Raw genomic sequence first — 56,055 nt, forward strand, 5'->3', positions numbered from 1 at the left:
GCGGGTTTACCCGCGAAAGGGCCGACCCTGCTGGCCAATTCCCACTCGCCGTTCACCGTTGCCGCCGCCACCGTATTCGCGGGTAAACCCGCTCCTACCTTGGTTTGCGCTAACGGCTGAATTTTGCGCCGGGCAAGACAGGCGCTGTAGATGTGGAGCGCAATGGCAGCGATCAGCGGGCCAGGCCTGAACGACGCTCGCGCAGGGCCTTGTCGACTTCGGCCTCGACCTTGTAGGCCGGCCCCTCCAGGTCGTCGAAGTTGCGCGTATAGCGTCGGGCAAACTCCTCCACACCCAGCTCCTGATACTGCTGCACATGCTTGAGCTCGTGCGCCCACAAGGCCACGTTGTCCTCGGCATCGGCGGCCCGGCGGAAGATGATCGTGTCGATCAGTGTAACGGCGTTCACATCGGGGTTCTGCAATAGCGCATTGGCTGCGCTCATCTGTTGCTCATCCCCCACCCGAAAGCGCGCTGCGTCGAGCACGGCAAAGTCATACCAAGGTTCAAGCTGCGCCCGAATATGCAACGGAATCGGCTGAACACCGCTGGCCGTGGCTTCGTCGCGGGCCTGGCGCAAGGCGTAGGCAAGGCTGGACGAGGCCATGACCTCCACATCCTTGAGGATCTGCCCGGCCTGGCCCGGGTCGATCGGGGCGCAGAAGCAACCCATCAGGCACACCTGATACTGCCCTGGCGGGCAGGCCTGCTCGGCAAACGCTGGCAGGGCCAATAGCAAACCCAACAAGGCACTAATCTGCCTCATGCAGGGCCTGTTCGACAAACTGGCGGCTGGCGCCCAGTACCTGCGCTTGCACGCTTTCACTGGCCAGCATGCGCCCGACCAGCACTGCCCCTACGCACTGGCTGATCAGCACCCAGGCCAGTTGCTCATCCTCCAGGGTTGTGCTCCAGGCCTGGTGCAGTTCTACCAGCCAGTGCTCAGCCACTTCACGCACCGGCGTGTCGGCCCGGGCGATTTCCACTCCCAGCGGCGGCAACGGGCATCCACCTTCGGCATTGCGCAGGTGGGCCAGGCTCAGGTACTGCTGCAGGCAGCGGCCCAGGCGTTCGCGGTTGGCTCCTTGGCAGGCCAGGCGTATCAGGGGGCTGTTGCTCAGCTCCTGGCGTACCACCTCGGTAAACAGGTCGTCCTTGGACGGGAAGTGGTTATAGAAAGCACCGCCGGTCAGGCCGATCGCTTTCATCAGCCCGGCCACGCCGGTGCTGGCAAATCCCCCGCGCTTGGCCAGCGCGCCGCTGCTGGCCAGCAGCCGTTCGCGGGTTTGCTGTTTGTGTTCGTTGGAGTAGCGCATTCACATGCCTCGGCAGACAGGCTTGACGATGACCGCGATCATAGCATAGCGTTCGTTTACTAAACGATCATTTACCCATGGAGGCAGGCATGTCAGAACAACAAAAAGTAGTGCTGGTGATCGGGGCGGGCGACGCCACTGGGGGCGAGATCGCCAAACGCTTTGCGCGTGAGGGCTATGTTGCCTGCGTAACTCGGCGCCAGGCCGACAAACTGCAGCCGCTGTTGGAGGAAATTCGCGCCGCTGGCGGCCAGGCTCACGGTTTTGGCTCTGATGCGCGCAAGGAAGAGGAGGTTACGGCGCTGGTGGAGACTATCGAGCGTGATATAGGCCCGATTGAGGCATTTGTCTTCAATATCGGAGCGAATGTACCGTGCAGTATCCTCGAGGAAACCCCGCGCAAGTACTTCAAGATCTGGGAAATGGCCTGCTTTGCCGGTTTCCTCACCGCGCAGGCGGTGGCCCGGCGCATGGTTCAGCGTGAGCGTGGCACCCTCCTGTTCACCGGTGCTACAGCCGGTACCCGCGGCGCAGCCGGTTTTGCCGCCTTCGCCGGGGCCAAGCACGGCTTGCGTGCCCTGGCACAGAGCATGGCGCGCGAGTTGGGGCCACGCAACATCCATGTCGCCCATGTGGTGGTGGACGGTGCCATCGACACGGCCTTCATCCGCGACAGCTTCCCCGAGCGCTATGCCCTCAAGGACCAGGATGGCATCCTTGACCCGGCGCACATTGCCGACAGTTACTGGTTCCTGCACGCACAGCCTCGCGACGCCTGGACCTTCGAGCTGGACCTGCGCCCCTGGATGGAGCGCTGGTAAATCCCCGTTAACCCGCAAGGATCTTAACCATGCACACGTCTGTCGACTTCTTTTTTGACCTGGGCAGCCCGGCCAGTTACCTGGCCTGGACCCAACTGCCGAACCTGTGTGCCCGCCAGGGCGCCACGCTGCGCTACCGGCCAATGCTGCTTGGCGGGGTTTTCCAGGCTACCGGCAATGCTTCGCCGGCCATGATCCCGGCCAAAGGGCACTACATGTTCACCGACCTGACCCGCTTTGCCGAACGCTACGGTGTGCCGTTCGGGATGCCGCCGGGCTTCCCGGTCAATACCCTGACTTTGATGCGCGGCGTGACAGGTACACAATTGCATTCACCGGATCGGTTCGAGGCATTGCTAACGGTGCTGTTCACCGGGCTGTGGGTACAGCGCCGCAACCTGAGCGACAGCGCTGTGCTGAATGAAACACTCGCGCAGGCAGGCTTCGACCCGCAGGTTTTTCACGCCCTGGCCGCTGACAGCGAAGTAAAAGCAGCACTAAAGCAGGCGACCGAGGCGGCTGTGGCGCGCGGGGTGTTTGGCGCGCCCACCTGTTTTGTCGGTGATGGGATGTTCTTCGGCCAGGACCGTCTGGACTTTGTCGAGGAGGCGCTGCGTCAGGGCGCCAACAGCCTCTCCAGCTGAGTGCGTTCCCACAGGCTGAGCAGGTCTGTGGGGTTGGTGCCATAGCGCTGCCAGTGCTCGAGCCCGGCCTGTTCGCCGTCGGGGGCTTGGCAATGAACGCAATGCGCCAGGCCTTCGGCATCCAGCGCCAACGTCAGTTGCCAGCCCTGGATGCCGACATCGACCAGGCCGTCATCGCGGCGTTCAGTCCCCTCAAGGGGATGCACGCCAAGGGCCACATTGCGCAGGCACTGATAGACATCCCGGGTGCTCAGTGAAGCTCTGTGGGTCAAGATCAGAAATTCGCCGGCGTGTTGGCGCTGATGATCTCGGCCTCATCCGGGCCGATGTTCTTGAAACTGTGCGGCAGGGTCGTGGGGATATAGTAACCGTCGCCCGAGTTGAGGACGCTGACCTGGCCATCGACCCACAGCTCGACGGTACCACGGGTGACCAAGCCGCATTCTTCGCCTTCAGCATGCACGATCGGCTCGCCAGAGTCGGCGCCGGGTGCGTACAGCTCACGCAGCATGCGCATTTGCCGGCCTTCGACACTGGCGCCGACCAGCAGCATGCGCAGGCCATTGCGCCCCAGGTCTGGTTGTTCGCCACCACGGAATACGTAGCGCTCTTCGCGCACTGGCTCGTCGAAGCTGAAAAACTCCGCCAAGCTCATGGGAATGCCTTCGAGCAGCTTTTTCAGGGAGCTGACCGAAGGGCTGACGCGATTCTGCTCGATCTGCGAGATCGTCGAATTGGTCAGTCCGCTGCGGCGGGCCAATTCCCGTTGGGAGAGATTGTTGCGTTCACGCACCAGTTTGAGTCGCGTCCCCGTGTCCATAGCCGCCTTGTAATCAGAGGTGTCAATAATAATGAGCGATGCGCATTAAAACACACTCTGCGCCCTTGCGCGCTGTGCTTCTCAGACCCGCTGCTCACGCGGCATTGGCCACAGCCCGACCAGCAGCAACAGCACGGCCACGGCCAAGAATGGCAAGCGCGGATCAAGGGCATACACCAAGGTACCGGCGAGTGGCCCGATCACCGCGCCCATACCTTGGGCGGCGCCAATGGAACCGGCTGTGGCGCCTTGCTCAGAGGCCTGCATGGCATTGGCTGCCAGTGCCGAAAACGCCGGGAACACGAAGCCCATGCCCGCTGCCGCAACAAAATAGCAGGCCCACAGCCAGGGGGCCGTGGTGGCCAGCGAGCCGCAGGCAAAGCCCAGTGCCGATACCGTGGCACCCACCCGGATCATCTTCAGCGGTGGCCACTCCAGTTGGCGCAGTATCACCTGCGCCAGCATCAGCGCCACACCTACGGTGGTCAGGGCGATGCCAGCCGCCTGGGCCGCTTCGGCAGGGCCCAGATGCAAGCGGTCGAGGGCAAAGAAACCGACGATGATCTGCGACACGGTCACACTGAGCATGGCGCTGAATGCCACCAGCAGCGGCCGGCGCAGGCGCGGGTCGTTCAGCCGCACCGGGCTGGGGGCGTGGCTGTGCGTCAGAGCCTGTGGTTTAAGGGTAAAAAACAGCACGAGGAAGGCGGTGGCCGGCAGTAGCGACATGATATGGAACGGCAGGCTCAGGCTGTGCCGCGCCAGCAGTGCGGCCAGCGCCGGCCCGACCACCAGACCGACGGCGTTGGCCGCTCCCAGTGAGGCCATGGCCCGCGCCCGGCGTTGCGGCTCGACATGGTCGGCGATCAGCGCATTGCAGCCTACCGGGATGGCGGCATAGAAGGCGCCGATGCAACCGCGCGCGATCATCAGGCCGATGAACGCCAAGGTTGCCCCCGGCAACCAGCGTAGTGCGCCTTCGACGAACAGGCACAGCAGCCAGTAGGCCAGGGTAAAGCCAGCGCTGCCCAGCAGCAGGATGCGCCGGCGGCCCAGGCGGTCTGCCGCGCGCCCCCAGGGCCGGGCCAGCAGTACCCAGACCACGCCGGCCACGGTTATGGCGGCGCCGGCTTGCCAGGTGGCCATGCCAAGCTGGCGGGCTATCGGGCCGATCAGGGCGACGAAGGCCATCATCGACATGGTGCAGGCCATGTTGGCCAGCAGCAGCGGGCGCAAGTCCAGGGTGCTGGCAGGTAGAAGCGTTGCAGGATCCTTTGCGGCGTTCATAGGCAGTCCAAGGCAGAGTGGCAAGCAAAAACCGATATTATTAGGAATCATTATCGATTGTCGAACCCCTGGGCTGCTGCAGTTCATTCACTGCGGCGCAAGGGGCCAGGCCACATGCTACGCAACACACCGTCGCGGCGCACCCACGCATGCATCAAGGCTGCACCCACATGCACCAGCACCGTGGCGAACAGCAGGTAGCCGGCCCAGCCATGGGCCTGGCGCAACACGGCATACAGCTGCAGGTTGTGGGGGGTGATGGCAGGCAAGCCGAGCGGGCGCGGGTAATCGCCGGCTGACAGCATGGCCCAGCCCAGCAGTGGCATGCCCAGCATCAGGCCATAGAGCAGCAGATGCGAGGCCCCGGCGGCCCAGCGCTGCAGTTTTGGCAGGTCGTTCGGCAGGGGCGGGTGGGGTACGGCCAGGCGCACAGCGATGCGCAGCACCACCAGCACCAGCAGGGCCAGGCCGGTGGCCTTGTGCAGGCTGATCAGCACCGGATGGCGCAGAGACAGGTCGGCGACCATGCTCACGCCGATGAGCAACATGGCCAGGATCAGCACGGCCATCAGCCAATGCAGCAGACGGGCGAAAGGGTGGAAGGTTTCAGGTTTCATGGCTTGGCTCCGGTGCTGAGCGACTCGCGGCTACGGCGGTTGAACGATTCCGAATAGGCGGCCGAGCGGGCGGCAAGGATCGGGTCCGCCGATGCCTCTATACCGCGCGGCAGGATCAGCGGGTCGAAGTTGAGGTCGCGGCAGGCCCCTTGCTCGGGGGCGTCCACCTGTTCCAGCACCAAAGTGCCGGCGTCCACGCTGCGCCGCTCGGCGGGCCACCGCCGTGCAGGATCGTCCACGGCGTCGCCTGGTTCGGCCAGCACCAGACGCAGCTTCCAGCGCAACGGGCCTTGGGCAAGGCGTTGCTGCAAGTCGTGTTGCAGGAATTGCTTGTCATCAACCTGGGTGGGCAATGCCGCAAATGCAGTTTGTGGCTCGAGCTGCCAACGCACCGGGTGGGCCGCGCCAGCGGCGTCGATCAGGCGGAAGGCATTGATACTGTGGTATTGCGTGTTGGCGAAGCTGTCGCTGGGTTTGTAGCCCGCCGCCCATTGGCGAAACGCCGCGCTTTCCGGGTGGGCGGCAAAGAACGCCTGCAGCTTGCCAGGGTCCGGTTTGCCGGTCGCCGGGTCTGGTGTGCTCGCCAGTACTTGCTGGTAGAACGCTTGCGGCGTGCTGACTGCCAGCACCGGAGGATTGTTCATGCCCGTCCGCCAGACCTGACCGTCGTCGGTGCTTAGCTGAATTGCCAGGCTGCGTACGGGTATAGCGGTATCCGGGGCGAATGGGTTGGCACCGCCGATGGCAAAACGGCCCACCACCGGCACCCGTTGCTGGCTGAAGGCGCGCGCCGTGGACAGGTTGGCGGCCTGCCCGCTGGCCTGGAAGTAGCCGCTCACGCACAGGCCCTTGGCGTGGTTCTTGCGATAGCCGGGGTAATGCCCGGCCTGGGCTTCGAAGGTGTCGATGATGCGCTGTGGCGTCAGCCGGGATTCGCCGAGCCAACCGGCGGCATAGGCAAAGCCGGCACCTGCGGCCAGCAGCACGCCGCCAATGGCGGCCAGGCGCAAGGCTTTGGCCGGGCCGTGCAAGGGTGTGTTCATGGTCAATGTCCGGTTCAGTGAAGGTGCCAGTACGACGGGGCAGGGAAAAAGTTATTCCCTCATCGGGAATAGAATTTGTTCACAGGCGTCTGCCCTTTACACTGACAACCCCAGAGGCCGGTACCTGACCATGCACGATTTGGACGACCACCAGTGGCGCGAGCTGCTGGCCCGCCTGCGCCGCTTTGCCGTGTGGCTGACCCGCGAGCCGGGCAGCGCCGACGACCTGGTGCAGGCGACGGTCGAGCGGGCCCTGAGCCGCCGCGACCAGCAACGGGACGCCGATGCCCTGCGTGCCTGGCTGTTCACCATCCTTTATCGACAGTTCCTCGACGGTAAGCGCCGTGAGCGCTTGCATGCGCGCTGGTTGTCCTGGTTCGGCCGTAACGAGCGCGACGAAGAGCCGGCTGGTGACAACATCGAAGCCATCGTCCTGGCCCAGGCCGACCTGCAGGCCTTTGCCCGGCTATCGGCGGAGCAGCGTGCCTTGTTGTTGCTGGTCAGCATCGAGGGCTTGAGTTACAAGGAGGCCGCCCAGGCCTTGGGCATCCCCATCGGCACTGTGATGTCGCGCCTTTCGCGCGCGCGCAATGCCTTGCGCGAACTGACCGAGGGCAACCCCCAGCCCCCGGCCTTGCGGAGACTGAAATGACGCGCCTGATCCCCACCGATGATGAATTGCACGCTTACGTCGATGAGCGCCTGGAACCTGTGCGCCGGGGCGAGGTGCAGGCCTGGCTGGCGGCCAACCCGCAGGCTGCGGAACGGGTGGAAGGCTGGCGCGCCGATGCCCGGCGGCTGCGTACGGCACTGGCGGGATTGGGCGAGCTGCCCGGTGCAGCGCAGTTGGACCTTGGCCAGTTGCGTCGGCAATTGCGCCAGCGTCGGCAGCGGCGCTGGGCTGCGGCGGCGGTGGTGATGCTGGCGTTGGGTGTGGGGGGCTTGGGTGGCTGGCAAGTGCGCGATGCAACCCTGGCACGAGCCGACCTGCCCATGGCTGACGCTGTTCAGGCGCATCGTTTGTTCGCCGGCAGTGAAACACTGGATATCCAGGCCAGTGATCCTGGGCAGTTACGCGATTGGCTGGGGCGCTATTTCAGCCGGGTGGGCCAGTTACCGGACCTGGCGGGCTACGGTTTCAAGCCGGTGGGTGCGCGCTTGCTCAGCAACGAACAAGGGCCGGCTGCATTACTGGTGTTCGAGGATGGCAAGGGCCAGCGCATCAGCCTGTTCCTGCGCTCGCCGGGCGACCTTTATCGGCGCATGCCGGACGGGCAGCGGGTCGATGGCCAGCTGGAAGCGCGGTACTGGTCGCATGGGGCTTATAACTTTGCCTTGGTCAGCGCAGCGGACGATGTGCGTGGGGCGGGGGTAGGGGAGGCGTTGAGGCTGGGGTTGTAAGTGTGGGCCCAAGGCATGCACCTTGGGCCCGTCACCAGAGTCAGCTCAACTCCAACCAGATCGGCGCATGGTCCGACGGCTTTTCCATCCCGCGCAGTTCATAGTCCACCCCCGCTGCCTTGATGCGCGGCACCAGCGGCTGTGAGGCCATGATCAGGTCGATGCGCAGGCCGCGCTTGGGCTCGTCCTCGAAGCCGCGGCTTCGGTAGTCGAACCAGCTGAAGCGGTCGGTCACGTCTGGGTACAGATGGCGGAAGCTGTCTACCAACCCCCAGCCTTTCAAACGTTCCATCCACTCACGCTCTTCCGGCAGGAAGCTGCACTTGCCGGTCTTCAGCCAGCGTTTGGCGTTGTCCGGGCCGATGCCGATATCACAGTCTTGCGGCGAGATGTTCATGTCGCCCATCACCAGCACTGGATGGTCGTTGCGGAACTGGCTTTCCAGCAGTGCCTGCAGGTCGCTGTAGAAGCGCTGCTTGGCCGGGAACTTGGTGGGGTGGTCGCGGCTCTCGCCCTGGGGGAAATAGCCATTCATGATGGTGATCGGGTTGCCGTCGGCATCGGCGAAGGTGCCCCAGATGAAGCGGCGCTGGGCGTCTTCTTCGTCGGTGGCAAAGCCCTTGTGCAGGCTCAGCGGCGCCTGGCGCGACAGCAGGGCCACGCCGTAGTGGCCCTTCTGGCCGTGATAGTGCACGTGGTAACCCAGAGCCTGCACGTCGGCCAGCGGGAACTGATCGTCGCTGACCTTGGTTTCCTGCAGGCCGATCACGTCCGGCTGGTGCTTTTCGATCAGCGCCGCCAGCTGATGCGGGCGGGCCCGCAGGCCGTTGATGTTGAAACAGACGATCTTCATGGAAAGACAATCCCGGTAAAAGGCGCGATGCTAGCCGACATCGACCTTCATCACCAGCATGGCGGCCAGGCGAGCCTGCTGCTAACGTGCTGTTGGGGGTGAACGAAGCGCGCAGGGGCACCTCCAAGGCACAGTATGCCCATTCCAGGAGGTCTGCCCGTAATGCCCGAAACCACAGCCGCCCCGGCCCGTGTCTGCCTGCTCGATGATGGTTACAGCCGCGAGGCGCGTTCGCTGTTGTACAACGCCTACCGCCACGAGCCCACCTTCGCCTATCTCTTCGAAGCCCAGCGCCCGGGGTATGAGCGGCGCCTGCGGGTGATGGTGCGTGAATGGGTACGCCAGCACTTCTACCTGCAACTGCCCGCCATCGGCCTGTTGGTCGAGGACCGCCTGATTGCCCTGGCCCTGATCGTGCCGCCGCTGCGCCGGCTGGGCGTGGCCGACAGCTGGGCCTGGCGCCTGCGCATGATGCTGGGGACCGGCCTGCGCTGTACGCGGCGCTACATGGATTACCAGGCCGCGTTGGCCGCCTGCCTGCCCACTGACCAGGTACATATGCTGCCGTTGCTGGGGGTGCATCCGCAATTTCAGGGCAAGCACTACGGCGAGCAATTGTTACAAGCCGTGCACGACTGGTGCGCGGAAGACCCAGGCACCCAAGGTGTGGTGCTGGACACCGGTAACGAGCACTACCTGGCTTTTTACCAGCGTCAGGGTTATGAGGAAATTGGTGAAGTAGCTGTAGGGCCGATCCGGGAGAGGGTGTTCTTTCATCCTAATCCAGTCTCGTCAAAACCCGCATTTACCTGAACAGGCCGCCAGGCGGCTCCCTTGAGCGCCTGGCTCTGGTAGCATGCGCCGCATGACGTATTCAGGAAGATTGACCTGGGGCCTGGTTTTCTGGGTCGCCAGTTTCGCAGCATGGGGCCAGAGCGAGTTGTTGGTGAAGGTGAAGCCGGCCAACAAGGCGCTCAAGGCCAATGTCGAAGGCTATGTAGGCACTTTGGGTGACCGCGACGAAGAAGCACTTTTGCGCTTCAGTCGCGGGGCAGAGGAGCAGGCGCGCAAAGCGGCGCAGGCACTCGGCTACTATCAGGCGCAGATCGATACCGAGGTCAAGCCCGCCAGCGACGCAGACCATCCCCCACAACTGATTATCAGCATCAACCCGGGCGAACCGATTCGCCTGCGCAACGTTACCGTGCGCATCGAGGGCCCAGCCAGCGAGATGAAAGCCTTCCGCGTGCCTGGCAGCAAGGCGCTGCGGGCGGGTGAACAACTCAATCACGGCCATTACGAGGATGCCAAGCGGTTGATTCAGAACCAGGCGTCGCGCTATGGCTTCTTCAGTGGGCGCTTCACTAGTCAGCGTCTGGCTGTCGACCCGCAAGCCGGTGTGGCCGATATCGACCTGGTCTACCAGAGTGGCCCGCGTTATCGCCTGGGCGCCGTCACCTTCGGTGGCGACACGCCGCTGGACGAGGACCTGCTGCAGCGCATGGTTTCGTTCAAGCCGGGCACTCCCTACGACTCGGAATTGATCGCGGAACTGAACAACGACCTGCAATCGAGCGGCTATTTCGAAGGCGTGCGCGTGGATGCGGCGCCCACTGCTGCTGTGGGCGAAGACATCCCGGTGGATGTTCACCTGCAAACCCGTAAACCTCGCACCATGGGCCTTGGCCTGGGCTTCTCGACCGACGTCGGGCCGCGCGGCAAGGCCAACTGGACCCGCCACTGGGTCAACCCGCAAGGCCACAGCTATGGCTGGGAAACCGAACTGTCGGCACCGCGCCAGAACCTCGGCCTGTGGTACGACATTCCGCTCGACCCGCCGCTGACCGACAAGCTGCGCTTTGCCGGTGGCTACCAGAACGAGGAGCTTGCCGGCACCGACACGCTCAGCAAGCTGTTGACGGTCGGTCCTGAGTGGCACAGCAAGTTGCCCAGTGGCTGGCAGCGGGTGATTTCGCTCAAGTACCAACGTGAAGAATATCGCCTGGGTGACGACTCCGGTTTGAGCAACCTGTTGATGCCGGGTGCCAGCTATTCCTTCCTGCGCAGTGACAACCGCATCGACCCGCACAACGGCTATCGCTTGCAGTTCGATGTTCAAGTTGCCAAGGAAGGGCTGGTGTCCGACACCAACCTGCTACACGGCAACGTATTGCTCAAAGGCCTGACCACGCTCGGCCACAACCACCGCTTTCTCGGGCGCGTACAGTTTGGCGGCAGTGCGACCAATGGCTTCAAGAACAACATTCCGCCGTCGCTGCGTTTCTTCGCGGGTGGCGACCAGAGTGTGCGCGGTTACGACTACCAGACCCTTTCCCCGAAGAACAGCGACGGTGACCGTATTGGCGGGCGCTACCTGGTGGCAGGGAGTGTCGAGTACCAGTATTCGCTGACCGAAAAATGGCGCGTCGCGACCTTCGTCGACCAAGGTAACTCGTTCAACGACCTGGAACTGCCCAGCCTCAAGACCGGCGTCGGCTTTGGTGTACGCTGGGTATCGCCGGTCGGGCCGTTGCGCCTGGACTTGGCCAAGGCGCTGGATGACGAAGGGGGCATTCGCCTGCACTTTTCCATGGGGCCCGAGCTGTGAAACGCGTAATCAAATATAGTGTGCTGGGCCTGCTTGGGGGCGTCGCGAGCGTGGGCCTGGTGCTCGGCCTGCTGCTGGGTACCCAGGCCGGCAGCCGCTGGGCACTGAGCAAGGTGCCCGGGCTTGAAGTGGCCGACTTCCAGGGGCGCCTGGCAGGCAGTTGGCAGGCCAGCCGGCTGAGCTGGGCCGACGCCGGCAGCAAGGTCGAGTTACAAGCGCCGTTGCTGGCCTGGTCGCCGGCGTGTTTGCTGCGCGCTACCTTGTGCATTGACCGGTTGCAGGCAGACCGCATTGACATGGCCTTTGCGCCAAGCACCGAACCGGCCGAGAGCGCGCCGCTGCAATTGCCGACCCTGCGCTTGCCGCTGGCCATCGAACTGGGCGAGGTCAAGGTCGGGTCGCTGCGCCTGGATGGCAGCGACCTTATTGGCGATTTGCAACTGGCTGCGCGCTGGACCCACAGCGGGATACGCATCGACAGCCTGCGGCTGCTGCGCGACGACCTGCAATTGAGCCTGCAGGGCGACCTGCAACCCGAAGGCGACTGGCCGGTAAAACTACAGGCGCAATTACAGTTGCCTGCGGTAGACGAAAAACCCTGGCAACTGGCACTGACAGCCAATGGCCAACTGCAGAAGACGTTGGAACTCGCCGGCACCAGCAGTGGTTACCTCGATGCCACATTGAGCGGGCAGTTGCAGGCATTGGCCGAGCACCTGCCGGCGACCTTGCGCATCCGTTCCGAGGCGTTCAAACCGGCTGGTGCGTTGCCTGACACTTTGCAATTGAACGCGCTCGAGCTCGATGCCAAGGGCGATCTGCTCGATGGCTATCAACTGTCTGGCAGGGCCAGCCTGCCGGCCGAGCAGTCACCGATCGCCTTGGTCCTGTCCGGTCTGGTCGACAGCAAAGGCGCCAGGCTCGATGCCCTGGACCTGACCGCCAGCGACAGCCAACGGGTCAAGCTGCAAGCCACGGCTGACTGGCAGCAAGGCCTGAGCGCCGATGCGCAGCTGGACTGGCAGGACTTCCCGTGGTTGCGTCTGTACCCACTGGAGACTCCCCCCGAAGTCAACCTCAAGCGCTTCAATACCCAGGTGCATTATCGCGATGGCAATTACCAGGGCACCTTCACAGGCGACCTGGACGGCCCGGCGGGAGCGTTCAGCATCGCCAGCCCGTTCGAAGGTGACCTCACCCAGGTGAAACTGCCGCAATTGGCGCTGACCGCCGGCCAGGGCAAGGCAGCCGGCAGTGTCGCCGTACGTTTTGCCGACACCCTGGCATGGGATGTCGACCTGCAGCTCTCCGCGCTCGATCCGGCGTATTGGCTGGCCGAACTGCCGGGCACCCTGGCGGGGCCACTGCGCAGCAAAGGCGAACTGAAAGGCGATGCGCTTACCCTCGATGCCCAGCTTGACCTCAAAGGCCGCCTGCGTGGCCAGCCAGCCATGCTCAAGGCCGAGGCCCAGGGGGCGGGGCAAAACTGGACCCTGGGCACACTGGCCATCCAGCTGGGTGACAACCGCATCAACGGCAGTGGCAGCTTGCAACAGCGCCTGGCTGGGCGAGTCGACCTTGACTTGCCGCGCCTGGGCCAGCTGTGGCCAAGGTTGCAAGGCCGGGTCAAGGGCCGGCTGGATGTCGCCGGCACCTTGCAGGCCCCGCAAGGTACGCTGAGCCTGCAGGGCCAGCGCTTGGCCCAGGCCGAAAACCGCCTGCAGCAGCTGGACCTGGATGCGCGCCTGGACAGCGTCCAGCGCGGTGTAGTCGAGCTCAAGGCAACCGGTATCCACCTGGGTGACACAGCCTTGGGCACGTTGCAGGCCAACGGCAAAGGCGACATTCGCCAGCAGGCCTTGACCCTGGCGCTGGACGGCCCGCAGCTTAAGCTCGACCTTGGCCTGGATGGCCAGTTGAACAAAGGTGACTGGCGCGGGCGCCTGGCCAGTGGCCGAATCCAGGCCGGCGGCCAGGACTGGCAGTTGCAGGCGCCTGCACGCCTGCAGCGGCTGGCCAGCGGCCAGCTCGACTTCGGGGCCCACTGCTGGCGCTCCGGCCAGGCAAGCCTGTGTGGCGACGACCAGCGGCTGGCCCCCGAACCGCGCCTGCGCTACCACCTCAAGCAGTTCCCGCTGGGCAGCCTGGCCCAGTGGCTGCCGAAGGACTTTGCCTGGCAAGGCCTGCTCAACGCCGATATCAATCTGGACATCCCGGCCAGCGGCCCCAAGGGCACTGTCGTTGTCGATGCCAGTGGCGGCACCCTGCGTGTGCGCGACAAAGGCCGCTGGATCGATTTCCCTTACCAGGCCCTGCGCCTGGACAGCACGCTGGCACCGCGGCGCATCGATACGCGCCTGGCGTTTCGCGGTGAGCGCCTGGGTGAGCTGAACGTCAACGCCCGGCTCGATCCGCTGGGCAAGAACAAACCGTTATCGGGTGATTTCCGCTTGGCCGGTCTGGACCTGTCGGTGGCCCGCCCGTTCGTGCCCATGGTCGAACGCCTGGCCGGGCAGCTCAATGGCAGTGGTCGGCTTTCAGGCACCTTGCTGGCACCTCAGGTCAACGGCAACCTGGTGCTCAGCGGTGGCGAAGTCAGTGGTGCCGAGCTGCCGGCCAGCCTTCAGGACCTGTCACTGCAGGCGCTGATTGCCGGCGAGCAAGTGCAGCTCACCGGTAACTGGCGCAGTGGCGAGGCGGGACGTGGCCAGTTGAGCGGCAACCTCACCTGGGGGCAGGCACTGGCCATGGACGTGCGTCTGCAAGGCCAGCAACTGCCGGTCGCGGTAGAGCCCTACGCCACGCTGGAAGTTGCCCCGGACCTGACCTTGCGCCTGATCGATGACAAGCTGTCAGTGACCGGCAAGGTGCAGGTGCCCAAGGGCAAGATCACTGTACGTGAGCTGCCGCCGTCCACGGTCAAGGTGTCGGATGACACGGTAATCGTCGGTCACCAGACCGAGGAAGGCAAGCCACCCATGGCAATGGCCATGGACATCGATGTCGAAGTGGGTCGCGACAAGCTGTCGTTCAGCGGTTTTGGACTTACCGCCAACCTGCTTGGCCATGTGCACATCGGCGACAACCTCGATACCCGTGGCGAACTGAGCCTGGCAGACGGCCGCTACCGCGCCTACGGCCAGCGCCTCACCATACGCCGGGCGCGCCTGCTGTTCGCCGGTCCGATCGACCAGCCGTACCTGGACATCGAAGCGATCCGCAGGGTCGACGACGTGATTGCCGGCATTCGCCTGAGCGGCAGCGCCGAGCAGCCGACGACCCAAGTGTTCTCGGAGCCGGCCATGAGCCAGGAACAGGCGCTTTCGTACCTGGTATTGGGGCGGCCATTGGGCAATACCGGCGAGGATAACAACATGCTCGCCGAAGCGGCGCTGGGCCTGGGCCTTGCCGGGAGCGCCGGCATTACCGGCAGCCTGGCTTCGAGTCTGGGGATCGACGACTTTCAGCTGGATACCGAAGGTTCTGGCAACAGCACCAGCGTGGTCGCCAGCGGTAACATCACTGAGAAGCTGAGCCTTCGTTACGGGGTGGGGGTGTTCGAACCGGCCAACACGATCGCGTTGCGCTACAAGCTGAGCAAGAGGGTCTACCTTGAGGCCGCCAGTGGGCTGGCAAGCTCACTGGACATCTTCTACAAGCGCGACTTCTAGGCCCGCAGCGTGGCGGCCATCAACGGACGGTGGCCGCCTCGATGAACTCGTTGGTGCCGGGTGAGGGCGGTGGGGGGGGTGGCGCGTACCGGGACGATCAGGTTGGTGTATTCCTCGATCAACCGGTTCAAGGCCTCTGGCGGTTCGCTTGCCTGAAACTGCATGCGGATCTGCACTTCGTCCGGGTCGCGGTTTTCGCCCTGACGGCCTTGGCCACCAATGGTGACCTTGAAGCTCGCGGCCTTGCTCTCGCTTGCGGTCAGCAGTGCCTGCTGCGCCTCGGTGCCTTTGACCCTTACCGACAGGTCGACCTGCATGCGCTCCAGGGCCAGTCCTTTCGGTGACACCAGCGCAAACAAGGGGACGCGCATGATGTGCTGCCCATCCATGGCCACCTCGACCATCTTGGCTTTCATGGGGGCGCCCAGTGCTTCGGTGTCGCACTCGAAAAACTGGTCGAACAGGTTGATGTACTGCTGGGCAATCAGGCTGTTGGTGGCACTGGCGGCTTCTTGCAGGCCACGGGTAATTTCACGCAGGTCAATGGAGGTCATGGGGGCGGGGGGCTTTTGCAAAGATTCGACTCCTCAGGCAGGGTGTGCCCCTCCCAAAACCGGCAGGAGGGGCAATCGGGTCAAGCACCAGCGGTTTACGGGGTCGGCAGGTTTGCAGGCGCGGGCCGTTTCAAGGTATCCGCCTGGGAGATTTCGTCCGGGCATTGCAGTTCGGCGGTTCGGACAACGGTTGGCTTGGTCGCGGCGTCAGTGAGGAACTCGATTACCCTCATCATCGCTTCGGGCGGTTCCTGACGCTTCAGGGTCGTGTTGAAGGCATAGCGGGCGCGAGTATCTGTTTTGCGGGTTTGCGTGGATTTGTGGCTTACGCTGCCTTTCACGTTCAGCCTGAACGGCCCCCATCCGAGTGAGCCGCTAGCTTCTGCATTCATGTCCTTGCTGGAAACATCTTCCGACATCTGGTTGATAACCAGCTCGAACGCTACATTACCCTCTTCGATGGAAATGTTGGGGTGGGTAATGGCCGCCATCAGCGGCACTTTCATGGTCTTGCTGACCACGCCTTTGTACTCGCCCTGTTCATCGACGATGGTTTCGTCGTAGTCGAACTGGATGGCGACTGCCTTGCCATCCTGGACGCATACCTGCATCAGGAAGTCGGCGTACGATTTACTGGCGGTTACCTGCGCCTGGACCATGGCCTGCAAGGGACCGGCGATCATGCGGTCCATCGGCAGGGCATTGATGACGGAGCCTATAAGGCTGTTATCTAACGACATATCGGGAAGCTCGCTCTATGTAGGGGTAAGGCAGCCGCGAATGGCAGCTACGGTGTTCGGGCGTCAGCGCGTGCAAAGCTCCTGGCGCCGGATGTTGCCGATCTGCCGCAGGCTCAGGCCGTACTTGTTGGCCAGCAGGCTGCGGGACAGTCCGTTGGCGCTCTCCTTCTGAATCTGCTGGTTGCGCAGTTGACGCAGAAAGTGGTCAGCCTTGGGGATCTCCAAGGCGACCCCGGCAAAGCGCTTGATCAGTGCGTCGAGCGCTTCGGCCGGCAGCACGTCGGCGAGCTTGGTGCGCTCGCGGTGCTTGGGTATGTACTTGGGCCTGCCGCCGTAGGCGCAGGTCAGTTGGTAGGCGTTTTCGATGCCGATACAGTCGATCAGGGCCTGCAGTGAGTGGGGCAGTTGGCTGATATCGATCTGGCTCAAATCTGGCATTTGCATATGGCGCTCCTTCGGGGTGGATGGGATGTGCGACCCGATCACCCGCGGCGTTATGTCGAAGGTGTGAGCAAATTCTGTGCGACAGCCGAGGCGCGTCGCTAGGCGGCATAGGGGTTGGGGGTTGTAGCTTCGGTGAACAGGATTTGCAGGCAGCGATATCTGGCTCTGTAGGAAATGGCGCCGATATTTGGCTGTGCCGCTTGGTTTCCTGTCGGGTCACTTCCGATGATGTGGAGTGGGTGCGGCACCCCTCAATCGCACGGATAACTGCTCAGCAAGCTGGCGCTACCCAGATAGGCTTGAGGGGTATCGCGCATGCCCGGCGGCAACGTGCGCCAATCGACCAGCAGGCACAGCGCGTGCAACGGCTGGCCGTTGCGCTGGCCGATGACCTGGTCGGCAAAGTGGCGGCGGTACAGTACCTGGGTCTGACGCAGTGGCTGTGCCTGGTCGGCCTGTGCCAGTGTCAGTCGGGCCAGGTCGGGCAAGCGGGCTGTGGGCACGCTGAAATGTACCGGTGCAGCATCGGTCTGCAGGTAGCCGGCCTGGCGTACGCGTTGCCACAGTTGTTGCCATTGGCTGGCACCGGCATGGGTGGCCAACTCGCGGCCCAGTTCGAGCAGGTGTTCGGCCGGCGTCTGCTGGGTGTCCAGTGCATGAAGGGAGAGCGGGGTCAGTAACAGCGATGCGAACAACAGGGGTTTGTACATGGTGCCTCCGGCGTGGGTGCTAGGGAGCCCCATGCTTTCAGGCTGACGTCACCCCACCCAGCAGGAAATCCAGCGCCGGGGGCGGTGACCGTTGTATCATTGCCGCGGCTCGTTGCGAGCCATTTGCCCCTGATGTTGCAAGGAACATTCGATGACACACGTGCAGCGCCTCAAATATTCACTTCTGATCATCCTGGTGGTACTGGGCCTTATGTTGGGCCTGTCCCACCTGCAGAAGCAGGGCACGATCAGTGAGCAGACCTTCCAGATGCTGGCCATCGCCATTGCCGTGGTGGTCGTGGTGATCAACGGCATTCTGCGGCGCAAGGTCAAGCCCTGATCTGCGCGGGCCGGCCAGGCATGGCCGGCCATGCGCTCAGCGCGACGGTGTTTGCTCCAGCACGGCGCGCGCCTGGGGGTTGAGCCTGTAGCATTTGTCGCTACCCAGTTGTATGACGCCTTCGGTGCACAGGCGCTTGAGCACTTCGCGCACACTGAGGAACGACAGCGGGATATCCAGTTGTTCCAGTTGTGCGTGCACCCCGCGCACGCCAATGCTGCGGCCATTGCGGTCGGCGGCGTGCAAGGCATCGATAACCTTGAGGCGGATCAGGCTGGTGCGCAGGCCGAAGGTGCGCAACAGCTCGCGGATCTGTTCGTTGCCGACACGTTCTTCAGCAAATACGTCCTGTCCCTTGGACGCTTTGCCTGGGGCGTGCCCGGCCTGGATCGAGGTTTGCGGGTTGTACATGCGAATGCTCCTTTTCGTGGACGAACCCGAAATGTGGGTGGCTCACTTACTAGGACGAATGAGCACGCAAAAACTGCAACCCATTCGTGAAAAAAATGCCTGTTTCTCATCAAGACGTTCCGTCGCCTTGTAATACGTAAAATATTCATCTGGCCATTCGTCTGATCGGGATGACCCCCGAACCCGAGGAGTGCCCGTGTTTCCACTTTGCCGTCCCATGACTTGCGCCGGCCTGGCCGCTGCCCTGGTGGCCTTCAGCGTCGGCGTGCAGGCCCAGCCCGCGATAGCCGATGCCACTGCCCAGATCCGCCACACCCGTTACGGCGTACCGCATATCGTGGCCAAGGATGAGCGTGGCCTGGGCTATGGCGTCGGCTATGCCTACGCCCAGGACAATTTATGCCTGCTTGCCAATGAAGTGCTGACCGTGAACGGTGAGCGCTCACGCTTTTTCGGCACCAAGGGCAAGACCCTGGAGCAGCGTGACAACCTGGCCAGCGACCTGTTCTTCACCTGGCTCAACAGCCCAGCGGCGGTCGATGCCTTCCTGCAGGCGCAACCCGCGCCGGTGCAGGCATTGCTGGCGGGCTATGCCAGCGGCTACAACCGGGCGTTGGCCGAGCGCCGTCGTCAAGGGCTGCCTGCCGAGTGTGGCGACGGTGAGTGGGTGCGGCCCATCAGCAGCCAGGATCTGGTCAAGCTGACCCGCCGTTTGCTGGCCGAGGGCGGTGTCGGGCAGTTCGTCGAGGCGTTGGCGGGGGCGCAACCGCCAACGCTGACCAGCCAGCAATCGTCAGCGGACTTTGCCACCGCTTTGGCCCGGCAGGCGCGGTTCGCTTCGGAGCGCGGCAGCAATGCGGTGGCAGTAGGCGCGCAGCGCTCAGCCAATGGCCGCGGCCTGTTGCTGGCCAACCCCCACTTCCCGTGGATGGGCGGCATGCGCTTCTACCAGATGCACCTGACCATTCCCGGGCAGCTCGATGTGATGGGGGCGGCGCTACCAGGCCTGCCGGTCGTCAACATCGGTTTCAACAAGCACCTGGCGTGGACGCACACCGTGGACACCTCCAAGCACTTCACGCTCTACCGCCTGCAACTCGACCCCAAAGACCCGACCCGCTATATGCTCGATGGCAAGTCGCTGCCGATGGCCCGGCAAACCATCCGTGTTATGGCCAAGGCCGCGGATGGCAGCCTGAGCCAGATTGAGCGGCAGGTCTACAGTTCGCAGTTCGGCCCTGTGGTGCAATGGCCAGGTCACCTGGACTGGAATGCGCAGGCGGCTTACAGCTTGCGAGACGCCAACCTTGAAAACACACGGGTGTTGCAGCAGTGGTACCAGATCAACCGTGCCGACAGCCTGACGGCGTTGAAGGGTTCGGTCGAACAGTTGCAGGGTATCCCGTGGGTCAACACGCTGGCCGTGGACGAAGGGGGGCGGGCTTTGTACCTGAACCAGTCGGTCGTGCCCTATGTCGACCAGCAACTGCTGGATGCCTGCAGCAACCCGCAGGCGCAAGGGCGCCTGGTGGTGCTGGATGGCTCGCGCAGTGCATGCCAGTGGAAGGTTGACGCGCAGGCTGCGCAACCGGGCATCTTCCCGGCGCGGCTACTGCCAAGCCTGGAGCGTGAAGACTTCGTGCAGAACTCCAACGACCCGGCCTGGATGGCCAACCCGGCGCAGCCGCTGACTGGCTATTCGCCACTGGTCAGCCGCAGTGACCAGCCGCTGGGCATGCGTGGTCGCTTTGCCCTGCAGCGCCTGCAAGGCAAAGCCCGGCTAGGGGTAGATGAACTGCAGCGCATGGTCACCGATGACGAGGTGTACCTGGCCAGCCTGGTGTTGCCAGACCTGCTGCAATGGTGCAAGGGTGCCAGTGCAGATGTGCAGCCAGTGTGCAGCAGCCTGGCCGCCTGGAACGGCAAGGCCGACCTCGACAGTGGTATGGGCCTGGTGCACTTCCAGAACCTCTTCAATACGCTGGCTGAGGACCCGGAAAGCTGGCGAGTGGCATTCAACCCGGCCGACCCGCAACACACCCCACGCGGCCTGGCTGTCGAGCAGGCGGCGGTGAGCAAGCGGGTACATCAGGCAGCACTGGTGTCGCTCAAGCAGGTCAGTGAAAGTGGCGTTGCCCGGAATGCCCGTTGGGGGCAGGTGCAACAGGCCCTTGATGGCACGCCGGTACCGGGTGGCCCGCAGGCGCTCGGGGTGTACAACGCGATCTACAGCGTGCCGCACGGGCAGGGCAAGCGGCTGGTGGTGAGTGGCACCAGCTACCTGCAACTGGTCAGCTTCACCGACAAGGGGCCAGAAGCCCGTGGCCTGCTGGCGTTCTCCCAGTCGAGTGAGAAGGCTTCGGCGCATGCCAGTGATCAGACCAAGGCATTTGCGGCCAAGCAACTGGCGGTGATTCCGTTTACCGAGGCGCAGATCAAGGCAGACCCGGAGTATCGGGAAGTGGTGATCAGTGAGCGGGACAAAGGGGCGGTAGTCAGCCAGCCCTGAGGCGTCAGTCTGCGCCGGCCCATTCGCGGGTAAACCCACTCCTACAGGGGCCTGCGGGCTTGCCCGCGAGCCCCTGTAATGTCAGGAAAACTCGAACGGCGCCAGCTGAAAGCCCTGTTCGTCAACCTGCAAGGCCCAACCGCGGCGATCCCAGTCGCCCAGTACGATACGCCGTGCCGGTTGCCCGTCGACCACCAGCTTGTGAATCGCCGGCCGATGGGTATGGCCATGCACCAGGGTGCGCACGCCATGCGCCGCCATCACCTTGGGTACTTCTTCTGGCGTGACGTCGACGATTTCGGTGGACTTCATCCGCGTTTGTGTACGGCTTTCATTGCGCAGCTTGCGCGCCAGCCGGTAGCGGGCCGACAGCGGCAGGTGGCGCAGGATCCACAAGCTCAGCGGATTGCGCAGCAGGCGGCGCATCTTCATGTAGCCCAGGTCGCGGGTGCACAGGGTGTCGCCGTGCATCAGCAGCACCTGTTCACCGCCCAGTTCGATCACACTGGGGTCGTTCAACAGCGTGCAGCCCGCCGCCTCGCAAAAGGCCTGGCCAATCAGGAAGTCACGGTTGCCATGCATCAGGTAGATGGCCGTACCACTGTCGCTCAGCCGGCGCATGGCCTGGCAGATCGACTGCTGGAAGGGCGTCATGGCATCGTCGCCAATCCACGCTTCGAAGAAGTCACCAAGGATGTACAGGGCCTTGGCGTGCCGGGCGCGGCCATCGAGCAGATCAAGAAACGCCCGGGAAATATCCGGGCGTTCTTCTTGCAGGTGCAGATCAGAGATCAGCAGAATCACTCAATGATCTCGGCTTTCTCGATGATCACGTCGTCTGCCGGTACGTCCTGGTGGCCAGCTTTGGAACCGGTGGCGACCTTTTCGATGGCGTCGACCACTTCACGGCCTTCGATCACTTCGCCGAATACGGCATAGCCCCAGCCTTGCACGTTCTTGCCGCTGTGGTTGAGGAAGTCGTTGTCGGAGGCGTTGATGAAGAACTGCGCCGAGGCAGAGTGCGGCTCCATGGTGCGGGCCATGGCGATGCTGTACTTCTTGTTCTTCAGGCCGTTGTCGGCTTCGTTCTGGATGCTGGCGCGGGTTTTCTTCTGGTTCATGCCGGCTTCGAAGCCGCCGCCCTGAATCATGAAGCCTTTGATCACACGGTGGAATACGGTGCCATCGTAGTGGCCATCCTTGACGTACTGAACGAAGTTTTCGGTAGTCAGCGGCGCTTTCTCGGCGTCCAGTTGCAGGACGATGTCGCCGTGGTTGGTGCTCAGTTTGACTTTGGACATGCTGAAACTCGCTCTTTCAAGGCAATCAGAAATTAGGGTGCGCAGGGCGCGGGTTATCACCAGACGCAGGATCAGGCGATCGCGACACATGGCGCGCACTGGCCATTTTGCCAGGCTGCGGCAAAAAGCCGTGATAAATCACATCAGTTTGTCCGGGCGCGGCTGTCAGCAGCTTGACTGCTTCGGCTATGATAGGCCCTTTGATTCAATCGGCCTACCCAGGCTGGACACACGCATTCAAGGATCCTATGAGCAAGCCCACTGCCGACAACGCGCCCAACGCCGCTGCCAAAGGCGCCCCCGCTGTCCCTGCGAACTTCCTGCGGCCGATCATCCAGGCCGACCTGGACTCGGGCAAGCACAGCAGCATCGTCACCCGTTTCCCGCCGGAGCCCAATGGTTACCTGCACATCGGCCACGCCAAGTCGATCTGCGTCAACTTCGGCCTGGCCAAGGAGTTCGGCGGCGTCTGCCACCTGCGTTTCGACGATACCAACCCGGCCAAGGAAGACCAGGAGTACATCGACGCCATCCAGAGCGATGTCAAATGGCTGGGCTTCGAGTGGGGCGGCGACGTGCGCTACGCCTCCGACTACTTCGATCAGTTGCACGACTGGGCGGTCGAGCTGATCAAGCGTGGCAAGGCCTATGTCTGCGACCTCACCCCTGAACAAGCCAAGGAGTACCGCGGCAACCTCAAGGAACCGGGCAAGAACAGCCCGTTCCGCGAGCGCAGCGTGGAAGAAAACCTCGACCTGTTCGCCCGCATGAAGGCCGGCGAGTTCAAGGACGGCGAGCGCGTGCTGCGGGCCAAGATCGACATGGCCTCGCCAAACATGAACCTGCGCGACCCTATCCTGTACCGCATTCGCCATGCCCACCACCACCAGACCGGCGACAAGTGGTGCATCTACCCCAATTACGACTTCACCCACGGCCAGTCGGACGCCATCGAGGGCATTACCCACTCGATCTGCACCCTGGAGTTCGAAGGGCATCGTCCGCTGTATGACTGGTTCCTCGACAACCTGCCGGTGCCGGCACACCCGCGCCAGTACGAGTTCAGCCGCCTGAACCTGAACTACACCATCACCTCCAAGCGCAAGCTCAAGCAACTTGTGGACGAGAAGCACGTCGACGCCTGGGACGACCCACGCATGTCGACCTTGTCCGGCTTCCGTCGCCGTGGCTATACGCCGGCTTCGATCCGCAACTTCTGCGAAATGATCGGCACCAACCGTTCCGACGGTGTGGTCGACATGTCGATGCTCGAGTTCAGCATCCGTGACGATCTGGACCGCACCGCGCCACGCGCCATGTGCGTGCTGCGCCCGCTGAAAGTGGTCATCACCAACTACCCGGAAGGCCAGGTCGAGCAGCTTGAGCTGCCACGTCACCCGAAGGAAGACATGGGCGTGCGTGTGCTGCCGTTCTCCCGTGAGCTGTACATCGACCGCGACGACTTCATGGAAGAACCGCCGAAGGGCTACAAGCGCCTGGAACCGGCCGGTGAAGTGCGCCTGCGCGGCAGCTACGTGATTCGTGCTGACGAAGCGATCAAGGATGCCGATGGCAATATCATCGAACTGCGTTGCTCGTACGACCCGGACACCCTGGGCAAGAACCCTGAAGGCCGCAAGGTCAAGGGCGTGATCCACTGGGTGCCGGCCGAGGGCAGCGTCGAGTGCGAAGTGCGCCTGTACGACCGCCTGTTCCGCTCGCCGAACCCGGAAAAGACCGAGGAGGGCGGTAGCTTCCTGGACAACATCAACCCTGCTTCGCTGCAAGTGCTCAGCGGTTGCCGTGCCGAGCCGTCGCTGGCCCAGGCGCAGCCCGAGGACCGCTTCCAGTTCGAGCGCGAAGGCTACTTCTGCGCCGACCTGAAAGACAGCCAGCCGGGCCGCCCGGTGTTCAACCGCACTGTCACCCTGCGTGACTCCTGGGGCAGCTGAGGAACCGCCGTGCTTACCATCTACAACACCCTGAGCAAAGCGAAGGAAACCTTCAAGCCGCTGGATGGCAACAAGGTGCGCATGTACGTGTGCGGCATGACCGTGTACGACTACTGCCACCTGGGTCATGGCCGCAGCATGGTGGCCTTCGACCTGGTCACCCGCTGGCTGCGCAAGAGCGGCTATGAGCTGACCTACGTGCGCAACATCACCGACATCGATGACAAGATCATCAACCGGGCCAACGAGAACGGCGAAAGTTTCGACGCCTTGACCGCCCGCATGATCGACGCGATGCACGAAGACGAACGCCGCCTGAACATCCTGCCGCCGGACCAGGAACCGCGTGCCACCGACCATATCGCCGGCATGCACGCGATGATCCAGACCCTGATCGACAAGGGGTACGCCTACGCGCCAGGCAATGGCGACGTGTACTACCGCGTCGGCAAGTTCGTCGGTTACGGCAAGCTGTCGCGCAAGAAGATCGAAGACCTGCGTATCGGTGCACGCATCGAGGTCGACGAAGCCAAGCAGGACCCGCTCGACTTCGTACTGTGGAAGGGCGTCAAGCCGGGCGAGCCGAGCTGGGAATCGCCATGGGGCCCGGGTCGCCCGGGCTGGCACATCGAGTGCTCGGTGATGTCCACCTGCTGCCTGGGCGAGAGCTTCGACATTCACGGCGGTGGCAGCGACCTGGAGTTCCCGCACCACGAGAACGAGATTGCCCAAAGCGAGGCGGCCACTGGCAAGCAGTACGCCAACGCCTGGATGCATTGCGGCATGATCCGTATCAACGGCGAGAAGATGTCCAAGTCGTTGAACAACTTCTTCACCATCCGCGACGTGCTCGAGAAGTACCACCCGGAGGTGGTGCGCTACCTGCTGGTGGCCAGCCACTACCGCAGCGCGATCAACTACTCGGAAGACAGCCTGCGTGACGCCAAGGGTGCGTTGGAGCGCTTCTACCACGCCCTGCGCGGCCTGCCACGGGTGGCGGCCAAGGGTGGCGAAGCCTTTGTCGAGCGTTTCAGCGTGGCGATGAACGACGACTTCGGCACCCCCGAAGCCTGTGCCGTTCTGTTCGACCTGGTGCGCGAGATCAACCGCCTGCGTGACAGCGACCCGGAAGCGGCTGCCGGCCTGGCCGGTCGACTGCGCGAGCTGGGGGATGTGCTGGGTGTGCTGCAACTGGAGGCCGATGACTTCCTGCGTGCCGGTGCCGAAGGCAAGGTCGATGCGGCTGAAGTCGAGGGCTTGATCCAGGCGCGCCTGCAGGCGCGTGCGGACAAGAACTGGGCCGAGTCCGACCGCATTCGCGACCAGCTGACTGCCATGGGGGTGGTGCTGGAAGACAGCAAGGGCACGACTACCTGGCGTCTGGCTGACTGAAGTAACTGGGGCTGCGGTGCAGCCCTTCGCGGGCACGCCCGCTCCCCGCAGGGATAGCGCACACTTGAAATGTCGCGCCAACCTGTGGGAGCGGGCGTGCCCGCGAAGGGCCGCAACGCGGCCCCAGCTTTTATTTGCCTAGACCCGCAAGCGGACAGTGCAATACCAGCCTGGCCCCACCCAATTCGCTTTCGCCAATCTCCAGCCCGAACCCATGCAGGTCGACGATCGCCGCCACGATCGACAACCCCAGCCCGAAGCCGGCATGGCGGTGGCCCTCATCGCTGCGATAGAACCGTTTCAGTACAGCCGTTCGCTCTGCTTCGGGAATTCCAGGCCCGCTATCCTCGATCGCCATGTGCACGCCGTTGTCATCCTGCGTGGCGGCAATGCGCACACGACCGCCCTCGGGCGTGAACTTGATCGCGTTGCCCACCAGATTCGCCAAGGCCTCGAACAGCAGCTCGCGGTCGCCGTGCAGTGCCGGTAGCTGCGCAGGTTGGTGCAACTGCAGGTGAATGCCGCCATCCTCGGCCAATGGCAGGTAAAAATCGTGCAGCTCTACCAGCAGCTCATGCGGGTCAAGCTGGACGAAGCCGGCGCGGCGCTGGCGGTCTTCCAGCTCGCTGATGCGCAACAACCCGCGAAAGCGCGCCATCAAGGTGTCGGTTTCGCCGATGGCCTGGTCCAGTGCTTCGGCTTGCGCAGAGTCCACGTCGCTTTGCTGGCGAATACGGTACAGCTGGGCGCGCAGGCGGGTCAGCGGTGTGCGCAGGTCATGGGCAATGTTGTCGCACACACCCTTGACCTCGTGCATCAGCCGTTCAATGCGGTCGAGCATGGCATTGACGATCGCCGCAAGCATGTCCAGTTCGTCACGGCGGGCCGACAGAGGCAGGCGGTGGGTCAGGTCGCCGGCGACGATCAGTTCGGCCTGGGCCTGGATCGCACGTATACGCTTGAGCGGCCTGCGCCGTAGCAAGTACCAACCGGCAAAACCCGGGATCAGGGTCAGCGAGATGCCCCAGAGCAGGGCGTGCAGGATGATCCGGGTAACCACGAACAGCGAGCCGTTGTCACGTACCAGCACCAGCCACCGGCCATCCTGTACATTGATTGCCACCGCGTCGCAGCTGTCGCGAGGCATGCGAGGGTCGTCGGCATCCAGGCAGCGTTTCAACTCATGGATCTTGCCGTCCAGCCTGAGCTCTGGGGGCAAGGCCCGCACGCTGCCGCCAATCGGGTTGAGCTGAGGGTCGAACAGGCCGTAGGCGTCAAAGCTGCGCTCCTCGAACGCCTGGCTGGCAATCAGGGCATCGTCCAGCTGCTTGCCGCTCATGTGTGCGAACAGGTGCTGGCGCTGCAGCATGGAGTGACGGGTGAGTTTGCTCAGGTAGCTGGACACCTCGAAATACAGCACCCCCATGAGGATGCTGCTCCAGGCCACGAACAGAAAGCTGTAGAGTGCCAGCAGGCGGCTGGTAGAGGAGCTCCAGCCTTTAGACGGGTTCAGCAATGGCATAGCCGGAGCCCCGTACCGTACGGATCAGCGGCGACTGGCCGGGGGAGTCGATCTTCTTGCGCAGGCGGCCGATGTGCACGTCGATCAGGTTGGTGCCCGGGTCGAAGTGATAGCCCCAGACTTCCTCGAAAATCATCATCCGCGTGATCACCTGGCCGCTGTGGCGCATCAGGTACTCCAGCAGCTTGTACTCGGTGGGCAGCAGGTTGAGGGTATTGTCACCGCGGCGCGCTTCGTGGCTGATCAGGTCCAGCTCCAGATCGGCAACCTGCAGGCGGGTCTGGGTCATGGGCACGCTGTTGCGGCGCAGCAATACCTCGACTCGCGCGGCCATTTCGTCGGAGGCGAACGGCTTGGTCAGGTAGTCGTCTCCGCCGGCACGCAGGCCGCGCACCCGCTCATCGACGTCGGAGAGGGCGCTGATCATCAGGATCGGCGTAGCGATCTTGAGGTTGCGCAGGGTGGTGACGATGGTCAGGCCGTCGACCTCGGGCAGCATGCGGTCCAGGGTGATCAGGTCGTAGCCGCCGGCAATGGCCTTGGCCAGGCCTTCACGGCCATTGTCGGCCCAATCCACCTCCAGGCCGTGGCTGGTAAGTTCGGCGACGATTTCCTGGCCGGTGACGGCGTCGTCTTCGATGGTCAGTACGCGAGGCATGCTGGTTCCCGGGCATCTAATGAAGATTTGATTGTGCCAAAGAATAGACAACCGGCGATTTAAGAAAAATTCATCTAGCGTGCACCGATGCCTTCGGCATGCATGATCTGCGCAATGATCGGTACCGGTGTCATCAGGTGCGCGCGCATCATGGCGCTGGCGCGTTTGGCATCACGGGCGAGGATCACCTCGACCAGTGCCGCATGCTCCTGGCGCTTGAGCGCCAGCGCCTGTTCGGAAAACACCGTTTGCGTCAGCCACAGGTGGCGGTAGCGCTCGGCCTGGTCAAACAGGTAGGTGCGTGCCTGCAGCAGGTGCTTGGAGCCGCAGCCCGAGGCAATGGCAGTATGAAACGCCTTGTGCCGCTCGTCCCACACATCCAGCCGCTGCTCGCGGGTTTTTACTTCTACCACCTTGGCCAGGGTATGCGAGTGGGCCAGCACCGACGCCTCCCAGGCGTCGTCGCCGCGCTCGATGGCCAGGGCGATGATCATCGCTTCCAGGTTGGCGCGGGCGTCGTAGATGTCGTTCATCTCATCCAGCGACATGGGCGCTACCCGGTAGCCTTTCTGGCTGATCGCGTTGACCAGGTGCTCGGCCACCAGTTGCGACAGAGCTTCGCGCAACGGGCCCACACCCAGGTCGTAGCGTTCCTTGAGGGCACTCATCAACAGCTTTTCACCGGGCTTGAACACCCCGCGGATGATGTCCTGCTTGAGCCTCTCATACCCGCTGAATGCTGAGTTTTGTCGGGGGGCGAGCGCTTCCAAGATCCTGTTCCTCAAAACGTTTTGCCGATCATACCGAAACCCTCTGTCGGCGAAAAACAATGGACAAACACAAATAGTGTCGTCGAATCATAAAAATGTAGACATTTTCATTTTGTGGCGATATTTTTACCTCGCCCGCACTGATCCAGGTCATTACCGGACGGCGCCACCTACTTTTTAGCCAGGACATTGCCATGAACGCCTTTACGCAGATCGACGAACTTGTCATGCCGCTGCCCCTCGAACCGCAGGGCTATTCCATCGCCCCCTCGAAACAGTCGCCGCGCCTGCTGGAACTGACCTTTGCCCGTGAAACCGTCGAAGCGTTCGTGCAGGCCGTTGCCCAATGGCCGGTGCAGGCATTGGAGTACAAGTCGTTCCTGCGTTTTCGCGTAGGCGAAATCCTTGACGAGCTGTGCCAGGGCACGCTGCGCCCGGTGCTGCTCAACACCATCCTCGATCGCGCCACAGGCGGCATGCTGATTACCCCGGTCGGCCTGGATGACGTGAGCCAGGCCGAAGACATGGTCAAGTTCACCACCGCCTGCGCCCACTTGATCGGCCGTTCCAACTATGACGCCATGAGTGGCCAGTTCTATGCGCGCTTCGTGGTGGTCAACAGCGACAACTCCGACAGCTACCTGCGCCAGCCGCACCGGGTCATGGAACTGCACAACGACGGCACGTTCGTGAACCAGATCACCGACTACGTGCTGATGCTGAAGATCGACGAAAAGAACATGGAAGGCGGCAACTCGCTGCTGCTGCATCTGGACGACTGGGAGGAGTGCGAGGCGTTCTTCCGTCACCCGATGGCCCGTCGCGAAATGCGCTGGACCGCACCGCCGAGCAAAAAGGTTGCCGAAGATGTGTTCCATTCGGTATTCGACACCGATGCCGAAGGCCGGCCGACCATGCGCTACATTGACCAGTTCGTGCAGCCGGAAAACTACGAGGAAGGTATCTGGCTGAACGCCTTGTCCGAGTCGCTGGAAGGCAGCGGCAAGAAGGTCTCGGTACCGGTAGGCGTAGGCAGTTTCCTGTTGATCAACAACCTGTTCTGGCTGCATGGCCGCGATCGCTTCACCCCGCACGAGGGCCTGCGCCGCGAACTGATGCGCCAGCGTGGTTACGTCGCCTTCCCCAAGCCGCTGTACCAGCGCGGGCAATAATGACAGGGCGCGGGGCGGGCGCTCGTCCACGCGTTTTTGCACATAACAATGCCACTAGGCCCCGTGCGGGCCTTGGTGAGCCTGCCAGGCAATGCCTGCGTGTGAGGTAAGGCTGTGTACGATTTCATCATTATTGGCGGCGGGATTGTGGGCATGTCCACGGCCATGCACCTGATCAAGGTCTACCCGGATGCGAAGATGCTCCTGCTGGAGAAAGAGTCTGGTCCGGCCCGCCATCAGACCGGCCATAACAGCGGCGTGATCCACGCCGGCGTGTATTACACCCCCGGCAGCCTCAAGGCGCGCTTCTGCCTTGAAGGCAACAAGGCGACCAAAGCCTTCTGCACCCAGCACGGCATCCGCTTCGACGAGTGCGGCAAGCTGTTGGTCGCCACCAACGATCTGGAAATGCAGCGCATGAAGGCGCTGTGGGAGCGCACCGCGGCCAATGGCCTGGAGCGCTACTGGCTGTCGGCTGACGAGTTGCGCGAGCGTGAGCCCAACATCGTCGGTATGGGGGGGATCTTCGTGCCGTCCAGCGGCATCGTCAATTACGCCCAGGTGACTGCTGCGATGGCGGCAGAGTTCCAGCGTGCCGGTGGCGAAATCCGCTATGGCGCAGAAGTGGTCGGCCTGCAGGAGCAGGCAAGTGAAGTGATCGTGCGCACCCCGCGTGATGAATTGCGCAGCCGTTTCCTGGTGACCTGCTCGGGGCTGATGGCCGACCGCGTGGTGGGCATGCTCGGGCTGCGTACCGAGTTCGTGATCTGCCCGTTCCGTGGCGAATACTACCTGTTGCCCAAGCAGCACAATCAGATCGTCAACCACCTGATCTACCCCATTCCCGACCCGTCGATGCCCTTCCTAGGGGTGCACCTGACCCGCATGATCGACGGCACCGTCACCGTAGGCCCCAACGCCGTCCTGGCGATGAAGCGCGAGGGCTACCGCAAGACCGATGTCAGCCCCAGCGACCTGTTCCAGACCCTGACCACGCCCGGCATCCTCAAGGTGCTGGCGAAGAACTTCCGCCCGGGCCTGATCGAGATGAAGAACTCGCTGTTCAAGGGCGGGTACCTCAAGCAGGTGCAGAAGTACTGCCCGAGCATTAGCAAAGCCGACCTCACGCCTTACCCGGCCGGCGTGCGTGCCCAGGCGGTGTCGCGCGACGGCAAGCTGATCGACGATTTCCTGTTCGTCAACACTGCACGCAGTGTCAACGTGTGCAACGCACCGTCGCCAGCCGCTACTTCGGCCATACCGATCGGCGCCTACATCGTCGAGAAAGTGTGCGAGCAGGTCGGCCTGCAGGGCGGCAGCTTCCCCAAGGCCGACCTGTCGGCCAACCAGAGGGCTGCCAGCTGACAGCCCAGTAACACCTTTTGCGGTTTCGTTTTACTCAACCCGTACTGCCCTGCTCACCATTCAGGGCAGGGCGGGCTTTTTCGCGCCTGCGTCGGTGACGTGCAGCCGGCGGCCCCTGCGTGGGCATGACAAAAACAACAAGGTAGCGCCATGCAAACCCACAAGAACAATTTGAGTCATGGATTGAAATCACGGCATGTCACCATGCTGTCCATTGCCGGCGTGATCGGCGCCGGGCTGTTTGTCGGCTCTGGCCGCGCCATCGCCGAAGCGGGGCCGGCCACCATCCTGGCCTATATCCTGGCGGGCGGCCTGGTGGTGCTGGTGATGCGCATGCTGGCCGAAATGGCCGTTGCATCCCCAGATACCGGCTCGTTCTCAACCTATGCTGACCTCGCCATCGGCAAGTGGGCCGGTTATACCATCGGTTGGCTGTACTGGTGGTTCTGGGTGCTGATCATCCCGATCGAGGCCAATATCGCCGCTACCATCATCAACTCCTGGGTCCCGCAGATGGAGATCTGGGTGTTGTCGTTGGTGATCACGTTACTGCTGACGGCCACCAACCTGTTCAGCGTGAAGAACTACGGTGAGTTCGAGTTCTGGTTGGCACTGGTCAAGGTGGTGGCCATTGTCTGCTTCATCGCCCTGGGTGTCTGCGCCATTTTCGGCCTGTTGCCGGGGTCCGGCGTCAGCGGCGTTTCGCGCCTGTGGGATACCGGGGGCTTCATGCCCAACGGCTTTGGTGCAGTGCTGAGCGCCATGCTGATCACCATGTTCTCGTTCCTCGGGGCCGAGGTGGTGACCATTGCTGCGGCTGAATCCGACGAGGCGGGCAAGCATATTTCCAAGGCCACCAATTCGGTGATCTGGCGGATAACGCTGTTCTACATCCTGTCGATCTTCATCGTCATCGCACTGGTACCGTGGACCGACCCGCGCCTGGCTACCGAGGGTTCTTACGTCACGGTGCTGGACACCCTCGGCGTGCCAAATGCCAAGGCCATCATCGACTTCGTGGTGCTGACCTCGGTGACCAGTTGCCTCAACTCCTCGCTGTACACCGCCTCGCGCATGGTCTATTCGCTTAGCCGTCGTGGTGATGCCCCGGCCTGTGCCCAGATAACCAGCCGCAGTGGTACACCCGTGGTGGCCGTGTTGTTGTCGACGGGGGCTGCATTCCTGGCGGTGATCGCCAACTACCTGGTGCCGGCCAAGGTGTTTGGCTTCCTCATGGCAAGCTCCGGCGCCATTGCCCTGCTGGTGTATCTGGTCATCGCCATTTCCCAGTTGCGCTTGCGCCAGCGCCTGACGGCACAGGGCAAGACACTCGGTTACCGCATGTGGCTGTTCCCGTGGCTGACCTGGGGCGTGATCCTGTTCATCAGCGGCGTACTGGTATTGATGCTGTTCCGCCCGGATCATCGCCTGGAAGTGGTCTCGACGATGGTGCTGGCGGTGTTGGTGGTGTGCTCGGGGGTGCTGGTCACCCGGCGCCGGGCGCGCGGCGGGGCCGTGGCTGGCGTAGGGCAGCGCGCCTGATTCGTCTGGCCTGAAGACAGACGAGCAAGTCGCATCAGGCTGTGAGAGGATGTCCGTCAACAAAGCCAGGACCCTGAACGCAGCCTGATGAAGACACCTAAAAGAATCGAACCGTTGATCGAAGACGGCCTGGTCGACGAAGTACTCCGGCCGTTGATGAGTGGCAAGGAAGCCGCTGTGTATGTGGTGCGCTGTGGCAGCGAGGTACGCTGCGCCAAGGTCTACAAAGAAGCCAACAAGCGCAGTTTCCGCCAGGCCGCCGAATACCAGGAAGGCCGCAAGGTGCGCAACAGCCGTCAGGCCCGGGCCATGGCCAAGGGCAGCAAGTACGGCCGCAAAGAAGCCGAGGATGCCTGGCAGAACGCCGAAGTGGCTGCGCTGTTCCGTTTGGCCGGTGCGGGCGTAAGGGTGCCCAAGCCTTACGACTTCCAGGACGGCGTGCTACTGATGGAGCTGGTGACCGATGCCGATGGCGATGCGGCCCCGCGCCTGAACGACGTACACCTGGAAGTTGAAGATGCCCGCGCGTTCCATGCCTTCGTCATTCGCCAGATCGTGCTGATGCTGTGCGCCGGAATGGTGCATGGTGATCTGTCCGAGTTCAACGTGTTGCTCGGCCCGGACGGGCCGGTGATCATCGACCTGCCGCAGGCAGTGGATGCAGCCGCCAACAACCACGCCTTCAGCATGCTGCAGCGTGATGTGGACAACATGGCCCATTATTTCGGGCGCTTTGCCCCGGAGCTGAAAATCACCCGCTATGCGCAGGAGATGTGGGCGTTGTACGAGGCCGGCGAGTTGCTGCCCGACAGCCCGTTGACCGGGGTGTTCGAGGATGACGAACATGAGGCTGACGTAACCGGGGTGATGCGCGAGATCGACGCCGCCCGTATGGACGACGCTCGCCGCCGTGCGGCACGCGCCGAGGCTGAGCATGGGCCGGCCAAGGCAGAGGAGGTGACGCCGCCCTGGCTGCAGTAATTTAGTGCCTGTGCCGGCCGCTTCGCGGGTGAACCCGCTCCTACTGGATTTGTAGGCGCGGGTTTACCCGCGAAGAGGCCAACACAGGCAAACCCCGGGCGTTGCCATTGACGCAAGACACAATCTCGTCATTTAGCCTTTTCACTGGCGCGCGACAGGCATAAGGTATACGCCGTTCAAATTCCCTGGAGCTGTCATGTCCAACCAATTTCCGTCCGTTCGTCCCCGCCGCCTGCGCCAGAACGAGTCCCTGCGCACGATCTTCCAGGAAACCGAGTTCCGCCTTGAAGACCTGATCCTGCCGATCTTCGTCGAAGAGGGCATCGATGATTTCGTGCCGATCACCAGCATGCCCGGTGTCAACCGTATCCCCGAGAAGCTGTTGGCCCAGGAAATCGAGCGCTATGCCCGCGCCGGTATCAAGTCGGTGATGACCTTTGGCGTATCGCACCACCTGGATGCTGACGGCAGCGACACCTGGAACGAAAACGGCCTGGTTGCGCGCATGTCGCGTATCTGCAAGGACACCGTGCCGGAAATGGTGGTGATGTCCGACACCTGCTTCTGCGAATACACCAGCCACGGCCACTGCGGCGTGCTGCATGACCATGGCGTGGACAACGACGCCACCCTGGCCAACCTGGGCAAGCAGGCTGTCATCGCCGCCGCTGCCGGTGCCGACTTCATTGCCCCTTCGGCGGCAATGGACGGCCAGGTGCAGGCAATCCGCAGCGCCCTGGACGGTGCCGGCTTCCACGACACCGCGATCATGGCCTATTCCACCAAGTTCGCCTCGTCGTTGTATGGCCCGTTCCGTGAGGCCGGTGGCACCGCACTGAAAGGCGACCGCAAAAGCTACCAGATGAACCCGATGAACCGCCGCGAAGCGGTGCGCGAGTCGCTGCTCGACGAGCAGGAAGGGGCGGACGTGCTGATGGTCAAGCCGGCCGGTGCCTACCTTGATGTGATCGCCGACATCCGCGCCGCTTCGCGCCTGCCACTGGCGGCGTACCAGGTGAGTGGCGAGTATGCGATGATCAAGTTCGGTGGCCTGGCCGGTGCCATCGACGAAGGCCGGGTGGTGCGCGAAAGCATTGGCGCAATCAAGCGTGCCGGTGCCGACCTGATCCTGACCTACTTCGCCATGGACCTGGCGCGCGAAGGTATCTGAAGCCAGGCCTTCGGCATGAAAGCCGCTGCCATTGCAGCGGCTTTTCTTTGGGCGCCGTTTGGTGGTGCCGCAAACGCACAAAAAAACAGTAAGCGCTGAATTATTTAGTGTCCTGTTGTATCTGATCCCTTAGAGCATTCATCGACAGGGATACGGGTATGAAACCTCGCAAGAAAAGCGTCCAGCCAATCGGCCTGAAGGACATCACCATCGTCGACGACGCCAAGATGAAGAAGGCGATCACAGCCGCCGCGCTGGGCAACGCCATGGAGTGGTTCGACTTTGGGGTATACGGTTTCGTCGCTTATGCCTTGGGCAAGGTGTTCTTCCCCAACGCCGACCCCGGCGTGCAAATGATCGCGGCCCTGGCCACCTTCTCGGTGCCATTCCTGATCCGGCCTCTTGGCGGGTTGTTCTTCGGTGCCTTGGGCGACAGGTTCGGGCGGCAGAAAATCCTCGCCGCGACCATCGTGATCATGTCCCTGAGCACCTTCGCCATCGGCCTGATACCGTCCTATGCAAGCATTGGTATCTGGGCGCCGATCCTGTTGCTGCTGGCCAAGATGGCCCAGGGCTTTTCGGTGGGCGGTGAATACACCGGCGCCTCGATCTTCGTTGCCGAGTACGCGCCTGACCGCAAGCGCGGCTTTCTCGGCAGCTGGCTGGACTTCGGTTCGATTGCCGGCTTTGTGCTGGGCGCAGGGGTGGTGGTGCTCATTTCCACGGTTCTGGGTGAAGAACAGTTCCTCGAATGGGGCTGGCGCCTGCCGTTTTTCCTGGCCCTGCCGCTGGGCATCATCGGGCTCTACCTGCGCCATGCGCTGGAAGAAACACCTGCGTTCCAGCAGCACGTCGACAAGCTGGAGCAGGGCGATCGTGAAGGCCTGGCCTCCGGGCCCAAGGTGTCGTTCAAGGAAGTGGCCACCCAGCACTGGCGCAGTCTGGTGACCTGTATCGGCGTGGTAATTGCCACCAACGTCACCTACTACATGCTGCTTACCTACATGCCCAGCTACCTGTCGCACAACCTGCAATACAGCGAAGACCATGGCGTGCTGATCATCATCGCGATCATGGTTGGCATGCTGTTCGTGCAGCCTATGATCGGTCTGCTCAGCGACAAGTTCGGCCGACGGCCGTTCATCATCGTCGGCAGTGTCGGCCTGTTGGCCTTGGCCATTCCGGCATTCATGCTGATCAACAGTGGCGTGCTCGGGCTTATTTTCGCCGGCCTGCTGATCATTGCCGTGTTGCTGAATTTCTTCATCGGCGTGATGGCCTCGACGCTGCCGGCCATGTTCCCCACGCACATCCGCTACAGTGCCCTGGCCAGCGCCTTCAACATCTCGGTGCTGATCGCCGGCCTTACCCCGACCCTCGCTGCGTGGCTGGTGGAGAGCACAGGCGATCTGTACATGCCGGCCTATTACCTGATGGTGATCGCCGCTGTCGGCCTGATCACCGGCCTGACCATGAAGGAAACCGCCAACAAGCCCCTGCGCGGCGCGGCACCCGCGGCATCGGACATCGAAGAGGCGCGTGAACTGCTGCAGGAGCACCACGACAACATCGAGCAGAAGATCGAGGAAATCGATGCGCAGATCGCCGAGCTGGAAGCCAAGCGCGAGAAGCTGGCCCTGCAGCACCCGCGTATCGAATGATCAGCGCGGCATGTAGCCACGCTGCCAGGACCGCGGGATGAACCGCGATACCAGCGCCAGCACGCAGGCCAGCGCGCAGCTGCCGGCCAGCGCCTGCAGGCCCAGGTGTTGTTGCAACCAGGCGCCCAGTGCGGCGCCCAGCAGCATGCCTGCCCAAGGCACCAACTGCACCCGCCAGCCATTGCGCCGTTCGCCCAGCAGCCAGCGCCCCAGGCCGCGGCCGAAACGCGACAGGGCGCCCGTCACGTAAGTCAGGCCGATGGGCAGGCCATTCACCTGCTCGACTACTGCATTGATCATGCCCATGGCCAGCGTGGTGGCCAACAGCGCAGGGAAGGTGGCAGGCAACGGCCACGCTGCCGCGAAAGCCAGCAGTGCGGCAACCACCAACAGCACCGGCCAGGCTCGACGACGCAATCCGCGAGCCAGGAGCACACCCAGCGCATTGCCCGCGACAAAGCCTAGTACGGCGCCACTGAGGCGCAGTACCAGAGCGAGGTCTGCTTCACTGATGGCCACCGCCAGGCGTGTGGTGTTGCCACTCATGAACGACACGAAATCGCCCAGTGCCAGCAGGCCGATGGCATCGGTCATGCCGGCCAGCACCGACAGGGCGGCGACCAGGCCGAGGCCGACGCGACCACGCATTACCTGCAGGCGCAAACGCCTGGCTGTGCGCGCGGGGAGGGCGTTAGGGAGCATGTGCAGGCCTCAGGGCAGCAGGTTTTCGCGGGCCAGGGTACCTTTGATGGTGCGCTCCACCACATCGACCAGCACCATGGTCTGGTGGTCGACCTCGATATTGAGCAGCTCACCGGCACGGTAGCTGGCGAAGGTGGTCTGGCGCAGGGTTTCCGGGATCAAATTGATGGTGATCACGTTGTCCTCCACGTCAGCGACCGTCAGGCTGCAGCCATTGACCCCGATGAACCCGCGCGGGAACACGTACTTGCCCCATTGCGGCGGCATGCGGAACTTGATGAAGGCGCCGGTTTCCTTGATCGACAGCTCGACGATTTCGGCGGTGGTGGCGATGTGGCCGGCCATCAGGTGGCCGCCGACTTCGGCGTTCATCTTCGCTGAGCGTTCGATGTTCACGTGCTGGCCGGGCTTGAAGTTGCGCAGATTGGTGCGCTCGAGGGTCGCGGTCATGGCGTCGAACCTGACCTGGCTGCCGTCGATTTCGGTCACGGACAGGCAGGTACCTTCGACACTGACGCTGGCACCGATCTTCAGCTCGTCGAGCAGTTCCGGGGTGAGGTCGATGGTGAACTGGTTGTGGCCCGGGTAGGTGGTCACATCAAGCAGAGGGCGGACGGCCTGGACGATGCCGGTGTACATGGAGTTGCTCCTGGGCACGGAAAAGAAAACTTCCGAACGCTATGCCCGTAGCGCAGTAAATGCAAGACCGGCTTCTTCGCTGGCAAGCCGGCTTGCGAGTCTGGCGCCTGCGCGGGGCAGGCGGCGTGCTTGTGGGCGAACCCGGTTTGCCGACGGCAGGGCCACTGCAGATTCAAACATGCCCGCTGCTGTTGACGATCCGCAGGCACAGCGCCTCGTACGGGTCCAGGTTCACCATCAGGCGCCCGTCCTCGGTCAAATCGCCTTCGACCGTCTCGTTGATCATGTCGACCACCGGCCCGGGTGTGAACCCGGTCAACAGCAGTTCCTCGGCAATCGTGTCCTGGCCGAAGTTCAGCGCACTGATCTGGATACCCCGCCCGGCTGGCAGTTCGTGCACCATCACCAGCAGCCCCGGGCTGCTCACCTCAGGTACCAGCACCTGACGGCTGGTGGCGATGCCGTAGGCCTGGCGCACAGCCAGCAGTTTCTTCACCTTGCAGGCAAATGAATCACCCTCGTCCAACTGCCTGTCGAGGCTGCCGTACAGCGCCCGGGCACGCGGCATGCCACGCACTGAAACCTCTGCCTGTGGGTCGAGCCCGGCGAGGTCATAGCCGCCCCGGTGAATCCAGCGGGTATCGCCATCGAGCATGCGTTCGGCAACCGCCTCGGCGGGCAAGGGCAGGGCGCCGACCAGGTCCCAACCGGACAAGGCGACCACCCCCGGCTGCATGGCGTTGTACATGACCAGCAGCAGGTGCACCTTCTTGATCAGCTCGATATCCGCTGCGCCAATCTGTTCGAGGTCGCGAATACCCAGGGCAGCGGCGATCAGGCTGGCGGTGGTGCAGGCGATGCCGTTGGTCACGAAGCGCAGGTTATACGGGGCATGTTCTCCCGACAGCCGTTCGTAGATCTCTTCGCGGATATGTTCGCGCAAAATGCTGCCAGGCAGGGTCTGGCCTTTGTACAGGTACATGTCGTGCGCGTGCAGTGTCCAGAAGTGCACCAGCTCCACGGTCAGTTCGTCATGGTTTTGCAGGGCATGTATCAGCGAGGCCGGGTCGATGCCGAAGGCGTGCATCTCCTTGAGCATCAGGCGCAGGAACTCGGTGTCGCCGGTCAGCAGCGCATGCTGGTAGGCCGGCCGGGTAATGAAATCGTAGGACAGGTCGGCGCCTCCCCTGGACATCTGCGCAATGTCATCGAGGGTCAGGTTCAGCTCCTGGAAGCTGAAACCGCCGGCCTTGCGGATCATGCCACCGATCAGCTGGTTGCCGACGATCGACAGCGGGTGGCTTTCCGACCAGGCGGTGCCGCTGGCGCGGGTTTCCACGCCGAGAAAGCCGTTGGCGTCCAGGCGCAGGCCGCGGGCACCGAGGCAGTCCAGGGCGTGCAACGCATCACCAATGATCATTTGTTGGGCGGCGAAGGTCGGGTCCAGCCAGTTCAGCGACGGCTGGCCCTCCTTGAAGTAGTGCAGGTACACCCAGCGGCGGGTCTTGCCGTCGACGCCCGTGACCGGTGGCGTGGCGCTCCAGTCGGTTTCCTTCACGCCCGGCTCGAAGAAGATCACCCGTTGCAGCTGGCCAACGATGTAATGGCGCGCCTTCAGCTCGTCACACTGCGCGGGCAGCAGGTTGACCGCATCGCGTCCGGCGGGCACCTCGGGCAGCAGCGTCCAGTCTTCTTCGCGGATCTCGACCATGTGGTACAGCCCCGGGTAGGGGCCATGGGCGAGCTCGGCCAGGCGGAAGTCGGCGCCCTTGCCGGTGTGCGAGGGGATCAGGTCGTCGATGGTCACGGCATTGTGCGCAGCGGCCATGCGGCTCATCTGGATCAGCTCCTGCTCGCTGCCGTACAGCGGGTCGATGTCGAAGCTGATGCGGTCGAAGTTGCCGTCCACGCTAGGGGTGAGTTCGCGGCCGCGGATGCCACCGGACAGTTTGATAGGGCCCGTGTGCAGGCCCTGCACGCCAATCTCCGACAGGCGCTTCCACAATGCTTCGTGAGCCAGGGCACCGAGCACCGAGCAGCCCTCAGGGGCGATGATGGCGTCGGGGTAGACGGTGAGCCAGACCGAGGCGATTTCGGTGGCGCGGCGGGGCTGGGCCTCGGCATAGGGGTGTTGCCACAGTCGCGACTGGCCTGAGTACAGGCTGGCACGCGCCTGGGAGGCCTTGAGCATGGCGCGGTCTTCGAGCCATTTGACGTATGACGGGTCGGGCTGGGTCATTTCGCGTCCTCTTTGCGTGTCGGCACCGGCTCAGATTATGACGGCATTGCGGCCTGAACGTTCGGCTCGAGATGGGTGTTGGTTTCTTCGCGGGCTCGCCCGCTCCCACAGGCTGCCATACCGCTGAAGATTTGCGCTGCACCTGTGGGAGCGGGCGCGCCCGCGAAGAGGCCGGGCCTGCAAAGGCAGGCTCAGCGCCGGGCCGACAACTGCTGCGGTGCCAGAAACGCATCATGGAAGTAATTGCGCACCGCCTGCATCGCCGGGCTGAACGCCCGTTCCCGGTGCCAGGCCAACCCTACGCTCATCGGTGCGACCGGGTCGCTGATGGTCACCGTCTCGATACGCTTGCCCTCCAGCGACCACGGGCGGTGCACCAGGTCTGACAGGATTGCCACGCCACTGCCATTGGCCACCATGCTGCGCACGGCCTCCACCGAACTGGTCCGCACCCTTACGCTCGGCCGCTGCCCGGCCTGCTCCCAGTAACGCATGGCACTTTGCTCGGCTTCATCCACGGTCAACAGGATGAACGGCTCACAGGCCACATCGGCCAGGCTCACCGCCGAGCGTTCGCACAGCGGGTGGTGCGCGGGCAACCACAGCCGGCGCTCGGAGTTGAACAGGGTTTCCGAAACGATGTCGGGGTGGGTGAGGTTGGCGGTGAGCACCACCGCCATGTCGAAACGCCCTTCCAGCAGGCCTTGCTCGATGGCGCTGCGTTCCTGCTCGTAGAGCTCCAGGGTCACGCCCGGATGCCAGTGCTCCAGGCGTTGCAGGTGGTGTGGCAGGAAGTAGCCGATCACCGTGTAACTCGCCGCCAGGCGCAACAGGCCACTGGCGCGCACGTCCGGAAGCGGGCTGTTCAACGCATCGTCGACACTGCGCAGGATGACGTAGGCACGGTTCAAAAAGTGCCGGCCGGCCTCGGTCAGGCTCATGCCCTGGGCCGAGCGCTGGAACAACAGCACACCGAGCATTGCTTCCAGCTCCTTGATGGCCGTGGTCACTGCCGACTGGGAGATGTTCAGGTGGATCGCCGCTTGGGATATCTGGCCGATTTCAGCGGTGGCAACGAAGTAGCGGACCTGGCGCAGGGTCAGTGACACGGTAGGCTCCCGGGGTATCTGATTTTCAGAAGGTACCCCATCTGTTTATAGATCTTCCCAAGGGGGTGTAGAGAATCTAACGTGGCTTGCATGCAGTCACAAGTGCCAGGAGATGCCGTCATGCAAGCAGTAGACTTCAACTCGGACATGGGCGAGGGCTTTGGCCCGTGGACCATTGGCGATGGCGTCGACAATGAGCTGATGGGTTACATCAGCAGCGCCAACATCGCCACTGGTTTCCATGCCGGCGACCCCGGCACCATGCGCCGCACCGTCGAGCGCGCCAAGGCACTGGGCGTTGCTGTGGGGGCACACCCGGGATTCCGTGACCTGGTTGGCTTTGGCCGCCGGCATATCAATGCCTCGGCGCAGGAACTGGTGGACGACATGCTCTATCAATTGGGCGCGCTGCGTGAAATCGCCCGTGCCCAGGGCGTGCGTCTGCAGCACATCAAACCGCACGGGGCGTTGTACATGCACCTGGCGCGTGACGAAGAAGCCGCGCACTTGCTGGTGGAAAACCTGCGGGTGATCGAGCCGGAACTGCTGCTGTTCTGCATGCCGGGTTCGGTGATCTGTCGCATTGCCCAGGCACTGGGCCAGCCGGTAGTTCGCGAGTTCTACGCCGACCGCGAGTACGACCTGAGCGGGTCGATCGTGTTTACCCGCAATGTGCGTGGCTACGAGCCCCAAGCCGTCGCCGAGCGGGTGCTGCGCGCTTGCCGCCAAGGCGTGGTGCGTACGGTCGAAGGCCAGGACCTGGCCATCGAATTCGATTCCATTTGCCTGCACAGTGACACCCCGGGCGCGCTGGATCTGGTCGAGGCCACGCGCAGGGCCCTGGATACGGCTGGCATCGTGGTGCGTGCGCCGCGCTGAATCAATCAGGCATCCGGCAAACAGACAAGCCGGAGCCCGAGCATTTTATTTTCGCCTGCCTTTCTATAAAGATTCCAAGAAAAGGAACTGTCATGGCCGAACCGCTTGCTACAACACCGATCCGTTACAGCTTCGGCGCCGACGAGCACCTGTTTGCCGAAGTCAGCGAGAGCATGTCGCTGGAGGCCTTTTTCAAGGGTATGGCCGTCACCCGGGCGGTGGAGCGGCTGGCCCTGGATGGCGTGCTTGATGTGTGCCTGGCCAACGCGTCGTTCCAGATCCGCTTCGACCCGGACCGTATTGCCCCCGAGGCACTGCTTGAGGCCGTGCGCGGCGCCGAAGCGCAGGCGGTGGCCGAGCGCTCGCTGCAGACGCGTATCATCGAGATTCCGGTGCTGTACAACGACCCCTGGACCCATGAAACCCTGATGCGCTTTAGGGATCGCCACCAGGACCCGACCAGTACTGATCTGGAGTACGCCGCGCGCATCAACGGCCTGGCCGATGTCGACGCATTCATTGCCGCGCACAGCGGTGCGCCATGGTTCGTGTCGATGGTCGGCTTCGTCGCCGGCCTGCCGTTCATGTTCCAGATGGTCGAGCGCCAGCGGCAGCTGCAGGTGCCCAAGTACCTGCGCCCCCGTACCGACACGCCCAAGCACACCCTGGGCCATGGCGGCTGCTTCGGCTGCATCTACTCGGTGCGCGGGGCTGGCGGCTACCAGATGTTCGGCGTCACCCCGGCACCGATCTACGACCCGCAGCAGACCTTGAATTACCTGAAAGAGCACATGGTGTTCTTCCGACCAGGTGACATCGTGCAGTTCAAACCCATCGACCGCCGTGCCTATGACCAGGCGGTGGCGGATGTGGAGGAGGGCCGTTTTGACCTGCGCATTCGTCCCGTGGCGTTTTCTCTGGACGCCTTTCTCGCCGATCCGGTCGGCTACCCGAAATCGCTGCAGGAGGTGCTGGCATGATCAAGGTACTCAAACCGGGCCTGGCGACTTCCGTGCAGGACCTTGGCCGCGAAGGTTACTACCACCTGGGCATTCCGCCATCCGGCGCACTCGACCAGTATGCCCTGAGCGCCGCCAACCACCTGGTGGGCAACCCGGCGGGCGCCGCAGGGTTGGAGTGTGCGCTGGTGGGGCCGGAACTGGAGTTCCAGCAGGATACGCTGGTGGCGGTGTGCGGGGCACAGATGCCAGTGCTGCTGGATGGACGCGAGCAGCGCCCGGACACGGCGTTTGCCGTGCGCGCCGGGCAAGTGCTGCGTTTTGGCTTCCCCACTGCAGGCGCCCGGGCTTACCTGGCAGTGGCTGGCGGTATCGATGTGCCGGAGGTGCTGGGTAGCCGTTCAACCTATGCGCTGGGGGCCTTGGGTGGCTTTCAGGGCCGCAAGTTGATGGCCGGTGACCTGTTGCCGGTCGGCGTGCCCAGCGGCAAGACCCGCGCCGGTGCAAGCTTGCCGATGGCCCTGCGTCAGGCCTTGGGGGGCGAGGTGGTGTTGCGGGTGGTGCCTGGGCTGTACTTCCACCGCCTGACCGAAGCGGCAGCGCAACGTTTCTTCACCGACGCCTGGACGGTTGGCTCCGAAGCGGACCGTATCGGCTATCGCTACAAAGGCGGCAACGCCTTGAGTTTCCAGGCGCGCGAGCAGCCGTTCGGTGCCGGGTCGGATCCGTCGAATATCGTCGACAGCTGCTACCCGATCGGATCGATCCAGGTGCCGGCAGGGTTGGAACCGATCATCCTGCATCGCGATGCGGTGTCGGGGGGCGGTTACGCCATGATCGGCACGGTGATCAGTGCCGACCTCGACCTGATCGGGCAGATGCAGCCCAACCAGCAGGCGCGGTTCCTGCCGGTGAGCCTGGAGCAGGCACTGGAGGCGCGGCGTTCGTACAAGAAGAAGCTGGCCTGCCTGGCCAGGCTCTTCAGTTGAGCATGATGGCTTCGGCGTAGCAGCGGCCTTGTGTCTCGACGGGGCCGCAACGGGCTCCGCGGCTACACCGAGCGCGCAGGTTTGCTGATTGTCTTGCCGGTTTGGGAGGCCACCTCAAGGGCCTGGCCGTCCCGCTGTTTGCCTTGGCGTGCCAGGCCTTCGAGCTGCGGTATCAGCATGCCTTCCGGCAAATGCCGCCAGAACCGTCCTGGCATGTGCAGGCGCAAGGCTTCCGGGTTCAGGCGGGCGGGGTTGAAGGTATGGCGGTAGTAGGTGCGCCAGAGTTCGGCGCCCGGGTCTTCGGCATTGCGGGCCCACTGGCGCCAGGGCTCGGGGCACTGGCGCTGGTAGTCGAACGCCTGGCCGTCGAAGCGAATGCCATCCTGTGGCGTGGCAATCAACCAGCGCAAACGCCCCAGGCGGTCGGCGAAGTGCGCGCTGGCACTGTGCAGAATGTCGTGTGCCGGCTCGTGATAGGCCACCAGATCGAGCTGCAAGTGCTCAGCCAGTTCCTCAGGCAGCGGCACGAAGCGTACAAACGCGTGCAAGTGATGCGCCTCGCGGGTTACCTGCTTGATGCGCCGTTGCAGCTCACTGCCCAGCCGGTCACCCGCCAGCATTGCCGTGCGGTCGCCATGGGCGACGCGCCACAGCACTTCATACAGCAGGTTCCAGCGCTGTTCGCCACGGTAGCGAGAGGCCTGCTCCAACTGGCTCAGCAGTGCGGTCGGGACTTTGGCCCGGAAAGGGCCAGGCCCTTCAGGCGGCGCTGCCGGCACGGCCAGCAGGTCCGCCATCGGGCCTTGCGACCAAGTGACTTCCGATGGGTCGATGCCATGCCCCAACAAGCCCCGGGCCTGATCGCGCCAGGTGGCGAACAGGTCGTCGCAGTCGAGCGCGATCACCCCCATAACCCCATCTGCACGGGCGCTGGCGGCTCACTCAAGCGTGCTCGCAGCAAGCCGCTGCGCAATTCGGCCTGGGCCGGGCGGTAGTCGCTGGTCACGATGAATGGCCGTGCCTTGTCCAGCACGCAGCGCAGCTGGATCAGGTCGTCATATCGGATGCGCCGCTCCCGGCGCAGGGCGACCAGGCGCTGTACGCTGCGCAGGCCGATGCCGGGGATACGCGCCAGTAGCGCCGGTTCGGCGCGGTTCACGTCCAGTGGGAACACTTCGCGGTTGGCCAGTGCCCAGGCCAGTTTGGGGTCGATGTCCAGTGCCAGGTTACCGCTGTGGCCCAGCAGCTCGCCAGCCTTGTAGCCATAACCACGCAGCAGGAAGTCGGCTTGATACAGGCGGTGTTCGCGCAGCAGCGGCGGTGCGGCGAGGGGCACGCTGCCGGGGCTGTCAGGGATCGGGCTGAAGGCGGAATAGTACACGCGCTTGAGGCCGTAGCCTTGGTACAGCGATTCGGCATTGCGCAGCAAGGTGCTGTCGTCGGTGCTGTCGGCGCCGACGATGACCTGGGTGCTTTGCCCGGCCGGGGTAAAGCGCGGCGCCCTGGGCTCGTTGGCCACAGCCTGTTGGCCCTGATGAATCACGCCCATGGCCTGGCGAATGGTGCGCCCTTGCTTTTCCGGCGCCAGGCGCTTGAGGCTGGCGTCGGTGGGCAGTTCGATGTTGACGCTGAGGCGGTCGGCCAGGCGCCCGGCCTCTTCGATCAGCAGCGGGTCGGCATCGGGGATGGCCTTGAGGTGGATGTAGCCGCGGAAGCTGTGTTCTTCGCGCAACAGCCGGGCCACACGGATCAGCTGCTCCATGGTGTAGTCCGCCGAGCGGATGATGCCGGAGCTGAGGAACAGGCCGCTGATGCAGTTGCGCCGGTAGAAGTCCAGGGTCAGGCGTACCACTTCCTCGGGGCTGAAGCGCGCGCGTGGCACGTTGCTGGAGCGGCGGTTGACGCAGTACTGGCAGTCATACAGGCAGAAGTTGGTCAGCAGTACCTTGAGCAGTGATACGCAGCGGCCGTCGGGCGTGTAGCTATGACAGATACCCATGCCGTTGGTAGCGCCCAGGCCGTCACCGCCGCGCGAGTTACGCTTCGGCGCGCCGCTGCTGGCGCAGGACGCGTCGTACTTGGCGGCGTCGGCCAGGATGCCGAGTTTGGCGATGAGTTGCATGGCGCTGTCTCGCTATACTGAATATTCATACAGTATTTTGAGATTTGATGGATTGCAAGTGGTTTGCGCCAGTCATACACGACCCTGCGTCGATGAAGCCGGCTGACTGCCTGGGGAGTGGCCAGCCGGTATTCACTGCAGTCAAGGTGGCGCATTGTTGCCACGTCCGATGCCGTAGTAGGTCAGGCCTGCCGAGGCCATGTGCTCGGGTTCGTACAGGTTTCGGCCATCGAACACCACACGGTCGGCCAGCTGTTGCGGCACTTCGTCCAGGTTGAGCACACGGTAGTCCTGCCATTCGGTGACGATCACCAGGGCATCGGCGCCCTGCAATGCATCGTCCTTGCAGGGCACCAGTTGCAGGTCGGCACGCGGGCCGTAGAGGCGCCGGATTTCTTCCATGGCCTGAGGGTCGTGGGCCTGGACCCGCGCACCCGCGGCCCACAACGCTTCCAGCAGGACCCGGCTGGAGGCTTCGCGGATATCATTGGTATTGGGCTTGAACGACAACCCCCACAGGGCAAACACCTTGCCCCGCAGGCCGCCAGGGTAGTGGCGCTTGATCTTGCTGAACAGCCGGCCCTTCTGCTGCTCGTTGACCGACTCTACTGCGCGCAACAACTGCGTTTCGCAGCCTTCTGCCTCGGCACTGTGGCGTAGGGCTTGCAAGTCTTTGGGGAAGCACGAGCCGCCAAAACCGCAGCCAGCGTAGATGAAGTCGTAACCGATACGCGGGTCCGAGCCGATGCCACGGCGCACCATTTCGATATCGGCCCCCAGGTGCTCGGCCAGGTTGGCGATTTCGTTGATGAAGGAAATCTTGGTGGCCAGCATGCAATTGGCCGCGTACTTGGTCAGCTCGGCACTGCGCGCGTCCATGACCATAAACTTTTCGCGGTTGCGGTTGAACGGCAGGTAAAGCTCGCGTAGCAATTCCACTTCGGCCGCTTCTGCGCCGCCGATGATGATGCGCTGGGGGCGCAAGCAGTCATCCACCGCAGAGCCTTCCTTGAGAAACTCTGGGTTGCTGATCACCTGGAAGCGGCTGGTATCGGCTACGGCCTGGGCGATGCGTGCCTTGATGCGGTGTACCGTACCCACCGGCACGGTGGACTTGTTGACGATTACTTTGGGTCCGTCAGCATGTTCGAGGATGCTGTCGACCACGGCGAAAACGTGCTTCAGGTCGGCGCTGCCGTCGGTTTGCGGCGGAGTACCGACGGCAATGAACTGCAACCGGGCATAGTTGGAAGCCGCTGCGGCATCGGTGGTGAAGCGCAGTCGACCGCAGGCGAGGTTCTTCTCCAGGAGCGGCGCAAGGCCGGGCTCGAAGATCGGGCAATGGCCTTCATTCAGGCTGGCAACCCGATCGGCATCGACATCCATGCACAGCACCGAATGCCCCACCTGGGCCAGGCACACCGCCTGGGTCAGGCCGACATAGCCGGTTCCGAAAACCGTGACCTTCATTTGACAGCTCCTTGATAGGAAAGCTGAAAAAAAATGTCACATCGATGTTTAGGAATTGTGACCTGAAGGATGTGCTCTTGCGCCATATGGCCGTTATTCCACGTCGCCCAGGCAGAGCATCTAAACTTACTGACAGCTCGCGCTAGCGTGTTGTACCGCGAGCGGAAACCCTTGAACCGACCACCGCCTCCCCGGAGCAGACATCCCTCGTGGGCGATGGCCTTCTTGCAGAGGAGGGCACGTCATGGACGAGGCAAGGCTTCACGATTTCATGGGTAAGCTGGTGGGCGACATGGGCGCAGCGGCGACGCTGGCCAATGTCATTCTCGGCGATGAACTGGGGCTGTACCGGGCCATGGCCGACAGCCAGGCGGTCACCCCGGAGCAACTGGCGGAAAAGACTGGCTGCCACCCGCGGCTGGTGCGCGAATGGTTGAATGCCCAGGCGGCATCGGGCTACATGATCCATGACAAGGGCCGTTTCGTGTTGCCTGAAGAGCAGGCCATGGCCCTGGCGCTGGAGGACTCCCCGGCCTACATGGCCGGCGGCGCGGCAGTGGTGGCGGCACTGTTCCATGACAAGGACAAGCTGGTAGCCGCCATGCGCGGCGATGGCGGGTTGGCCTGGGGCGATCACCACCCGTGCATGTTCAGTGGTACCGAGCGGTTTTTCCGGCCGGGGTATCGCACCTTTCTGGTCGCGGATTGGCTGCCGGCGCTGGAGGGTGTGGTGGCCAAGCTGCAGGCGGGCGCCAAGGTGGCGGACGTGGGCTGCGGTCATGGCGCCTCGACACTGGTAATGGCGCAGGCGTTTCCGGCGTCGACCTTCGTGGGGTACGACTATCATGAGCCTTCGATCGCAACCGCCAACGAGCGTGCACGTGAAGCGGATTTGGAGGCGAGGGTGAGCTTCCAGCAGGCCAGCGCCAAGGAGTACCCGGGGCATGACCATGACCTGGTGTGCTTCTTCGATTGCCTGCACGACATGGGTGACCCGGTCGGGGCAGCCCGGCATGCCTACCGTGCTTTGAAGGCGGATGGCACGGTCATGCTGGTGGAACCGTATGCCGAGGACACGCTGGAGGGTAACCTGACACCGGTCGGGCGCTTGTTCTATGCAGCGTCGACGTTTATCTGCACGCCCAATTCGTTGTCGCAGGAAGTGGGGCTGGGGTTGGGGGCGCAGGCCGGGGAGGCGCGATTGCGGGCGGTGTTCGAGGAGGCAGGGTTCAGCAGGTTCCGGCGGGCGACGCAGACGCCGTTCAACCTGATTCTGGAGGCCCGCAAGTAGAGGGTGATCTTGCGCCGGCCTCTTCGCGGGCTTGCCCGCTCCCACAGGTTACGTGCTTGTTTTCAGGCCTGTGGCGATCCTGGACCTGGAAAGCAGAAGGGGTGCTGCATGGCACCCCTTCTGTTTGTTGCTTAGGCTTCAGCGTCCCAAGGACGATCGCCTTTTTCATCTTTGACGCGGGTCGGCAGGCCCATCACGTCCAGCGCCTTGAGGAACGGCTCGGCTGGCAGCTCCTCGACGTTGACCATGCGCTTGGCATCCCACTCGCCACGAGCGACCAGCAGGGCGGCAGCCACTGGCGGTACGCCGGCGGTGTAGGAAATGCCCTGGCTGTCGGTCTCGGCGTAGGCTTCTTCGTGGTCAGCCACGTTGTAGATGAACACTTCGCGCGGCTGGCCATCCTTGGTGCCTTTGACCAGGTCACCGATGCAGGTCTTGCCGGTGTAGCCAGGGGCCAGCGAGGCCGGGTCTGGCAGTACGGCCTTGACCACTTTCAGCGGTACCACTTCCAGGCCTTCGGCGGTTTTCACCGGTTGCTCACTGAGCAGGCCCAGGTTTTTCAGAACAGTGAACACGTTGATGTAGTGCTCACCGAAGCTCATCCAGAAGCGCACGTTCGGCACGTTGAGGTTTTTCGAAATCGAGTGAACTTCATCGTGGCCGGTCAGGTACAGGTTTTGCGAACCTACCACTGGCAGGTCGTCGGTACGCTTGACCTCGAACATGGTGTTGCTGGTCCACTGGCTGTTCTGCCAGCTCCACACCTGCCCGGTGAACTCGCGGAAGTTGATTTCCGGGTCGAAGTTGGTGGCAAAGTACTTGCCATGCGAACCGGCATTGACGTCGAGAATATCGATCGATTCAATGCTGTCGAAATATTGCTGCTGCGCCAGCTTGGCGTAGCTGTTCACCACACCCGGGTCGAAACCGACGCCGAGAATGGCGGTAATGTTCTTTGCCTGGCACTCTTCGAGGTGTTTCCACTCGTAGTTGCCGTACCACGGCGGGGTCTCGCAGATCTTGCCCGGCTCTTCGTGGATGGCGGTGTCCAGATAGGCGACACCCGTATCGATGCAGGCACGCAGCACCGACATGTTGAGGAAGGCGGAACCTACGTTGATCACGATCTGCGATTCGGTTTCGCGGATCAGCGCCTTGGTTGCCTCGACATCGAGGGCATTGAGCGAGAAGGCCTGGATGTCGGCGGGCACCTTGAGGCTACCCTTGGCCTTGACGCTGTCGATGATGGCCTGGCATTTGGAGATGTTCCGTGACGCGATAGCGATACGACCCAGTTCGTCGTTATGCTGCGCGCACTTGTGGGCCACCACCTTGGCGACACCTCCTGCACCAATGATAAGAACGTTCTTCTTCAATTTACCTTTTGCTCCTTACTTGAAAGCCGGTCTTACGACAGGCTGGAAACGTAGTCTTCGAAACCGAACTCGCGGACGACTTCGACGCTGCCGTCGAGCTGCTTGACCACGATGGAAGGCATCTTCAGCCCGTTGAACCAGTTTTTCTTGACCATGGTGTAACCTGCCGTGTCGATGAACGACAGGCGATCGCCAATGGCCAGCGGACGGTCGAATTGATACTCGCCGAAGATGTCACCGGCCAGGCATGACTTGCCGCAGACCATGTAGGTATGCTCGCCGTCATTGGGGGCCATCTTGGCGTTGAGGCGGTAGATCAGCAGGTCGAGCAGGTGCGCTTCGATCGAGCTGTCGACCACGGCCAGGTGCTTGCCATTGTACAGGGTGTCGAGCACGGTCACTTCCAGCGAGGCGCTGTTGGTGATGGCGGCTTCGCCAGGCTCCAGATAAACCTGCACGCCGTATTTTTCCGAGAACGCCTTCAGGCGCGCGCAGAAGGCGTCTACTGCATAGTCTTCACCGGTGAAGTGAATGCCGCCACCCAGGCTGACCCACTCGACCTTGTGCAGCAGGTGGCCGAAACGCTCTTCGATGTGCGTGAGCATCTTGTCGAACAGGCCGAAGTCACCGTTCTCGCAGTTGTTGTGGAACATGAAGCCGGAGATCTGTTCGATCACCTGCTCGATCTTGGCCGGGTCCCATTCGCCCAGGCGGCTGAACGGGCGGGCCGGGTCGGCCAGCAGGTAGTCGGAGCTGCTGACCTGCGGGTTGACGCGCAGACCACGCACCTTGCCTTCGGACTGTTCGGCAAAGCGCTGCAGCTGGCCGATCGAGTTGAAGATGATCTTGTCGCAGTTCTCAAGCATCTCCTCGACCTCGTCGTCGGCCCAGGCCACGCTATAGGCATGGGTTTCGCCGGCGAACTTCTGGCGGCCGAGCTTGAGCTCGAACAGGGAGGACGAGGTAGTACCGTCCATGTACTGCTGCATCAGGTCGAACACCGACCAGGTGGCGAAGCACTTGAGGGCGAGCAGCGCCTTGGCACCGGAGTGTTCGCGCACGTAGGCGATCTTCTCCATGTTGCTGAGCAGCTTGGTTTTATCGATGAGGTAATACGGCGTCTTGATCATTTAAAGGCCCCCGGCCAGGCCGGCCAAAAAAAGGACACGCATTGTGCCTTCACTTGCCGCAGACCGAAAGGGCGGGATACGCATTTCGTCAGGGTTGACGCGATTGCGAGGGCTTTTCGGTTGCGGCGAGGCTAGTAGATCAGGTGTATGTGACTATCGTAATCACCCCCGACAGATGGCAGCTTCAATCTGCCTGCTGCAGCCACGCCTTGATCTGCTCCAGTGTTGCGGTAGCCCCGCCACAGACCACCACCAGTACATTGCGCAAGGCGCCCAGTGCTTTGGCATCATAGGCCACTGCCAGCGCCGCCCCGCACGCGGGCTCGACCAGCACACGGTGGTCCAGCAGGAACCGCTCACAGGCCTCCAGCGCTGCGCGATCGCTGACCAGGTGGCTGTGCACCGGATGCTGCTGCACGCACATCAGCGCCTGATCAGCCACACGCTTGGCCCCCAGCGACGTCGCCACCGAGGCGATACGCTCCAGCTCCACCGAATGGCCGGCCTGCATGGCCGCATGCAGCGACGCCGCGCCCTCGGTTTCTACCGCCAGCACCGGCACATCGCCCCAGCCATTGCGCTTCAGCCCCTCGACCACGCCACTGAGCAAGCCGCCCCCACCGACTGACAGCACCACCGCGTCCGGCTTCAGTCCGGCCTCGGCCACTTCATCCACCAGGCTGGCATGCCCGGCCCACAGCAGTGGGTCGTCGAACGGGTGGATGAAGGCATCGTTCGGGCCTACCAGTGTCTGTGCCAAGGCGTTGGCCTCTTGCCAGGAACTGCCGTGCACCACCACCTTGGCGTTTTCCAGGTGCAGCAGTTCCTTGGCCCGTTCGGTGGTGGTTTCGGGTACCACCACGGTCACCGGCACCCCCAGCTTGCGTCCGGCGTAGGCGACTGCCAAACCGGCATTGCCACCTGACGAAGACACAAAGTGCCGGGCGCCGCGCGCCTGGTGTACCTCGCAGGCGTGGCCGACACCGCGCAGTTTGAACGAACCGCAGGGTTGCAGGGCATCGAGCTTGAGCCAGATATTTCGACCGGCCGCCAACGACAGCGGGCGCGATTCGATCAGGGGGGTATGAATGTGCAAGGTCATTGGCTGGCTCCGCGTAGTTGCTCGAGGTAGTTGTAAATGGTGTAGCGCGTCACGCCGAGGGCGCAGGCAGCCTTCTCGACGCCGCCCTTGACGATGAACAGGCCGCGTTCCTGCATGACGCGCACGGCCTCGACCTTGGCCTGTTTGTTCATCCGCCCCTGGCCGCTGCGCTGCAGGGCGGCCTGGATGATCTCGCTCATCAGCAGCTCCATGTCGGCAGGTTCGTTGACCGCAGGTATGGCCCCCAGCGGCTGCAACTGCTGGAGAAAGCTCATGGCAGCATCGAGGCCGGTGACGTCGGTGTTGACGCACAGGCTGGCGAACGGGTGGCCGCTGCTGTCACGGAAAATTGCCGTAGCACTTCGTAGCGTGCGGCCTTTGAGCGTAGTGGGGTAATCGGGCAGCACCACCGGCTCACAGCCGTGCTGGTCGGCCGAGGCCTGCATCAGTGCCTTGAAACCCTGGTCCTGCTCCGGTGCGGCGAGGATCGGGCTGCCTACGCTGCGGCCGGAAAGATGACCATTGACGATCGCCACCACCGAATGCTCGGGGTGGTCAAGGTCGTGCAGGAGAATTTCCATGTTGCGCGCGGCAACGCTGCCCAGGGCCTGGATGGCGGCCTTGAGCACGGTGAGGGTGAGTTGGCGTTCTTCGCTGGGGGTGATAGGCATGGCAGATCGCAAATTCAACTGTTTGTGTATTTTTACACATATGGTTGAAAATCGCGATCTGCTTGTACGGGGCCTGTAAGACTCAGCCGAGCGCCGGTGTGCGCGGCGGAATCATCCGGCGCGAGCCGGTCGCCTCGAAGGCGGTAGCAAAACTCAGCAGCGCGTTGTCGCTATAGGCCTTCCCGGCAAAGGTCAGCCCTACCGGCATACCGATATCGGCCATCACGCCCATCGGCACGGTGACGGTCGGCACGCCCAGGTGACGGATTGCCAGGTTGCCGTTGGCTACCCAGATACCGTTGCTCCAGGCGATGTCCGCCGATACCGGGTTGATATCGGCATCGGCCGGGCCAACGTCGGCTACGGTGGGGAACAGCACCGCGTCCAGGCCCAGCTTGTCCATCCAGTCTTCCAGGTCCAGCTTGCGGGTCTGCTCCAGGCCGCGCAGGCCGTCGGGCAAGGTCTCGATCTGGTCCCAGGTCTTCAGGCCACGTTTGGCCATGTTGACGTACTCGTCCATGCCGGCAGCCAGGTCGTCTTCACGGTTGGGCAAGGTACCCGGGTCGTGGGGGAAGATCTTCAGGCCGTCGACATCGGCCAGGCGGTTAAGCTTGGGGTCATCGTTGGCGCGCAGGAAATCGTCAAAGGCCCAGCCCGACAGTTCCCACAGTTCGTCATGCAGGAACGCTTTGCTGACGATGCCGCGGTTGTACACGGTCGGCGCGCCTGGGCGGTCGCCTTCGCAGTTGGACACCAGCGGGAAGTCCACTTCCAGTACTTCTGCACCCGCCGCTTCTAGGGCCTGGCGTGCTTGTTGCCACAGGTCGATCACCGTGGCGCGAGTGTTGATGCGTTGGCCGGTCGGCCCGCCGATGCCTGGCTTCTCGGCGGTGCCCGCTTCGGGATCGGCATTTATATACATGCGTGGTACGCCAAAGCGCTTGCCCTTGAGCGCGCTGGCATCTACTGCCAGTTCAAGGTATGAAGCCGGACGTATGGTCGAAGCAGCCGGGATCGGCACCCATGGTTGCAGGCGCCACAGGTCGCCGCGCTTGTCGGCGTCATCGGCTACCACCACGTCGAGGATTTCCAGCAGGTCGGCCATGGTGCGGGCATAGGGCACCACCACGTCCATGGTCGGCGTCAGCGGCCAGTTGCCACGCACCGAAATCACCCCGCGCGAAGGGGTATAGGCACACAGCCCGTTGTTGGATGCCGGGCCACGGCCGCTGGACCAGGTTTCTTCGGCCAGGCCGAAGGCACTGAAGCTGGCGGCGGTAGCGGTACCGGCACCGTTGGACGAGCCCGAGGCGAAGGGCGCGGTCAGGTAGTTGGCGTTGTACGGGCTTTCGGCGCGGCCATAGACGCCGCGCTGCATGCCACCGTTAGCCATGGGCGGCATGTTGGTCTTGCCCAGGCACACGGCTCCGGCGGCGCGCAGGCGCTCGATGGTGAAGGCGTCGCGCTGGGCGACCAGGTCCTTGAAGGCAGGGCTGCCGGAGGCGGCAGTCAAACCTTTGACCAGGTAGCTGTCCTTGGCGGTGTAGGGGATGCCGTCCAGCGGGCTAAGCACCTGGCCCTTGGCACGGCGGGCGTCGGAGGCCTCGGCCTCTTTCAGCGCCTCCGGGTTGCGTACCACTACGGCGTTGAGGGCAGTGGCGGTGTCGGCGCCATCGTAGGCGTCGATACGTGCCAGGTAGGCCTTGACCAGCTCGACCGCCGTCGTGCGGCCCGACTCGAGCGCGTCGCGCAGCTCGGCAATGGAAACCTCGGTTACCTCGATCATGCGTTCACCAAAAAATGTGCAAGTGGGGGCTAATGCGAGGAGTGTACAAGAAGGGCTTGGCGGACGCAGGTTTGCGCGGGGGCAAATGGTTTTATGCAGGGGGGCATTGTCGGGGGGCATTTACAGGCATTACGCGGCCCTTTGTTGGGGCGGCCTTTTGTTGCCAAAGGGCCGCCCCCACATGGTCTGCGTCAACCTGCCAGGTCTGCGGCGCTATGGCGCTCCGGCACCTGGCTGTCTTCATCTCCCCAGGTACGGTTCACCCGTGTACCGCGCTGCACCGCAGGGCGCAGGGCAATTTCCTCGGCCCAGCGCTGTACGTTCGGGTACTCGTCAACCGCCAGGAACTGCGCGGCGTCATACAGGTTGCCGCGTACCAGCTGGCCATACCACGGCCACACGGCAATATCGGCAATACTGTATTCCTCGCCGCCCAGATAACGGCTTTCGGCCAAGCGACGATCAAGTACGTCCAGCTGACGTTTGGCCTCCATGGTGAAGCGGTTGATGGCGTACTCGAACTTTTCCGGTGCATACACGTAGAAGTGGCCAAAGCCACCGCCCAGGTAAGGCGCCGCACCCATCTGCCAGAACAACCAGTTCAGGCTTTCGGTGCGCGCAGCCGGCGATTCTGGCAGCAAAGCACCGAACTTTTCTGCCAGGTACAGCAGGATCGAACCTGATTCGAACACCCGCACCGGCGGCTCCACGCTTTGGTCGAGCAGGGCAGGAATCTTCGAGTTGGGGTTGACCTGGACGAAGCCACTGGAAAACTGATCACCCTCGCCGATGCGGATCAGCCAGGCATCGTATTCGGCACCGACGTGGCCCAGGGCAAGCAGCTCTTCAAGGGCAATGGTGACCTTGACGCCATTGGGCGTGGCCAGGGAATACAGCTGCAGCGGGTGCTCGCCCAGCGGCAGGTCCTTGTCGTGAGTCGGGCCGGCTACCGGGCGGTTGATGCTGGCGAACTGGCCGCCGGAGGCTGCGTCGTTGCGCCAGACTTTGGGTGGCACGTAGGCAGGCTTGCTCATGCATGAATCTCCTTCAATGGCGCGAAAACGGTCACGTAAACACGTGGACCTGCATCTATGCCACGGGTTCGACACAATGCGCAAATGCACAGGGTGCAGAACCGGCTCAATGTTCAGCTGTGACGAGCGCGCCGCGCCAGCAGCAACGTTAGGCCGACCCCGACCAAGGCGAGCAGGGCAGCCACGCAGAAGATCGAGGCATACCCCAGGTGTACAGCGACGGCCCCCATCACCGGGCCGGCAATGGCCAAGGCCATGTCGAAGAACACTGCATAGGCGCC

At 63.1% G+C, this 56,055-nt stretch carries 52 protein-coding genes and 1 pseudogene (1 of these 53 only partly in view); 21 read left to right on the forward strand and 32 right to left on the reverse strand.

From position 1 onward, the window contains the following. Positions 1 to 172 precede the first annotated feature (172 nt). Together ACF8RA_RS11310 and ACF8RA_RS11315 are read right to left on the reverse strand one after the other, a co-directional pair. The gene (locus ACF8RA_RS11310; protein WP_392488267.1) at positions 173 to 766 is read right to left on the reverse strand and encodes a DUF4157 domain-containing protein; all 594 of its coding nucleotides are present in this window, start codon (positions 764 to 766) and stop codon (positions 173 to 175) included. Then, positions 753 to 1,316 carry a TetR/AcrR family transcriptional regulator gene (locus tag ACF8RA_RS11315; protein ID WP_176684636.1) on the reverse strand — a complete coding sequence of 188 codons (564 nt, stop codon included), beginning with the start codon at positions 1,314 to 1,316 and terminating at the stop codon, positions 753 to 755. Before ACF8RA_RS11315 ends, ACF8RA_RS11310 begins: the two co-directional genes overlap by 14 nt. A gap of 89 nt (positions 1,317 to 1,405) precedes the next feature. Here ACF8RA_RS11315 and ACF8RA_RS11320 point away from each other — a divergent pair, with 89 nt between their 5' ends. Beyond that, positions 1,406 to 2,137: an SDR family oxidoreductase gene (locus ACF8RA_RS11320; RefSeq protein WP_176684635.1), complete on the forward strand. Its 732-nt coding sequence runs from the start codon at positions 1,406 to 1,408 to the stop codon at positions 2,135 to 2,137. A 29-nt stretch (positions 2,138 to 2,166) separates the two neighbouring features. Then, positions 2,167 to 2,781 carry a 2-hydroxychromene-2-carboxylate isomerase gene (locus tag ACF8RA_RS11325; RefSeq protein ID WP_392461049.1) on the forward strand — a complete coding sequence of 205 codons (615 nt, stop codon included), beginning with the start codon at positions 2,167 to 2,169 and terminating at the stop codon, positions 2,779 to 2,781. Here ACF8RA_RS11325 and ACF8RA_RS11330 read toward each other — a convergent pair. The 5 genes from ACF8RA_RS11330 to ACF8RA_RS11350 form a co-directional block, all read right to left on the reverse strand. After that, on the reverse strand, positions 2,754 to 3,053 hold the full coding sequence (locus ACF8RA_RS11330; protein ID WP_392514535.1) for a hypothetical protein: 300 nt from the start codon (positions 3,051 to 3,053) through the stop codon (positions 2,754 to 2,756). The two genes, ACF8RA_RS11325 and ACF8RA_RS11330, sit on opposite strands and share 28 nt — an antisense overlap. A 2-nt stretch (positions 3,054 to 3,055) precedes the next feature. After that, entirely contained in the window at positions 3,056 to 3,601 is a 546-nt protein-coding gene (locus tag ACF8RA_RS11335; RefSeq protein WP_003248033.1) for a cupin domain-containing protein, read from the reverse strand. Between the two features lie 81 nt (positions 3,602 to 3,682). Beyond that, on the reverse strand, positions 3,683 to 4,888 hold the full coding sequence (locus ACF8RA_RS11340) for an MFS transporter (RefSeq protein ID WP_209966411.1): 1,206 nt from the start codon (positions 4,886 to 4,888) through the stop codon (positions 3,683 to 3,685). Positions 4,889 to 4,971: 83 nt separating this feature from the next. Next, the gene (locus ACF8RA_RS11345; RefSeq protein ID WP_392514537.1) at positions 4,972 to 5,505 is read right to left on the reverse strand and encodes a cytochrome b; all 534 of its coding nucleotides are present in this window, start codon (positions 5,503 to 5,505) and stop codon (positions 4,972 to 4,974) included. Beyond that, complete coding sequence (locus ACF8RA_RS11350) at positions 5,502 to 6,554, reverse strand: catalase family peroxidase (RefSeq protein ID WP_392488266.1); 1,053 nt, start codon at positions 6,552 to 6,554, stop codon at positions 5,502 to 5,504. Before ACF8RA_RS11350 ends, ACF8RA_RS11345 begins: the two co-directional genes overlap by 4 nt. Positions 6,555 to 6,678: 124 nt before the next feature. Here ACF8RA_RS11350 and ACF8RA_RS11355 point away from each other — a divergent pair, with 124 nt between their 5' ends. Continuing rightward, positions 6,679 to 7,200: a sigma-70 family RNA polymerase sigma factor gene (locus ACF8RA_RS11355; RefSeq protein WP_021782377.1), complete on the forward strand. Its 522-nt coding sequence runs from the start codon at positions 6,679 to 6,681 to the stop codon at positions 7,198 to 7,200. Then, positions 7,197 to 7,949: an anti-sigma factor family protein gene (locus tag ACF8RA_RS11360; RefSeq protein ID WP_392488265.1), complete on the forward strand. Its 753-nt coding sequence runs from the start codon at positions 7,197 to 7,199 to the stop codon at positions 7,947 to 7,949. Before ACF8RA_RS11355 ends, ACF8RA_RS11360 begins: the two co-directional genes overlap by 4 nt. Before the next feature lie 40 nt (positions 7,950 to 7,989). On the opposite strand, the gene xthA is transcribed toward ACF8RA_RS11360, so the two are convergent. Further along, positions 7,990 to 8,802 (reverse strand): exodeoxyribonuclease III, encoded by an 813-nt coding sequence (xthA, locus tag ACF8RA_RS11365; RefSeq protein WP_176684629.1) that lies wholly within the window; start codon positions 8,800 to 8,802, stop codon positions 7,990 to 7,992. A 162-nt stretch (positions 8,803 to 8,964) separates the two neighbouring features. Here xthA and ACF8RA_RS11370 point away from each other — a divergent pair, with 162 nt between their 5' ends. Genes ACF8RA_RS11370 through ACF8RA_RS11380 form a run of 3 tightly spaced genes read left to right on the forward strand, consistent with a single transcriptional unit; the run spans position 8,965 to position 15,081 of the window. After that, positions 8,965 to 9,615, forward strand: coding sequence for an N-acetyltransferase (locus tag ACF8RA_RS11370; RefSeq protein WP_176684628.1), 651 nt, complete (start codon positions 8,965 to 8,967; stop codon positions 9,613 to 9,615). Positions 9,616 to 9,667: 52 nt separating this feature from the next. Next, on the forward strand, positions 9,668 to 11,410 hold the full coding sequence (locus ACF8RA_RS11375) for an autotransporter assembly complex family protein (RefSeq protein WP_392519189.1): 1,743 nt from the start codon (positions 9,668 to 9,670) through the stop codon (positions 11,408 to 11,410). Further along, positions 11,407 to 15,081: a translocation/assembly module TamB domain-containing protein gene (locus tag ACF8RA_RS11380; protein ID WP_392514541.1), complete on the forward strand. Its 3,675-nt coding sequence runs from the start codon at positions 11,407 to 11,409 to the stop codon at positions 15,079 to 15,081. The genes ACF8RA_RS11375 and ACF8RA_RS11380 overlap by 4 nt, the downstream gene beginning before the upstream one ends. Before the next feature lie 19 nt (positions 15,082 to 15,100). Here the strand turns inward: ACF8RA_RS11380 and ACF8RA_RS11385 are convergent. From ACF8RA_RS11385 to ACF8RA_RS11400, 4 genes and pseudogenes are all read right to left on the reverse strand, one after another. Continuing rightward, positions 15,101 to 15,656 (reverse strand): annotated as a pseudogene (locus tag ACF8RA_RS11385) (DUF2589 domain-containing protein). 74 nt (positions 15,657 to 15,730) lie between these two features. Further along, the gene (locus tag ACF8RA_RS11390; protein ID WP_176684625.1) at positions 15,731 to 16,375 is read right to left on the reverse strand and encodes a DUF2589 domain-containing protein; all 645 of its coding nucleotides are present in this window, start codon (positions 16,373 to 16,375) and stop codon (positions 15,731 to 15,733) included. Between the two features lie 63 nt (positions 16,376 to 16,438). Then, entirely contained in the window at positions 16,439 to 16,819 is a 381-nt protein-coding gene (locus ACF8RA_RS11395; protein ID WP_003248057.1) for a Mor transcription activator family protein, read from the reverse strand. 251 nt (positions 16,820 to 17,070) lie between these two features. Beyond that, positions 17,071 to 17,529 (reverse strand): hypothetical protein, encoded by a 459-nt coding sequence (locus ACF8RA_RS11400; protein WP_176684624.1) that lies wholly within the window; start codon positions 17,527 to 17,529, stop codon positions 17,071 to 17,073. A 151-nt stretch (positions 17,530 to 17,680) separates the two neighbouring features. Between ACF8RA_RS11400 and ACF8RA_RS11405 the strand changes: the two genes are divergently transcribed. Beyond that, entirely contained in the window at positions 17,681 to 17,869 is a 189-nt protein-coding gene (locus tag ACF8RA_RS11405; protein WP_003248064.1) for a hypothetical protein, read from the forward strand. A 36-nt stretch (positions 17,870 to 17,905) separates the two neighbouring features. Here the strand turns inward: ACF8RA_RS11405 and ACF8RA_RS11410 are convergent, their stop codons facing one another. Next, positions 17,906 to 18,280, reverse strand: coding sequence for a fe2+ zn2+ uptake regulation protein (locus ACF8RA_RS11410; RefSeq protein WP_176684623.1), 375 nt, complete (start codon positions 18,278 to 18,280; stop codon positions 17,906 to 17,908). A gap of 196 nt (positions 18,281 to 18,476) precedes the next feature. Here ACF8RA_RS11410 and ACF8RA_RS11415 point away from each other — a divergent pair, with 196 nt between their 5' ends. After that, positions 18,477 to 20,789, forward strand: coding sequence for an acylase (locus ACF8RA_RS11415; RefSeq protein ID WP_339443141.1), 2,313 nt, complete (start codon positions 18,477 to 18,479; stop codon positions 20,787 to 20,789). Positions 20,790 to 20,870: 81 nt separating this feature from the next. Here the strand turns inward: ACF8RA_RS11415 and ACF8RA_RS11420 are convergent, their stop codons facing one another. After that, positions 20,871 to 21,593, reverse strand: coding sequence for a UDP-2,3-diacylglucosamine diphosphatase (locus ACF8RA_RS11420; RefSeq protein ID WP_176684621.1), 723 nt, complete (start codon positions 21,591 to 21,593; stop codon positions 20,871 to 20,873). Next, positions 21,590 to 22,090: a peptidylprolyl isomerase gene (locus ACF8RA_RS11425; RefSeq protein ID WP_176684620.1), complete on the reverse strand. Its 501-nt coding sequence runs from the start codon at positions 22,088 to 22,090 to the stop codon at positions 21,590 to 21,592. Before ACF8RA_RS11425 ends, ACF8RA_RS11420 begins: the two co-directional genes overlap by 4 nt. A 248-nt stretch (positions 22,091 to 22,338) precedes the next feature. Here ACF8RA_RS11425 and ACF8RA_RS11430 point away from each other — a divergent pair, with 248 nt between their 5' ends. Then, positions 22,339 to 24,042 carry a glutamine--tRNA ligase/YqeY domain fusion protein gene (locus tag ACF8RA_RS11430; RefSeq protein WP_392514544.1) on the forward strand — a complete coding sequence of 568 codons (1,704 nt, stop codon included), beginning with the start codon at positions 22,339 to 22,341 and terminating at the stop codon, positions 24,040 to 24,042. Positions 24,043 to 24,051: 9 nt separating this feature from the next. Next, positions 24,052 to 25,434, forward strand: a complete 1,383-nt coding sequence (gene cysS, locus ACF8RA_RS11435) for a cysteine--tRNA ligase (RefSeq protein WP_103444506.1) — start codon at positions 24,052 to 24,054, stop codon at positions 25,432 to 25,434. Between the two features lie 130 nt (positions 25,435 to 25,564). Here cysS and ACF8RA_RS11440 read toward each other — a convergent pair whose 3' ends face one another. The 3 genes from ACF8RA_RS11440 to csiR form a co-directional block, all read right to left on the reverse strand. After that, a complete protein-coding gene (locus ACF8RA_RS11440) occupies positions 25,565 to 26,956 on the reverse strand; it encodes a HAMP domain-containing sensor histidine kinase (protein ID WP_176684619.1) in 1,392 nt (463 codons plus the stop codon). Further along, positions 26,934 to 27,614 carry a response regulator transcription factor gene (locus ACF8RA_RS11445; protein ID WP_176684618.1) on the reverse strand — a complete coding sequence of 227 codons (681 nt, stop codon included), beginning with the start codon at positions 27,612 to 27,614 and terminating at the stop codon, positions 26,934 to 26,936. Before ACF8RA_RS11445 ends, ACF8RA_RS11440 begins: the two co-directional genes overlap by 23 nt. 74 nt (positions 27,615 to 27,688) lie before the next feature. Then, positions 27,689 to 28,384, reverse strand: coding sequence for a DNA-binding transcriptional regulator CsiR (gene csiR / locus ACF8RA_RS11450; protein WP_209966397.1), 696 nt, complete (start codon positions 28,382 to 28,384; stop codon positions 27,689 to 27,691). 194 nt (positions 28,385 to 28,578) lie between these two features. Between csiR and glaH the strand changes: the two genes are divergently transcribed. The 6 genes from glaH (at position 28,579) to proP (ending at position 36,276) form a co-directional block, all read left to right on the forward strand. After that, positions 28,579 to 29,556, forward strand: coding sequence for a glutarate dioxygenase GlaH (glaH, locus tag ACF8RA_RS11455; RefSeq protein WP_176684616.1), 978 nt, complete (start codon positions 28,579 to 28,581; stop codon positions 29,554 to 29,556). 114 nt (positions 29,557 to 29,670) lie between these two features. After that, positions 29,671 to 30,921, forward strand: a complete 1,251-nt coding sequence (gene lhgO, locus ACF8RA_RS11460; RefSeq protein WP_176684615.1) for an L-2-hydroxyglutarate oxidase — start codon at positions 29,671 to 29,673, stop codon at positions 30,919 to 30,921. A 150-nt stretch (positions 30,922 to 31,071) separates the two neighbouring features. Continuing rightward, positions 31,072 to 32,463, forward strand: a complete 1,392-nt coding sequence (gabP, locus tag ACF8RA_RS11465) for a GABA permease (RefSeq protein ID WP_176684614.1) — start codon at positions 31,072 to 31,074, stop codon at positions 32,461 to 32,463. Positions 32,464 to 32,550: 87 nt separating this feature from the next. Further along, complete coding sequence (locus tag ACF8RA_RS11470; protein WP_392514510.1) at positions 32,551 to 33,444, forward strand: PA4780 family RIO1-like protein kinase; 894 nt, start codon at positions 32,551 to 32,553, stop codon at positions 33,442 to 33,444. Between the two features lie 196 nt (positions 33,445 to 33,640). After that, positions 33,641 to 34,615 (forward strand): porphobilinogen synthase, encoded by a 975-nt coding sequence (gene hemB, locus ACF8RA_RS11475; RefSeq protein ID WP_010953815.1) that lies wholly within the window; start codon positions 33,641 to 33,643, stop codon positions 34,613 to 34,615. Positions 34,616 to 34,773: 158 nt separating this feature from the next. Then, complete coding sequence (proP, locus tag ACF8RA_RS11480; RefSeq protein ID WP_392514512.1) at positions 34,774 to 36,276, forward strand: glycine betaine/L-proline transporter ProP; 1,503 nt, start codon at positions 34,774 to 34,776, stop codon at positions 36,274 to 36,276. Here the strand turns inward: proP and ACF8RA_RS11485 are convergent, their stop codons facing one another. From ACF8RA_RS11485 to ACF8RA_RS11500, 4 genes are all read right to left on the reverse strand, one after another. Continuing rightward, the gene (locus ACF8RA_RS11485; protein WP_209966390.1) at positions 36,277 to 36,978 is read right to left on the reverse strand and encodes a YoaK family protein; all 702 of its coding nucleotides are present in this window, start codon (positions 36,976 to 36,978) and stop codon (positions 36,277 to 36,279) included. Between the two features lie 9 nt (positions 36,979 to 36,987). After that, a complete protein-coding gene (locus ACF8RA_RS11490; protein ID WP_021782401.1) occupies positions 36,988 to 37,617 on the reverse strand; it encodes a riboflavin synthase in 630 nt (209 codons plus the stop codon). 172 nt (positions 37,618 to 37,789) lie between these two features. Continuing rightward, entirely contained in the window at positions 37,790 to 39,856 is a 2,067-nt protein-coding gene (treS, locus tag ACF8RA_RS11495; protein ID WP_392514514.1) for a maltose alpha-D-glucosyltransferase, read from the reverse strand. Between the two features lie 191 nt (positions 39,857 to 40,047). Then, positions 40,048 to 40,965, reverse strand: a complete 918-nt coding sequence (locus tag ACF8RA_RS11500; RefSeq protein WP_176684611.1) for a LysR family transcriptional regulator — start codon at positions 40,963 to 40,965, stop codon at positions 40,048 to 40,050. 120 nt (positions 40,966 to 41,085) lie between these two features. Between ACF8RA_RS11500 and ACF8RA_RS11505 the strand changes: the two genes are divergently transcribed. The 3 genes from ACF8RA_RS11505 (at position 41,086) to ACF8RA_RS11515 (ending at position 43,792) form a co-directional block, all read left to right on the forward strand. After that, positions 41,086 to 41,844 (forward strand): 5-oxoprolinase subunit PxpA, encoded by a 759-nt coding sequence (locus ACF8RA_RS11505; RefSeq protein ID WP_392461057.1) that lies wholly within the window; start codon positions 41,086 to 41,088, stop codon positions 41,842 to 41,844. 92 nt (positions 41,845 to 41,936) lie between these two features. Beyond that, a complete protein-coding gene (locus ACF8RA_RS11510) occupies positions 41,937 to 42,824 on the forward strand; it encodes an allophanate hydrolase subunit 1 (protein ID WP_176684609.1) in 888 nt (295 codons plus the stop codon). Then, positions 42,821 to 43,792: a biotin-dependent carboxyltransferase family protein gene (locus tag ACF8RA_RS11515; protein ID WP_392519168.1), complete on the forward strand. Its 972-nt coding sequence runs from the start codon at positions 42,821 to 42,823 to the stop codon at positions 43,790 to 43,792. Before ACF8RA_RS11510 ends, ACF8RA_RS11515 begins: the two co-directional genes overlap by 4 nt. Positions 43,793 to 43,854: 62 nt before the next feature. Here the strand turns inward: ACF8RA_RS11515 and ACF8RA_RS11520 are convergent, their stop codons facing one another. From ACF8RA_RS11520 to ACF8RA_RS11530, 3 genes are all read right to left on the reverse strand, one after another. Further along, a complete protein-coding gene (locus ACF8RA_RS11520; protein WP_176684607.1) occupies positions 43,855 to 44,703 on the reverse strand; it encodes a TIGR03915 family putative DNA repair protein in 849 nt (282 codons plus the stop codon). After that, complete coding sequence (locus ACF8RA_RS11525; RefSeq protein ID WP_176684606.1) at positions 44,694 to 45,914, reverse strand: putative DNA modification/repair radical SAM protein; 1,221 nt, start codon at positions 45,912 to 45,914, stop codon at positions 44,694 to 44,696. Before ACF8RA_RS11525 ends, ACF8RA_RS11520 begins: the two co-directional genes overlap by 10 nt. 141 nt (positions 45,915 to 46,055) lie before the next feature. Then, positions 46,056 to 47,384 carry a UDP-glucose/GDP-mannose dehydrogenase family protein gene (locus ACF8RA_RS11530; RefSeq protein WP_176684605.1) on the reverse strand — a complete coding sequence of 443 codons (1,329 nt, stop codon included), beginning with the start codon at positions 47,382 to 47,384 and terminating at the stop codon, positions 46,056 to 46,058. Between the two features lie 244 nt (positions 47,385 to 47,628). On the opposite strand from ACF8RA_RS11530, the gene ACF8RA_RS11535 reads away from it, so the two are divergent. Further along, positions 47,629 to 48,675 carry a class I SAM-dependent methyltransferase gene (locus tag ACF8RA_RS11535; protein ID WP_392461059.1) on the forward strand — a complete coding sequence of 349 codons (1,047 nt, stop codon included), beginning with the start codon at positions 47,629 to 47,631 and terminating at the stop codon, positions 48,673 to 48,675. A gap of 131 nt (positions 48,676 to 48,806) precedes the next feature. Here the strand turns inward: ACF8RA_RS11535 and ACF8RA_RS11540 are convergent, their stop codons facing one another. The 7 genes from ACF8RA_RS11540 to ACF8RA_RS11570 form a co-directional block, all read right to left on the reverse strand. After that, positions 48,807 to 50,051: a saccharopine dehydrogenase family protein gene (locus ACF8RA_RS11540; protein WP_176684603.1), complete on the reverse strand. Its 1,245-nt coding sequence runs from the start codon at positions 50,049 to 50,051 to the stop codon at positions 48,807 to 48,809. 32 nt (positions 50,052 to 50,083) lie between these two features. Next, the gene (gene nspC, locus ACF8RA_RS11545) at positions 50,084 to 51,181 is read right to left on the reverse strand and encodes a carboxynorspermidine decarboxylase (RefSeq protein WP_003248125.1); all 1,098 of its coding nucleotides are present in this window, start codon (positions 51,179 to 51,181) and stop codon (positions 50,084 to 50,086) included. Positions 51,182 to 51,365: 184 nt separating this feature from the next. Then, positions 51,366 to 52,283 (reverse strand): pyridoxal-phosphate dependent enzyme, encoded by a 918-nt coding sequence (locus ACF8RA_RS11550; protein ID WP_176684602.1) that lies wholly within the window; start codon positions 52,281 to 52,283, stop codon positions 51,366 to 51,368. Continuing rightward, on the reverse strand, positions 52,280 to 52,954 hold the full coding sequence (locus tag ACF8RA_RS11555; protein WP_392519170.1) for a transcriptional regulator: 675 nt from the start codon (positions 52,952 to 52,954) through the stop codon (positions 52,280 to 52,282). The genes ACF8RA_RS11550 and ACF8RA_RS11555 overlap by 4 nt, the downstream gene beginning before the upstream one ends. 82 nt (positions 52,955 to 53,036) lie before the next feature. Further along, entirely contained in the window at positions 53,037 to 54,740 is a 1,704-nt protein-coding gene (locus tag ACF8RA_RS11560; protein WP_176684601.1) for an amidase, read from the reverse strand. Between the two features lie 191 nt (positions 54,741 to 54,931). After that, positions 54,932 to 55,774, reverse strand: coding sequence for a glutathione-dependent disulfide-bond oxidoreductase (gene yghU, locus ACF8RA_RS11565; protein WP_392519171.1), 843 nt, complete (start codon positions 55,772 to 55,774; stop codon positions 54,932 to 54,934). A gap of 113 nt (positions 55,775 to 55,887) precedes the next feature. After that, positions 55,888 to 56,055: the 3' portion of an MFS transporter gene (locus ACF8RA_RS11570; protein ID WP_176684599.1), read on the reverse strand. Its footprint extends 1,026 nt past the window's final position; the window shows 168 of its 1,194 coding nt (coding positions 1,027-1,194); its start codon lies off the right edge, out of view — the gene reads right to left on this strand; its stop codon occupies positions 55,888 to 55,890.

The organism is Pseudomonas sp. FYR_5, assembly GCF_043106315.1.
Lineage (GTDB): Bacteria > Pseudomonadota > Gammaproteobacteria > Pseudomonadales > Pseudomonadaceae > Aquipseudomonas > Aquipseudomonas putida_Y.

Excerpts from the sequence above, each read along its gene's own strand:
- ACF8RA_RS11310 (WP_392488267.1), bottom strand. The coding sequence starts at position 766 with ATGAGGCAGATTAGTGCCTTGTTGGGTTTGCTATTGGCCCTGCCAGCG.
- ACF8RA_RS11315 (WP_176684636.1), bottom strand. The coding sequence starts at position 1,316 with ATGCGCTACTCCAACGAACACAAACAGCAAACCCGCGAACGGCTGCTG.
- ACF8RA_RS11320 (WP_176684635.1), top strand. The coding sequence starts at position 1,406 with ATGTCAGAACAACAAAAAGTAGTGCTGGTGATCGGGGCGGGCGACGCC.
- ACF8RA_RS11325 (WP_392461049.1), top strand. The coding sequence starts at position 2,167 with ATGCACACGTCTGTCGACTTCTTTTTTGACCTGGGCAGCCCGGCCAGT.
- ACF8RA_RS11335 (WP_003248033.1), bottom strand. The coding sequence starts at position 3,601 with ATGGACACGGGGACGCGACTCAAACTGGTGCGTGAACGCAACAATCTC.
- ACF8RA_RS11340 (WP_209966411.1), bottom strand. The coding sequence starts at position 4,888 with ATGAACGCCGCAAAGGATCCTGCAACGCTTCTACCTGCCAGCACCCTG.
- ACF8RA_RS11345 (WP_392514537.1), bottom strand. The coding sequence starts at position 5,505 with ATGAAACCTGAAACCTTCCACCCTTTCGCCCGTCTGCTGCATTGGCTG.
- ACF8RA_RS11355 (WP_021782377.1), top strand. The coding sequence starts at position 6,679 with ATGCACGATTTGGACGACCACCAGTGGCGCGAGCTGCTGGCCCGCCTG.
- ACF8RA_RS11360 (WP_392488265.1), top strand. The coding sequence starts at position 7,197 with ATGACGCGCCTGATCCCCACCGATGATGAATTGCACGCTTACGTCGAT.
- xthA (WP_176684629.1), bottom strand. The coding sequence starts at position 8,802 with ATGAAGATCGTCTGTTTCAACATCAACGGCCTGCGGGCCCGCCCGCAT.
- ACF8RA_RS11370 (WP_176684628.1), top strand. The coding sequence starts at position 8,965 with ATGCCCGAAACCACAGCCGCCCCGGCCCGTGTCTGCCTGCTCGATGAT.
- ACF8RA_RS11375 (WP_392519189.1), top strand. The coding sequence starts at position 9,668 with ATGACGTATTCAGGAAGATTGACCTGGGGCCTGGTTTTCTGGGTCGCC.
- ACF8RA_RS11390 (WP_176684625.1), bottom strand. The coding sequence starts at position 16,375 with ATGTCGTTAGATAACAGCCTTATAGGCTCCGTCATCAATGCCCTGCCG.
- ACF8RA_RS11395 (WP_003248057.1), bottom strand. The coding sequence starts at position 16,819 with ATGCAAATGCCAGATTTGAGCCAGATCGATATCAGCCAACTGCCCCAC.
- ACF8RA_RS11400 (WP_176684624.1), bottom strand. The coding sequence starts at position 17,529 with ATGTACAAACCCCTGTTGTTCGCATCGCTGTTACTGACCCCGCTCTCC.
- ACF8RA_RS11405 (WP_003248064.1), top strand. The coding sequence starts at position 17,681 with ATGACACACGTGCAGCGCCTCAAATATTCACTTCTGATCATCCTGGTG.
- ACF8RA_RS11410 (WP_176684623.1), bottom strand. The coding sequence starts at position 18,280 with ATGTACAACCCGCAAACCTCGATCCAGGCCGGGCACGCCCCAGGCAAA.
- ACF8RA_RS11425 (WP_176684620.1), bottom strand. The coding sequence starts at position 22,090 with ATGTCCAAAGTCAAACTGAGCACCAACCACGGCGACATCGTCCTGCAA.
- ACF8RA_RS11430 (WP_392514544.1), top strand. The coding sequence starts at position 22,339 with ATGAGCAAGCCCACTGCCGACAACGCGCCCAACGCCGCTGCCAAAGGC.
- ACF8RA_RS11440 (WP_176684619.1), bottom strand. The coding sequence starts at position 26,956 with ATGCCATTGCTGAACCCGTCTAAAGGCTGGAGCTCCTCTACCAGCCGC.
- ACF8RA_RS11445 (WP_176684618.1), bottom strand. The coding sequence starts at position 27,614 with ATGCCTCGCGTACTGACCATCGAAGACGACGCCGTCACCGGCCAGGAA.
- glaH (WP_176684616.1), top strand. The coding sequence starts at position 28,579 with ATGAACGCCTTTACGCAGATCGACGAACTTGTCATGCCGCTGCCCCTC.
- gabP (WP_176684614.1), top strand. The coding sequence starts at position 31,072 with ATGCAAACCCACAAGAACAATTTGAGTCATGGATTGAAATCACGGCAT.
- ACF8RA_RS11470 (WP_392514510.1), top strand. The coding sequence starts at position 32,551 with ATGAAGACACCTAAAAGAATCGAACCGTTGATCGAAGACGGCCTGGTC.
- hemB (WP_010953815.1), top strand. The coding sequence starts at position 33,641 with ATGTCCAACCAATTTCCGTCCGTTCGTCCCCGCCGCCTGCGCCAGAAC.
- proP (WP_392514512.1), top strand. The coding sequence starts at position 34,774 with ATGAAACCTCGCAAGAAAAGCGTCCAGCCAATCGGCCTGAAGGACATC.
- ACF8RA_RS11485 (WP_209966390.1), bottom strand. The coding sequence starts at position 36,978 with ATGCTCCCTAACGCCCTCCCCGCGCGCACAGCCAGGCGTTTGCGCCTG.
- ACF8RA_RS11490 (WP_021782401.1), bottom strand. The coding sequence starts at position 37,617 with ATGTACACCGGCATCGTCCAGGCCGTCCGCCCTCTGCTTGATGTGACC.
- treS (WP_392514514.1), bottom strand. The coding sequence starts at position 39,856 with ATGACCCAGCCCGACCCGTCATACGTCAAATGGCTCGAAGACCGCGCC.
- ACF8RA_RS11505 (WP_392461057.1), top strand. The coding sequence starts at position 41,086 with ATGCAAGCAGTAGACTTCAACTCGGACATGGGCGAGGGCTTTGGCCCG.
- ACF8RA_RS11510 (WP_176684609.1), top strand. The coding sequence starts at position 41,937 with ATGGCCGAACCGCTTGCTACAACACCGATCCGTTACAGCTTCGGCGCC.
- ACF8RA_RS11515 (WP_392519168.1), top strand. The coding sequence starts at position 42,821 with ATGATCAAGGTACTCAAACCGGGCCTGGCGACTTCCGTGCAGGACCTT.
- ACF8RA_RS11520 (WP_176684607.1), bottom strand. The coding sequence starts at position 44,703 with ATGGGGGTGATCGCGCTCGACTGCGACGACCTGTTCGCCACCTGGCGC.
- ACF8RA_RS11525 (WP_176684606.1), bottom strand. The coding sequence starts at position 45,914 with ATGCAACTCATCGCCAAACTCGGCATCCTGGCCGACGCCGCCAAGTAC.
- ACF8RA_RS11530 (WP_176684605.1), bottom strand. The coding sequence starts at position 47,384 with ATGAAGGTCACGGTTTTCGGAACCGGCTATGTCGGCCTGACCCAGGCG.
- ACF8RA_RS11535 (WP_392461059.1), top strand. The coding sequence starts at position 47,629 with ATGGACGAGGCAAGGCTTCACGATTTCATGGGTAAGCTGGTGGGCGAC.
- nspC (WP_003248125.1), bottom strand. The coding sequence starts at position 51,181 with ATGATCAAGACGCCGTATTACCTCATCGATAAAACCAAGCTGCTCAGC.
- ACF8RA_RS11550 (WP_176684602.1), bottom strand. The coding sequence starts at position 52,283 with ATGACCTTGCACATTCATACCCCCCTGATCGAATCGCGCCCGCTGTCG.
- ACF8RA_RS11555 (WP_392519170.1), bottom strand. The coding sequence starts at position 52,954 with ATGCCTATCACCCCCAGCGAAGAACGCCAACTCACCCTCACCGTGCTC.
- ACF8RA_RS11560 (WP_176684601.1), bottom strand. The coding sequence starts at position 54,740 with ATGATCGAGGTAACCGAGGTTTCCATTGCCGAGCTGCGCGACGCGCTC.
- yghU (WP_392519171.1), bottom strand. The coding sequence starts at position 55,774 with ATGAGCAAGCCTGCCTACGTGCCACCCAAAGTCTGGCGCAACGACGCA.